45 protein-coding genes and 2 pseudogenes are annotated in these 47,691 nt (G+C 37.3%); 41 read left to right on the plus strand and 6 right to left on the minus strand.

Annotated features, from left to right (window positions below):
- The first annotated feature begins 54 nt into the window (after positions 1 to 54).
- On the plus strand, positions 55 to 1,080 hold the full coding sequence (locus MKL51_RS06855; RefSeq protein WP_004994718.1) for an IS30-like element ISAba125 family transposase: 1,026 nt from the start codon (positions 55 to 57) through the stop codon (positions 1,078 to 1,080).
- A 162-nt stretch (positions 1,081 to 1,242) separates the two neighbouring features.
- Here the strand turns inward: MKL51_RS06855 and MKL51_RS06860 are convergent, their stop codons facing one another.
- The 3 genes from MKL51_RS06860 to MKL51_RS06870 form a co-directional block, all read right to left on the minus strand.
- Positions 1,243 to 2,964, minus strand: coding sequence for a hypothetical protein (locus tag MKL51_RS06860; protein WP_057073758.1), 1,722 nt, complete (start codon positions 2,962 to 2,964; stop codon positions 1,243 to 1,245).
- A 141-nt stretch (positions 2,965 to 3,105) separates the two neighbouring features.
- On the minus strand, positions 3,106 to 3,540 hold the full coding sequence (locus MKL51_RS06865; RefSeq protein ID WP_057073757.1) for a hypothetical protein: 435 nt from the start codon (positions 3,538 to 3,540) through the stop codon (positions 3,106 to 3,108).
- A gap of 225 nt (positions 3,541 to 3,765) precedes the next feature.
- Entirely contained in the window at positions 3,766 to 4,182 is a 417-nt protein-coding gene (locus tag MKL51_RS06870) for a hypothetical protein (protein WP_057073756.1), read from the minus strand.
- A 197-nt stretch (positions 4,183 to 4,379) separates the two neighbouring features.
- Here MKL51_RS06870 and MKL51_RS20965 point away from each other — a divergent pair.
- From MKL51_RS20965 to MKL51_RS06960, 19 genes and pseudogenes are all read left to right on the plus strand, one after another.
- A pseudogene (locus MKL51_RS20965) lies at positions 4,380 to 4,931 on the plus strand (hypothetical protein); the annotation flags it as partial.
- Positions 4,932 to 5,057: 126 nt separating this feature from the next.
- Entirely contained in the window at positions 5,058 to 5,771 is a 714-nt protein-coding gene (locus tag MKL51_RS20970; protein ID WP_057073785.1) for a phosphoribosyltransferase, read from the plus strand.
- Between the two features lie 146 nt (positions 5,772 to 5,917).
- Entirely contained in the window at positions 5,918 to 6,274 is a 357-nt protein-coding gene (locus tag MKL51_RS06880) for a hypothetical protein (protein ID WP_087400889.1), read from the plus strand.
- On the plus strand, positions 6,274 to 6,612 hold the full coding sequence (locus MKL51_RS06885) for a hypothetical protein (protein WP_087400761.1): 339 nt from the start codon (positions 6,274 to 6,276) through the stop codon (positions 6,610 to 6,612). The genes MKL51_RS06880 and MKL51_RS06885 overlap by 1 nt, the downstream gene beginning before the upstream one ends.
- A complete protein-coding gene (locus MKL51_RS06890; protein WP_087400760.1) occupies positions 6,593 to 8,038 on the plus strand; it encodes a hypothetical protein in 1,446 nt (481 codons plus the stop codon). The genes MKL51_RS06885 and MKL51_RS06890 overlap by 20 nt, the downstream gene beginning before the upstream one ends.
- Positions 8,026 to 8,649: a hypothetical protein gene (locus tag MKL51_RS06895; RefSeq protein WP_087400759.1), complete on the plus strand. Its 624-nt coding sequence runs from the start codon at positions 8,026 to 8,028 to the stop codon at positions 8,647 to 8,649. Before MKL51_RS06890 ends, MKL51_RS06895 begins: the two co-directional genes overlap by 13 nt.
- 37 nt (positions 8,650 to 8,686) lie before the next feature.
- Positions 8,687 to 9,010: a hypothetical protein gene (locus tag MKL51_RS06900; RefSeq protein ID WP_087400758.1), complete on the plus strand. Its 324-nt coding sequence runs from the start codon at positions 8,687 to 8,689 to the stop codon at positions 9,008 to 9,010.
- An 83-nt stretch (positions 9,011 to 9,093) separates the two neighbouring features.
- Entirely contained in the window at positions 9,094 to 9,552 is a 459-nt protein-coding gene (locus MKL51_RS06905) for a hypothetical protein (protein WP_087400757.1), read from the plus strand.
- An 11-nt stretch (positions 9,553 to 9,563) separates the two neighbouring features.
- Complete coding sequence (locus tag MKL51_RS06910; RefSeq protein WP_032036444.1) at positions 9,564 to 9,791, plus strand: hypothetical protein; 228 nt, start codon at positions 9,564 to 9,566, stop codon at positions 9,789 to 9,791.
- Positions 9,792 to 9,863: 72 nt separating this feature from the next.
- Positions 9,864 to 10,769 carry a hypothetical protein gene (locus tag MKL51_RS06915; RefSeq protein ID WP_087400756.1) on the plus strand — a complete coding sequence of 302 codons (906 nt, stop codon included), beginning with the start codon at positions 9,864 to 9,866 and terminating at the stop codon, positions 10,767 to 10,769.
- A 2-nt stretch (positions 10,770 to 10,771) separates the two neighbouring features.
- Positions 10,772 to 11,575, plus strand: a complete 804-nt coding sequence (locus MKL51_RS06920; RefSeq protein ID WP_087400755.1) for a hypothetical protein — start codon at positions 10,772 to 10,774, stop codon at positions 11,573 to 11,575.
- Positions 11,568 to 11,768 (plus strand): TraR/DksA C4-type zinc finger protein, encoded by a 201-nt coding sequence (locus MKL51_RS06925; protein WP_071209934.1) that lies wholly within the window; start codon positions 11,568 to 11,570, stop codon positions 11,766 to 11,768. The genes MKL51_RS06920 and MKL51_RS06925 overlap by 8 nt, the downstream gene beginning before the upstream one ends.
- An 11-nt stretch (positions 11,769 to 11,779) precedes the next feature.
- Positions 11,780 to 12,292, plus strand: coding sequence for a hypothetical protein (locus MKL51_RS06930; RefSeq protein ID WP_087400754.1), 513 nt, complete (start codon positions 11,780 to 11,782; stop codon positions 12,290 to 12,292).
- 19 nt (positions 12,293 to 12,311) lie between these two features.
- Positions 12,312 to 14,324 (plus strand): terminase, encoded by a 2,013-nt coding sequence (locus tag MKL51_RS06935; RefSeq protein ID WP_270904256.1) that lies wholly within the window; start codon positions 12,312 to 12,314, stop codon positions 14,322 to 14,324.
- Between the two features lie 51 nt (positions 14,325 to 14,375).
- Positions 14,376 to 15,914: a phage tail-collar fiber domain-containing protein gene (locus MKL51_RS06940; protein ID WP_087400752.1), complete on the plus strand. Its 1,539-nt coding sequence runs from the start codon at positions 14,376 to 14,378 to the stop codon at positions 15,912 to 15,914.
- Positions 15,915 to 15,928: 14 nt separating this feature from the next.
- On the plus strand, positions 15,929 to 16,207 hold the full coding sequence (locus MKL51_RS06945) for a hypothetical protein (RefSeq protein WP_057073755.1): 279 nt from the start codon (positions 15,929 to 15,931) through the stop codon (positions 16,205 to 16,207).
- 1 nt (position 16,208) lies between these two features.
- On the plus strand, positions 16,209 to 17,339 hold the full coding sequence (locus MKL51_RS06950; protein WP_086223011.1) for a hypothetical protein: 1,131 nt from the start codon (positions 16,209 to 16,211) through the stop codon (positions 17,337 to 17,339).
- Positions 17,329 to 17,874 carry a hypothetical protein gene (locus MKL51_RS06955; RefSeq protein WP_086223010.1) on the plus strand — a complete coding sequence of 182 codons (546 nt, stop codon included), beginning with the start codon at positions 17,329 to 17,331 and terminating at the stop codon, positions 17,872 to 17,874. Before MKL51_RS06950 ends, MKL51_RS06955 begins: the two co-directional genes overlap by 11 nt.
- A complete protein-coding gene (locus MKL51_RS06960) occupies positions 17,874 to 18,176 on the plus strand; it encodes a hypothetical protein (RefSeq protein ID WP_086223009.1) in 303 nt (100 codons plus the stop codon). The genes MKL51_RS06955 and MKL51_RS06960 overlap by 1 nt, the downstream gene beginning before the upstream one ends.
- A gap of 34 nt (positions 18,177 to 18,210) precedes the next feature.
- Here MKL51_RS06960 and MKL51_RS06965 read toward each other — a convergent pair whose 3' ends face one another.
- Positions 18,211 to 18,465, minus strand: coding sequence for a hypothetical protein (locus MKL51_RS06965; protein WP_086223008.1), 255 nt, complete (start codon positions 18,463 to 18,465; stop codon positions 18,211 to 18,213).
- A gap of 222 nt (positions 18,466 to 18,687) precedes the next feature.
- On the opposite strand from MKL51_RS06965, the gene MKL51_RS06970 reads away from it, so the two are divergent.
- The 14 genes from MKL51_RS06970 (at position 18,688) to MKL51_RS07035 (ending at position 38,363) form a co-directional block, all read left to right on the plus strand.
- A complete protein-coding gene (locus tag MKL51_RS06970) occupies positions 18,688 to 20,466 on the plus strand; it encodes a hypothetical protein (protein ID WP_087400751.1) in 1,779 nt (592 codons plus the stop codon).
- Positions 20,467 to 20,528: 62 nt separating this feature from the next.
- Positions 20,529 to 21,155 carry a hypothetical protein gene (locus tag MKL51_RS06975; RefSeq protein ID WP_086223006.1) on the plus strand — a complete coding sequence of 209 codons (627 nt, stop codon included), beginning with the start codon at positions 20,529 to 20,531 and terminating at the stop codon, positions 21,153 to 21,155.
- 4 nt (positions 21,156 to 21,159) lie between these two features.
- Positions 21,160 to 21,447, plus strand: a complete 288-nt coding sequence (locus tag MKL51_RS06980; RefSeq protein WP_086223005.1) for a hypothetical protein — start codon at positions 21,160 to 21,162, stop codon at positions 21,445 to 21,447.
- Positions 21,448 to 21,566: 119 nt separating this feature from the next.
- Positions 21,567 to 22,862 carry a hypothetical protein gene (locus MKL51_RS06985; protein WP_086223004.1) on the plus strand — a complete coding sequence of 432 codons (1,296 nt, stop codon included), beginning with the start codon at positions 21,567 to 21,569 and terminating at the stop codon, positions 22,860 to 22,862.
- Between the two features lie 18 nt (positions 22,863 to 22,880).
- Positions 22,881 to 23,648: a hypothetical protein gene (locus tag MKL51_RS06990; RefSeq protein WP_086223003.1), complete on the plus strand. Its 768-nt coding sequence runs from the start codon at positions 22,881 to 22,883 to the stop codon at positions 23,646 to 23,648.
- Positions 23,649 to 23,710: 62 nt separating this feature from the next.
- A complete protein-coding gene (locus MKL51_RS06995) occupies positions 23,711 to 23,989 on the plus strand; it encodes a hypothetical protein (RefSeq protein ID WP_057073754.1) in 279 nt (92 codons plus the stop codon).
- Between the two features lie 191 nt (positions 23,990 to 24,180).
- A complete protein-coding gene (locus MKL51_RS07000) occupies positions 24,181 to 24,456 on the plus strand; it encodes a type II toxin-antitoxin system Phd/YefM family antitoxin (protein WP_001015563.1) in 276 nt (91 codons plus the stop codon).
- A complete protein-coding gene (locus MKL51_RS07005; protein WP_057073753.1) occupies positions 24,419 to 24,685 on the plus strand; it encodes a type II toxin-antitoxin system RelE family toxin in 267 nt (88 codons plus the stop codon). The genes MKL51_RS07000 and MKL51_RS07005 overlap by 38 nt, the downstream gene beginning before the upstream one ends.
- A gap of 126 nt (positions 24,686 to 24,811) precedes the next feature.
- Positions 24,812 to 25,459, plus strand: coding sequence for a hypothetical protein (locus tag MKL51_RS07010; protein WP_057073752.1), 648 nt, complete (start codon positions 24,812 to 24,814; stop codon positions 25,457 to 25,459).
- Positions 25,459 to 25,902 carry a hypothetical protein gene (locus MKL51_RS07015; protein ID WP_057073751.1) on the plus strand — a complete coding sequence of 148 codons (444 nt, stop codon included), beginning with the start codon at positions 25,459 to 25,461 and terminating at the stop codon, positions 25,900 to 25,902. The genes MKL51_RS07010 and MKL51_RS07015 overlap by 1 nt, the downstream gene beginning before the upstream one ends.
- Entirely contained in the window at positions 25,902 to 26,795 is an 894-nt protein-coding gene (locus MKL51_RS07020) for a hypothetical protein (protein ID WP_057073750.1), read from the plus strand. The genes MKL51_RS07015 and MKL51_RS07020 overlap by 1 nt, the downstream gene beginning before the upstream one ends.
- A 9-nt stretch (positions 26,796 to 26,804) precedes the next feature.
- A complete protein-coding gene (locus MKL51_RS07025) occupies positions 26,805 to 37,283 on the plus strand; it encodes an interleukin-like EMT inducer domain-containing protein (RefSeq protein WP_270904257.1) in 10,479 nt (3,492 codons plus the stop codon).
- The gene (locus tag MKL51_RS07030) at positions 37,283 to 37,633 is read left to right on the plus strand and encodes a hypothetical protein (protein ID WP_057090726.1); all 351 of its coding nucleotides are present in this window, start codon (positions 37,283 to 37,285) and stop codon (positions 37,631 to 37,633) included. Before MKL51_RS07025 ends, MKL51_RS07030 begins: the two co-directional genes overlap by 1 nt.
- Positions 37,634 to 37,637: 4 nt before the next feature.
- On the plus strand, positions 37,638 to 38,363 hold the full coding sequence (locus MKL51_RS07035; RefSeq protein WP_057090727.1) for a hypothetical protein: 726 nt from the start codon (positions 37,638 to 37,640) through the stop codon (positions 38,361 to 38,363).
- 360 nt (positions 38,364 to 38,723) lie between these two features.
- Here the strand turns inward: MKL51_RS07035 and MKL51_RS07040 are convergent, their stop codons facing one another.
- Positions 38,724 to 38,918: a hypothetical protein gene (locus MKL51_RS07040; RefSeq protein ID WP_057090729.1), complete on the minus strand. Its 195-nt coding sequence runs from the start codon at positions 38,916 to 38,918 to the stop codon at positions 38,724 to 38,726.
- A 159-nt stretch (positions 38,919 to 39,077) separates the two neighbouring features.
- Here MKL51_RS07040 and MKL51_RS07045 point away from each other — a divergent pair, with 159 nt between their 5' ends.
- The 7 genes and pseudogenes from MKL51_RS07045 to MKL51_RS07075 all read left to right on the plus strand — a co-directional run.
- Positions 39,078 to 40,613, plus strand: a complete 1,536-nt coding sequence (locus tag MKL51_RS07045) for a hypothetical protein (RefSeq protein ID WP_057090730.1) — start codon at positions 39,078 to 39,080, stop codon at positions 40,611 to 40,613.
- Entirely contained in the window at positions 40,613 to 41,263 is a 651-nt protein-coding gene (locus MKL51_RS07050; RefSeq protein ID WP_057090731.1) for a hypothetical protein, read from the plus strand. The genes MKL51_RS07045 and MKL51_RS07050 overlap by 1 nt, the downstream gene beginning before the upstream one ends.
- Before the next feature lie 277 nt (positions 41,264 to 41,540).
- Positions 41,541 to 42,266 carry a DUF3865 domain-containing protein gene (locus tag MKL51_RS07055; RefSeq protein WP_057090875.1) on the plus strand — a complete coding sequence of 242 codons (726 nt, stop codon included), beginning with the start codon at positions 41,541 to 41,543 and terminating at the stop codon, positions 42,264 to 42,266.
- Positions 42,259 to 42,726: a DMT family transporter gene (locus tag MKL51_RS07060; RefSeq protein WP_057090876.1), complete on the plus strand. Its 468-nt coding sequence runs from the start codon at positions 42,259 to 42,261 to the stop codon at positions 42,724 to 42,726. Before MKL51_RS07055 ends, MKL51_RS07060 begins: the two co-directional genes overlap by 8 nt.
- A gap of 138 nt (positions 42,727 to 42,864) precedes the next feature.
- Complete coding sequence (locus tag MKL51_RS07065) at positions 42,865 to 44,511, plus strand: hypothetical protein (RefSeq protein ID WP_171265775.1); 1,647 nt, start codon at positions 42,865 to 42,867, stop codon at positions 44,509 to 44,511.
- Positions 44,511 to 46,019 (plus strand): hypothetical protein, encoded by a 1,509-nt coding sequence (locus MKL51_RS07070; protein WP_057090789.1) that lies wholly within the window; start codon positions 44,511 to 44,513, stop codon positions 46,017 to 46,019. The genes MKL51_RS07065 and MKL51_RS07070 overlap by 1 nt, the downstream gene beginning before the upstream one ends.
- 75 nt (positions 46,020 to 46,094) lie before the next feature.
- Positions 46,095 to 46,382 (plus strand): annotated as a pseudogene (locus MKL51_RS07075) (hypothetical protein); the annotation flags it as partial.
- Positions 46,383 to 46,407: 25 nt separating this feature from the next.
- Here the strand turns inward: MKL51_RS07075 and MKL51_RS07080 are convergent.
- Positions 46,408 to 47,616, minus strand: coding sequence for an IS256-like element ISAba26 family transposase (locus tag MKL51_RS07080; RefSeq protein WP_000343018.1), 1,209 nt, complete (start codon positions 47,614 to 47,616; stop codon positions 46,408 to 46,410).
- Positions 47,617 to 47,691 lie beyond the last annotated feature (75 nt).

The following is a 47,691-nucleotide window of genomic DNA, read 5'->3' on the forward strand; positions in this document are numbered from 1 at the left end:
GGCAGAGTAAAACTTGAAGTGCGACATAAACCACCTAATTAATTTAAAGGGTTTATGGAGTATATAAAATTGTCATACCATCATCTTAACTTTGAAGATCGTACTGCATTAATGCTTGAGTCAAGAAAAGAAGGCTTTTCAGCCAGAAAATTTGCTGAACTCATTAAAAGACATCCTAGTACGATCTATCGTGAGCTTAAAAGAAATAGCATCAATGACGTTTATCAAGCTCGATATGCTTCTGATAACACCTTCGCTAGACGTAGACGTGGTCACAGAAAACTCAAAATCGATTCAATCCTCTGGAAATTTATTGTTGAAGCGATCCGTTGTTTATGGTCTCCTCAGCAAATAGCAAAGCGTTTAAAGACATTTCCTGATTTGGATCAAACAATGAATGTAAGCCATACAACGATTTATTCAACGATACGAGCATTACCCAAGGGTGAGTTGAAAAAAGACTTATTATCCTGTCTGCGTCATGAAAATAAAAAGCGAAAAGCTAACGGTGAACCTAAAAAAGATTCTATATTACAGGATATTAAAACTATTCATGAGCGCCCAGCCGAAGTTCAAGAAAGAAAAATACCGGGTCATTGGGAAGCTGATTTAATTAAAGGTAAAGACAATAAAAGTTCGATAGCAACACTTATTGAACGAAATACACGGCTCTGTATCTTGGCAACATTACCTGATGCAAAGGCAGAATCAGTGCGCAAGGCTTTAACTGAAGCTCTGAAATATTTACCTGCAGAACTGCGTAAAACGTTGACCTATGACCGTGGACGCGAGATGTCAGAACATAAAATACTCGAAGAAGATTTAGGCATAGATGTATATTTCTGTGACCCACATTCACCTTGGCAAAAAGGCACATGCGAAAATATGAATGGTTTAATTAGGCAATATTTACCTAAAGGGATTGATTTAAATCAGGCAGATCAGCATTATTTAAATCAAGTTGCCATGTCACTGAATACTCGTCCTAGAAAGGCGTTAGATTGGCTTACACCATTAGAGAAATTTGCTCAGCTTGTTGATTATCATATGGCTTTTGAAACTGTCGCACCTCATGTTTGAATTCGCCATATTTTGTTAAAGAAAATTAAAGGGATTGAACCATTCAATCCCTTTTTTTGTGTGATTGGATAAGGCCATATATGATTGTAAATGACCTAAATAATACACCTCGTACTTGATTTAGTTTTCTCAAAAAATAGATAACTTAAATATTATCAAAAACTAAGCGGTTATTTCTTCAATTTCTGGAAATAGAATTTCTTTACTGTCAATTGCTCTTGGCATTTCTTTATATTCTTTTTCAAAGTTGCGTAATCCCTTATGTGATGGAAGGTTTTCAACTGCCATTTCAATTAATTCAAGTGCTTTTATTTCATTCCCGTTTTCTCTATAACGTTCAGCTAATTGAAGAATCATGCCTGATTCAAAAATATCTGGACATCTTATTTTTGATTTTTTATCCCTATCTCTAAAATATTGTTTGAAATATTTATCGTGGGCTTCAATATCCCATTTAATAGGATGTGTTAGCAAAGTATTAACAATAAGACCCTCTACACAAGGATTAGATATTTTCACTTCATGTTTCTTAATAAATCTCCTAACTTTTTTTATGCGGTCAACACTATTTTCATATGTTTTATTTAAATATGCGTAATAAATAATGTAGAGGGTAAGAAAAGCATTTTTATCTGCTTGTTTTAATGTATCAATTTTTAATTCGAACTCATCTAAAACGCTCGTTAAGTCAGTTACACTTGCATTAGGAACATTTGTTAAGCATTCTTTTAGTTGAGAAAAAAAGCCTTCTAACTTTTGAACTCCCGCACCTTCACTAAAGTCAGGTACAGCAATCCAATATTGAGGTGCTAAATGCACTTGAAAAATATTAGTTCGTTCTAATGAATAATTATATGGTTCTTTTTCAATGATTTTTTGCTTCATTACGAATTCAATAATTACATGTCTAGCAAGTCTTGATAAACCTTGAAGAGTTAACCATTTTTTATCTTCAATTACACAAAATTCAGAATATTCAGCTAGAGTTAACATTTTGGGTAATTTTTTTAAATTGTGAACGTATTTTGATCTAGCTTGATATGCATTTGAAAGAGCTGTTGGCAAATCCAATTTAGCAATTGGATTAAGTGCAGAATCAGCTTCATCTCGGAAATAAGATTGCGAAATATGTTCAAGAGCAAATGCTTGGAACCTTTTTCGTAAGGAAGTATGTTCTATACTTAAAATTGCCTCTCTAACTTTTAAAGCAATATCTGTTTCACATCCATTTAATGCTTCGTCTATTATCTTCTTTTTATTCTGATCGTAATCTTCCCAAGTTGATTGATGACCATCGAAATTTTGTGCAAGAGATTCAATTGAAGCAACCAGAAGAGTGTAGGCTAGTTCAAAATCATCAGCAATTCGATGGATACCTGTTACATATGTTCGAATTGAGCTCATTACACCTAAATATGTTTTTCGTTCTAGGCCAATTAAGTGATTTGTAAAATTGATAAAAAATTTTTTATTTTCTTCGTGGCATAAAATATTTTTGTCAAAAACAGTTTTAATCATTTTATTTGGTGATCTATGTGTAGATACACCTTGTTGATCGCTTAATAATCTTTCTGTTAGTGAATGGCTAGGTGAAGCAGTACAATTTAAAGCAAAAGAAAGAATGGCTGCAAAGTCTAAAATTAAAGAACTGATCCCATTAGAAATTACACTTCCGGCTCCAATTTCACTTCCTTCCATCAGCTCTTCTATTTCATAGATAACAGTATTTGGACCACTTGCATTTTCAACGAAAAATATTGAGCCTGCTTTTGTTTGGATTTTATCATCTCGAAATAATCTTAAATTCGTATAAATAATTCCTTTTAAATTATTTCTATACCCAATATCTCTAGAAAATAATTTACCTGTAGAAATTTGTAGCATGCATAATTTCCAAAACTTCAATTTACTGAAGATATTGTTAGAAGTTTAATATATTTTCAAGAAATAAAAACTTTAAACATGAATTGAATAGGCTGCCTTCTATAAAGGATAGATATAACTGAAAAGGAAAAAGAAAGCCAACTAAATAGCTGGCCTGTTTAATTCTATAAATGGTCGTATTGCGTTAGATAGCTTCTCTACTATTTGATCCCTCGGATAAGAAATTTTTACATTTTTAGGATCTTTAAAACCCAAAACTAATTGCTCATTTGCCTCTAAAGTAACAATATTTCTTGAGGTACTTGATAATTTTGAATCAACTCTATTTAAAAAACCTATAACAGCAGCTTGTTTTGAGGTAATCAACTGAGGTCTCACTCTGTGATCAGGATAGTTAGTATTTTGAAATTCATGAAACTGTTTAGTAGTAATCACAATTACTGAGTCTTGATAGTCAAATTCCATAATATTGTTATCATCACAAAGTAATACATCTTCATATATGTAACTTGGACCATTTTGCTTAACTTTATTTGGATCAAGTGTATATTCTTGCCCTTGATATTCAAATGTCATTTTGAAATCCTAAATAATATTGTGATGGAATTCTTGCTTTCTATGAAGCTTGATAATTACTTGTATCACCATATAAAAGGAAAAAGAAGATTTCATCATAAACTTTTTATTAACCTGTTCTTTTAATGGACAGTTTCTAATCATTTAACTTTTCTGATAAATCTATTCATATCAATAAAAATTGGAAAGGATAAAAAAACCAGCTATTTTGCTGGCTTTCTTAACTTATCTAACAAAATTTCGTACAGCATTAGACAGATTTTTAATAATCACATCCCTTTCATAGCGAAAATCAAAAGTTTTAGGATTCTTTACATTAAGAACTTTCTGTTGAGCAAGCGTCAATGGAATCTTATCGTTCTTATTACTAACAAGAGAATTATCGATATCAATTAACGTGTTTAATTCAGCAGTCCTTTGAATATTTAGCCATTGAATTTGAACATTCATTTGAGGAAAAGTTGCATTGAAAAAGGGAGTAAATTTTTTAGTAGAAATTGATAAATCTTGACCTTTGTGTTTCCGAACAATTAAATCATTTGTATTACAGAGCAGGGTATCTGCATAAACCAAGTCATTGCCAAATTGTTGAATCTTATTTGGGTCAAGGTGAACCTCTTGACCTTCATAAACAAAATACATTTAAAACTTCCATATAAATAAATTAGTGATGTTTCAGCCATTCTTTGTGGCCTATTATTCAGTTGTATCATTTAATTAGATGATATGTGTAGTTTATTTTTTAATAAGTGCAACGCTTTGAAACTTGGATGGAACCTTTCTCATTTTGTTAGGTTAGGGAATATCAAAATAGCCTCATTTATATGAGGTTATTTTTCATGGGTACTCTTAATCTTGCAGCTGTAACAGCTACGACTCCATATATTAAAAAGATCCAATCAGCTTTAGAAAAAGCAACAGGCCAAACTATTGTTACACCAGAGTTTCTTAAAATTAAACGAGTAGCTGGGGTCAGTGTTTTACCAGTAACTTTTTTCTTTTCAGGTGGCGCAACTCTTACGCTTTATGTACGTGCTTTAGCGGATGTAACAAAGGCAGAAATTAACGATAAAGTTGTCGTCTTGTCTGGTGATTTCAGTGATGACTATAAGCCTACTTTTGATAATGCCGTAAAAGGTGTGGCAAAGCTTATTCGTGAAGCACAATCAAAAATTCAAGCCCAAAACAAGCGCGAAAAAGTGCGTTTACCTCCACGCCGTACTTCAGTAGATCAAAAGGCTAAAGAAGTTGAAGAACAAGAGCAAAAGCTTGATGAAGATTTAGCAAAACAAACGGCGCAACGGGACCAACTTTTGGAAAAAATTGAACTAGCCAAACAGCAACTTGGTATCAGTTCTATTACGGAGGCTGGTCAATCCGAATTGGGAAAGTTCAGTAGTGTCATTGATGAAGCTTTTGATAGTGTTAACTGGGACGAAAATGAACATCCAAGAGATGCTAACGGTAAATTTAGTGTAAAATCTCCTACTAATCACACTTCAAACTTATTTAAAAATATGAAGTTATATCGCACTGATTGGGGGAAATTTCCTAAAACGGTTATTGACCGTGGATTAGGGGATGCTACTTCTCACCCTAAGTATGAAGCAGCTAAGGCTGGGGATGTTGAAAGTGCTTATGAATTAGCTAAAGATTTAGTTTCTGATGAAGCAATTGATGCACTAAAAAAAATAATTGATGATCGGGATACAATTATTGTGCCGGTTCATGCTGAAGAGGCTGTAGGGCGTAATATGATCCCTTTAGCTACTTCGGCTGTTATTGCAAAGAAACTAGGGCTTGAAGTAGATACAAATATAGTTCAAGCTATTAAAGTATCAAGAACTGGTGGTGATGGGTGGCATAGACTAGCTAATCCCCCAGCATTTGACGGCGGAATCGACAATGATAAATGTGTTATTATTGTTGATGATACCCAGACACAAGGTGGTACTTTTGCGGCATTGAAAGGCCATATTGAAGCCACTGGGTCGAATAAAGTAATTGGAGCATATGCACTGACGGGTAAACAATACTCATCACAATTAGCTCTAAGTAAAGAAACTCTTCAGCAATTGAGGGATGTATATGGCAATCTCGAAGCATGGTGGAAATCGATTTACGGGTACGATTTCGAAAAGCTCACAGAGTGGGAAGCAAAGTATGTCCTCAACTCTCGTAAAACAGCTGACGAAGTCCGAGATAGAATCATTGCGTCAAAACAAACGTGATGCTTATGCCCAAATGATGAAAATGAATTAATTGTTTTATTTTTTAAAAGACTGCTAAATAGCGGTCTTTTTTGTTTTGGAACCTTATAAATATTGAGGAGGTTCAAACAACTACTCTTATAAAAATCCAAATTAAGGGTAGTACCATGCAAATTCAAATCGGTATAGATATTGTCTTAATTCTTGCATTTTCTGCGTATCTTTATTTCATAACGGGGTGGAATGGCAAAAATAAAGCGGCATCAATAAAACAATTTCGCCAAATTCCAATTAACCTTTTATTTAAAGAAATAAGATGGATGTACTTCGCTTGCATGGCATGCGTACTGATCACAATTATTTTAGTTGATTGGCGAATCTATTACGTTGCTTGCTACTTTGATGCATTAAGCGTTTCGCTTTGGATCTTTCTTATCTATTTTTCTATTTTTTCTACTTATCAAATTGGCACTGCAATTTTACTAAAGCTTTTGACTATTTTTAGCAATAGAGCAACTACCTAATGATCACAGCTAAGTCAATTTTAGACATGGTTGATTATTGGCTTAATCATCCTGTCAATGGAAAGTATGGGTCTGATTTTGGTGCACCTCTTTACGATTTGCTTATGGCTCCACTCGATGCAAGGGTTGCAGATAGCTTTCTAATTAAGATGAAGAAGGATCTGCCTTTATTATCTGAGCTTAATTCTGATCAATTAGCGCTTTACTCAAAAACAGAAGGCTTTGAGACTGTCCATATTTATCTAAACATCATGAATGTGCCTATTGATCTAAACCAAGTAGCAGAACGACTAAGTAAACCAGTAACAGGTGAGACATATGACATTAACGCAAGCTAATTTTGAAGCTCAGCTACAAGCAGCGATAGATGATTATGAGATTCAGGAACGTTACAAAGCTCAAGATCCACTAGTCGTTCACCAGCTGCGTTCTATGGCTAGTTTTTTAACTGCATTTGGTCCAGAAATCGATATTGCTTCAATTGAACCATTCACAAAAACACGTGACCGCTCAATTATTGCGGATGCTACTAATAAAGGCATCTTGCCAATCGGAACGCCGTGCCAACACTTAGTAGAAATCATAAATCGGTCAACAAATGCTGTTAGCTTAAGCCAAGGGCGAATGATTGAAGACCATAGCGGCGGTAGAGTATGGCGGTTACTTCAATCAATTACAGTTAAAGCTGGTGAAACGGCGGAAGTAATTGCAGAACAAAGTGAATATCGTGAAATAAAGTATGTGGTACCAGTAACTGAAGGGTTTCATAAATATCGAATAGATCTTTTAGAGGATCTTTCACTTGCAAATATTTCCATTAAGCAGGGCAATAATAACTATGTAATTAAGCCACGCTGGATGAATGTTGAGCCTGGTGAATTTGCTGTTACGGTCACTACAGATAATCTTAGAAGATTATTTATTGAATTCGGTGATTCTGAGAGAGCAGGTCGAACCCTACAAGCCAATGAAACGGTCACAATTGGTGTCCTTGAGACTTACGGTGAGGTTGATGCAAATCGTTTAAAGGATGCTGCTTTACTTGATGTACTTACTAATGATGAACAGCGGGTATCAGTGCGTTTTAAAGCTGGTGGATTGATTAGAGAGGGGGTAGATCCGTTAGCTGTATCGGAATTGCGTTTATTATCAAGCTATCCATCACTTTACGATGAAGATGCGGTATTTCTCGGTAACTTTGACTATGTGGTTCGTAAAAAATTCATGAAGCGGGCTCATTTTATTTCTGTTTGGAATGAAACGCTTCAAGAGCAACACTTTGCAATCACATACCGTGACATTAATCATTTAAATCTTGTGGTGGTTGCGAAGAATCCAGCAGAACAAGCTGTCTTAGAACAAGATATCTGTCGATATATAGGTTTTTGCGATAACTTGTATGAAGGTAAGGTTAATGTACATGAAGTAGTAGAAAAGCCATTACCAATAGTAATCACTGGCACATTAGCCTCAGTACATAATACCGATATGGTCAAAACCCAGATTATTGAATTACTAGTTGAGCGCTATGGCCGTGAAGCACTTAGCTCAAGCCGTTGGTTAGTGAATGGTTTTAATAGTCAAGAAATGTCAAAGCTCATAAATGACAATATCGTCGCTTTCCAAGACCGGATGAGCGATTTCTCCATTAAACTTTCAAATGAGATTAATAAGCCTAATGAATGGGTTTACATCACAAAGGACAGTATTGTAGTAAATATGGAGCGTACAGCTGATATTTCGGGGGCAACATGGACCCTATAAACTTTACACGTCCTATTGATGAACACTATGTTAATGCTGGCTTAGAAACGGTGCTTTCCAAGGCTTTTAAGCAAGTATTTGCCCAGAACTTTGAGCAGTCTATACAAGACTTACTAGATTACGGATGCCCGCATATCGGCAGTAAAACAGTTATAGAACGGTTCTCTAAACAAAATGGGCTCGTTGTTTTAAGGCGTAATAACACCTCTGATACGTTAATGCGAATTATCTATGCCAATTGGAGTAGTATGGGTAATAAAAGAGGATTGGCTTTTTTAGAGTTTGTTTTGCGTATGCTTTGGGGGAAAGATCATTATCAGATTATTCGACTATGGCATAGCTTGGAAAAGCTAAAAGAATATCCTACCTATTTGTCTGATATTGAGAAGCCAAATTACTTCTTAACTAGTCGGATTAGAATTGTTTTAGATAAAACAGTTGATGCAAATGAAGTGGTAGAGCTGTCACCTATATTACGGCGTTTGGTACCAGCTAATATTGTTGTTAAAGTTTACTCAATGGCATTTGATAGAGATTTAGGTTCCACAAGCTTTGCAGCGGCAATAGCAGCTAAGCCTTATGAGGTTTATAATTTCATTAAATTACAATGAAATTGTTGAGTAAGCACGAGTCTAGTTGGTAGTTAACATGAAAAAATTTATAATTTTTGCTGTAATAGGTTTATTAATTGCCCTTTTAGTTGAGCCAGTACTAGATAAAGCAATGAAGAGTGATGAAGACACTAAATACATTGAAAAAATACTTTCTGATGACTCTAAATTAAAGAAGGATTACGGAGAGGTTGAAAGCTATAGTATTGTTTCTAAAGGTAGGTTTTCTGGTTCGCCTAGTTTACCTGCGCATAACCATTATAAAATCCGTATTCAGACAAAAAATAATAGCCAAGTTATATTTCTTAATATATTTAAGGATGAATCAGGGAAATTATTAAAGTATGAATACTCTGATTAACAATTATATTTTGGAACTGTTGAGTTAGCGCTCAAATACAAAATGATTTCATAGTCCTGTTCATTAGTTCAGGACTTTTTTATATGCAACAAGCTCAAGAAAATGTTTTAGTAGGAATCGCAGAACCTATCAATGGTCAAGGAGATAACTTATTAATTGATCATTTCTTAGGATATGCAAACCAAGAATTAGAACCACAAGAAATTGATAAAGTTGTAAATGGGGAAGTGGTTAAGGGCATTACAGCTTATGCTCAAGGCCATTACTATAAGATTTCAGCAAAACCTGAAACTCCAAATGCAAAAGATTTTGAAATCAGCCTTCATTTTCAAGATGGCCCAATTCACTCACACGGTGTGAATGGGGTGACCAGTGAAGCATTGCTAAAAGTGCTTATTCATCGTACTAAAACCTTGGATGAAAAGTTCCCAAGTGAGTTCAACAAACAAGCCATTATTTACATGGAAAGTGCGCTAGAAGAATTTAATAAGCGTACAGCTGAGCGCCGTGCTCGTGGTGTTGAAGACACTCTTGCTAAGTAAATGGATGAAGTATGCGATTAAATATCTTTTGTCGAAAGCGTGGTTGTTCTCAATTAATTGATTTATCTGAAATGGATTGTATGCAAGTCTCCAAAAGTGATCATAGAGGCAGCATGGTTTATGAGAGCTTTTATGATGTTTTTATCTCACTTAAAAGTGGATACATCTTTGATGCAACTATTGAAGATAAACAACATGACAAACTATTGGAATTGATTGAGTTTGATAAAAAGATTTGATCTGGAACTGATTAAATTTCAACTATAGAACAACTGAAACAATAGCCTCAATCACAGCATTGGGGCTTTTTTATGGCTAGCAAAAATAGAAAGACAAAAGTTCTCTCTTACAACTTACATGATCGGTGCCGTAAATATACTGGTGTTGATCGAAGTAATGTCGATGTTGATGCAATGATCAACCTGATTAATAGTGACTATGTTCAAGAAATGGTTGCTACTAACTCATTGCAAGGTTATTACGGTCATCAAATCCGGCAGCGTTTCGGGATGGTACCGCCAGAAACCGTCATTATTAAGGGGAAATTGGTATATCTTGCTAGTGCATTTAAAACGATTGAATTACGTGCATTCAAAGATGGTACAGTTGAACACCGTGAAGAATTCTATGAAAACGAACCAGGTGAGGTTGCCTTACAGCAGTATAAAGCCCAAGCGGGTGGCTTTAGTACAGCTGTAAATTATAAAAATGTTGGTGGCCGCTTAATTCCAACTGGATTTTTTGGATTCGATTTTGCCCTATTGCCTAACTTTGCAAGTAATGTTGGGGATGGTCAGTTATTTGACGATTTATTCATACCTGAAGAGCCTGAAAGTGTTGTTTCTTGTTTTGATAGTGCAACTGATATTTCACAGTTAACACCATCTGAAATTGTTATTGCTCAATTGCTTGAAGATCAAATCTTGCAGACCTACGACAATATCAATAGTCAGATTCACCTTTTAAATGAATTGGGTAATGCTCAGGGCTTAGTCGGTGAATTATCAGAAGTAGTTGATAAGCAAAAACGCGTACAACAACTTAGAGAAGAACGAAAAAAAGAACTCTATACGGGTATGGTCAATCCTGTGAAGAGTTTTGATTCAGTACAACAACAAGCTGAACAAATCATTCAAAGTTTGGACAATCCAAACGTAAAAGAGAAAGTTAAAAAGCCGAAAAAGTCTTTTGGCAATATCTTTAGTGTATGGGGGTAATAATGAATTATCCCAACGATTCGCTTAAATGCATCCAAAACGCTTGGTATAAGCAGCTTGTCAATTTTCGTGCTTCGTATATGCCAGAGACACAATTAACGGCTGACTGGAAATTGAGATCTATTGGCAATGCTATAAAAGCATGTCCCTCACGGATGATGGACGATTCAGAAGCAATGCTATCTGAATACAGAAAAAGCCAAAAGCATGATGAAGTGTCGAAAGTACTTTTACCCGTAATGCTCACTGCAACAGCGTTAACAGATCAACCTCCTGATGTTAATCAATTACTGCCAGTACCAGATTTTGTTGAAACGGTCATTGATGAGAAGCGGGTAAAAGTACGTCTTGTACCCACAACTGTAAGAGCTCAAATCGCTTTCTTTGCCACCAATCCCAACGATCTACGTTCAGTCATTGGGCAATTTTGCGCGTACATGTCTAGCAATGATAACCGTCGTTTTAATGTGCCATTTCAGCAATGGAATGATCATGTAGTTAATTCAACATTCACTGTTTTTGAAAATGAACTTTTTCCATCACCAGTCCCAAGCGAAGCAATCAATCTTTCTATCTCAACTGTAGATATTCAGCTCGTGGGTTATACACCTAACGTCATTGGTTTCGGTGGTCCATTCGACCAAAACACAGGTAATGGCTATGAACCTGATGGCTCAGCAACGGAACAGCCCGCAATCAACGACAAAGTTGTAGTGCAAGCTGATCAGTACACATCACTCGAGCACCAGCGTGTGAAGGGTGATAGAGAAACAGGTGAAATTACAGTTGAGCGTATAGATGACTGACTTAATCGATAAGGCACAAGAAAGTGCTGATTATTTATTGCAGCAAGAAATCGCAAATCGATGCCGTTTTGACGGCGAATCTGAAAAAGAATGTGTTGAATGTGGTGAAGAAATACCAGAGCGCCGCCGTGCTTTAGGTGGCGTGAAATTCTGCATTGAATGCCAAACCAAGATAGAACGCAAACGGCGCTAAGGATACATGTAATGTCTGGAATTATTCGTATAGACAGCCGTGTTGCTGGGTTTTCTGATCAACCATTTCGTCTCATTGGAGCCGCATTTGCAGATACTGGTGAGCTTGTTATTCAAAAAACAGCCGTTTATTCAAATTTACCTGTACCAAGTGATTTAAGAGATCAAACGGTTGTTGTTACTGACTCACCTGACCAAGTACAGAACTGGCAATTAAGTTTCAATGCTAAAGAGCATTTAGAAGAAGTGATTTCAATTTACCAAGCTCGTTACAGAGCAAAGTTAATTGAAATTGAGCCGAAGTTAAACCAGTACAATCCTAAGAACGTACTTGAAATCCGTAAGGTCGATAAAAACGGCCTTCAGCAGGAATTTGATAGCAGCAGCTTAAACAACGGCCACATTGCAATCCTGTTAGCAGTTTGGGCTAGTACAAAAATTGCTAAAGGCTTTTCAATTACTGAAGGGAATCAGTTTGAAGAAGATGCTGTAGATCCAACAATGCTTCCTTTTTCAATCTTTTAATTAATGGTGTTTTTACGGTATGGCTTTGGCACCATTAAAAGAAATTCCCGAATGGTGGGAACTTTGTGAACGTTATCGATACGACATCTATGCTTTCGCCGTAGAAGCATTAGGTGTCGAACCTACATGGCAACAAGAATTACTTTTTGAATCTATTGCATTTGATGGTAGTCGTACATCCGTAGCTTCAGGTCACGGTTGTTTTGGTAAAGGGACATTAATCAAATTAGCCAATGGGGACTTTATCCCAGTTGAGCGGATTAATCTAAATCACAAGATCCTAGCTGCAGATGGTAAAACAGAACTAGAGGTAATTAAAACAGTAACCGGCTATCAGGAAATGTACAGGTTTGAATATGAGAGTGGTAAAGCTCATACCTTCAATAAATCCCACATCCTTTGCTTAATAGCCTTATACGATGGTAACGGCTGGTCCAAGGGAGACAAGATTGAATTACTTGTTTCTCAATACCTGAACTTAAAGCCAGAAAATAGAGAACAATTTGCATCTTATAGGCTTATAGATGGTGAACATAAGCCTTTAAAAATCACATCGGTTGTCGAGCTTGGTGAAGGCAAATATTACGGTTTTGTACTCGATCCAGATCCATTTTTCTTAGGTGAAGATGACTTAGTACTACATAACACTGGTAAAACAGCCAGTGCCGGTATTGTTGCCTTATGGCATCTCTTGTTTTTTGATGAATCAATCATGATGTTTACTGCTCCGCAGATTGGGCAGTTAAAGAAACAAGTCTGGAAAGAAATCAGTATCAATCTAGCACGATTGAAGCAAGGCCCTTTGGCTTGGCTTGCTGATTATGTTGGGTACCAGTCTGAACTCGTTTACATCAAAGGCTACAAAGAAAAATGGTATGTCTTTGCTAAGACAGCACCAAAACATCAACCCACGAACTTAGCTGGTAACCACGGCGACAACTATATGGTCTGGGTCGATGAGGCCAGCGGTGTAGATGATGCTGTACTTGATGTAGCGTTTGGTGCATTAACTCACGAAGACAACCGTGCTGTAATGACGTCGCAACCTACCCGTAATGCGGGTATGTTCTATGAGACTCATCACAAGTTAAGTCATCGAGCTGGGGGTGTTTGGATTGCACTCACATTTAACGGGGAAGAGTCACCACTTGTTAGTAAGCAATCTTTAGAAGAACAACGGCAAAAGTATGGAAGCCGAGAAGATGCTCAGTATAAGATCCGTGTTCTAGGTGAATTCCCAGACTTATCTGATGAGTTCTTAATTACTAAACGTCAAACAGAAGAAATGTATGTTGGCGCGAGTATTTTTGAGGATCATCAATTTGGTTATGTCATTACGGTAGACGTTGGTGGTGGTGTTGGCCGAGACGATTCTGTAATTGTTGTTTCTAAAGTTTGGGGTGAATCCCAATGGGGAGAACGTGCACGCCGTGTAGAGGTTGTAGATATACCTTTGTGCAAAAACAGAGATGATATCTTAGAACTATTCGCAAAGATTAATGAGCTACTTTTACAGTATCCAAATGCTAACTTGGTAGTAGATGACAACGGGGCAGGTAAAGGTTTAGGCCAGTATCTTAAAAAGCAAGGTATTTTCTACGTTCCTGTTTATTGGGGCTCACAATGTTTTAGTAATGACAATAGAAAAGAGTTTACGAATAAAAGGTCGTTAGCTTATGTGGGCTTAGCTCGAGCAATCGCTAGTGGTCGTTTTAAAATGAAAACGAAGAAACACAACGTGAAAATTAAAGACCAATTAATTCACGTTCCATACCGTTTTGATGACTTTGCACGTTACAAAATCTTGAGTAAAGATGAAATGAAACGAATGGGAATTAAGTCGCCAGATTTGGGTGATGCTTTTGCCTTCTTATTCCTTGAGAACGTTCATTACACAGAAGCTTATGAAACAGTCAATGTTACAGATGATACCCCGGAAGGCCGAGAACAGGCAGAACGTAAGTCAAGATTCAATGCTTTAAGAGATGCAGCTGAAAAAGATAATGATCAATCTAGTGGAACTGACCAGTAATACTGCATGAAGCCATAACTACCATAGATCAATAAATCTTATGGGTGGGTTATGGCTATTAACTTCTTTTTAACTGACGCAGGTCGGAATGCATTAAATAAAGTGGGTGATGTCGCTAGTTTTGGTGGGGAGCTGACACATCTTGCTGTAGGTACTAGTAAATTTGATGCATCAGTTGAAGCAAAGAACTTAACTTCACTTAAAAATGAATTAGCCAGATTTTCTCTTAACGGTGGTGGTGTAGATACTGAAACAGGCACTTTGCGTTTTGTGATGAGTATTGAGCCAACTTTAACAATGGAAGTGTTTGAGATGGGTATATACCTATCAGATGGCACTTTGCTTGCTGTAGCTTCAACTACAGAAGCTCAATCAATCATGTCTTTACATGCAAACGTAGTAGCCATTGTTACATTCGGATTTGTTTTAACTGACGTTAATTTAAAAAACGTAACTATCAAGATTGATCCAAACACACCAATTGCTGTGATGTTGATGAATCAGCATAGTGCAGATGAAGACCCACACCCACAATACGCTGCATTAATCCGTAAACTTATGACTGAACACAATCAGCATGAGGATCCTCACCCCCAATATGCATTTGAGAAGGACGTAAAAGCCAAAGACGATGATTTACAACATCAGATTGATGATCTAGATCTTGGTTCCAAAAACTTATTACAGCAGCTAATCGATTTTAAGAAAAACTTAGATGCTCAATATCCAAAATTGATTGGAGCAGGTGTAAATATTGGTAGCACTGCAACAATTGAATTAGGTGGCAAAGTTACAGATTTACGTGATTCAAAGTATGCAATCCTTCTAACGCCCGAAAGCTCACATGAAGCATGGAAGCTTACACGTGCGGAAAAAGGGTTCTCATATGAAGTTTGGGAGCGCTCAGGTCAAAACCGTATTGGATATGCTGGTGCAGTGAATTGGTCCGTTGTTCAGGTAGCTGCAGAAACACTAAACGATGGAAACGGCGATTACACAGTACCAGGTGTTTATATCATTCCAATTCAACCAAAAGAACAAAAAGAATTCATTTTAGTGGGTGCTGGCGGTGCTGGTGGTGGCAGTGTATGGGAGTTAGGAGCATTGGCACATGGGACCAATGGTACAGATACACGCCTACGTTTAAATGAGCTCGATTTGGCGGTTGTTGGTGGGGGTAAAGGCGGTACAAGTGGTCAGTGGTCGAATGGTAGTGCTTTCTCAAATGGTGCTGGCGGTTTAGCTGGAACAATTACTATCACATCTAGTATTACAGAGCTTTCAAGAAAATTAGGTATTGCTGGTACAGCTGCAAACCAATTGAATCACATGGGCGGTGCATCTGTAAGTCCAATATCAAACTGGGGTGCAGGTGGGGATGGTGCTAATGGTGTAGGAGATGACGGCTGGGCACTTGGTGGTGGTGGTGCAAGTGGTGGTTTACTCATTTGCCGATATTCTAATTCAACCGAAAAAACTCAATACATGACTTTAGTTGTCGGCGAAGCTGGTCACACTACTGAAAGTAACGGCAACAGCGGTAAAGCGGGTATTGGTGGCTTTGCGCGTGTAAGTACTGTTAAAGCTTAAATAGGTGAAACAGTATGAGAAATGATTATCGAAATGCTATTAGAGACTTAATTCACCGAAATCTTCAACAGAATAATATTCAGAATCTAATCGTTTGGGAGATTAAGGAGGATGAATCGCAAGATCCATCACTCTTAAGCTACAAGCTTTATGGTTCAAGTAATCATATTGATGCGGTTTTAGTGGCCTGTGGTGCCAACGGCATTTGGGAAAAGCTACCACTACAAAAGGTAGCATTTCCAAGACTCGTTGATATTTTAAGACTTCAAAAAGAATACTTGCAGGATAATTAATATGTCAGCATTCAAGCCAGATGATTTACGCCGTGCCCAGCTGCAATTAAACCAATCTTTGCAAAATGGTGGAGTTCGTAGAGATCAACAGAGTCGCCAGCGTGCAGATAGAGAACAGCGGGCATTTGCCGAAAAGGAAATTGAATATGATGATTGGGGACGAAAGATCCCTAAGCCTATGTTCTTGCGGCCACATGATATTGCAAAAGGCGAAAAGTATGATGTAGAGAGAGTTCTATTTACTACGTTAGGTCAGCAAAACGGAGAGGTGCCACGGCGTATTACCCGTGATGATATATTGGCTTTTCAAGAAAACATTCAGCTTTTAAAAGATCAGTATAGTAAAGGCATTACCCCTCAAAACATTATTAATTTAAGCCGACAAGATGATATTGATCGAGCAAATGAGCAAATCTATTTGGCGGTACCAGTTAGTAGAAAAGCTGGCTTAGTGCACTTACTCACTAATGCTGGTCCTAAAAGTAAAGTTTTAAATCATCACGTAGAAATTGAGTTCTCAAACTTTAAATCAGTCGTTTTTGATATCGATAAACAAGCATTAACTACTGTTAAAAACCGCTTAGCTAAAGGCAAAATCAAATTTCAGTGTGATTGCGAGCGACATACGTTCTGGTACCGCTATATGGCAACTATAGGGGGCTACAACTTAGGACGTGATGAGGGCGGTTTCCCGAAAATACGTAATCCTCATTTATCTGGTGTAGCTTGTAAGCATGTTTTGCGTGTTGTTAAGTGGATTAATTCCCCCTCAGGCATTGCATATCTTAAAAAGGAAGTAGAGAAAGACCGTCAGAAACAAGTTGGTGCTCGATATAAGCAAACTGATAAGCAGATACAGAATTCGATTAACGAACAAGTAAAAGATGTGATGAGTGGTTCAGTAAAACCAATCAAAGCAAATATTCAAAAAGCTGAAAAGGAAATGATGCGTAGAGCAAATAAAGTTGCGAAAAAGCTCTTAGAACGCGAATTGAAAACCCTCAAACGTTTTGAATCAGAAACTGTTAGAGCCAGTCAAATTGAAAGAATTCAAGCATTGCATAAGTCAGGTGCTATTGATCAGAGCATGTTAAATGTCTTCATGAAAGGTTTAGGTAAAAATGCTAAATAGATCAGTAAATCAAGTTGCCAATGGACGCCGTTTAGCAGCGAGACGTGTTGTTATGAATGCATTAGCAAGTATTCCAGCACAAGTTTGGCGTAAAGAAGTGATTTTCAATAATCCAGCTGAAGATTCAAAACCATTAGATCCACTTTCTTTTGAAGCAAACACTTTATCGATTCAAGACGAACCTAACTACAAGTATGAATATAAGGGCGCTGCTTATGTTCATTTCGATAAATTTAATGGTGGTCATATTCAAAAGAATTTCTCAATGAATAACCCCTCAGATTTGGTGCTAACTGCACAAGTAGAGCCATTTAATGATGAGTTGGAAGATGTATTGGAAAGAATAATCAACATTCCCGACATGATTCTTAAAGAAGGGGATCTTTTAGGTTTAATGATTTATGAAAATCTTATGTTGTGGTTTGAGATTGTGAATATTACTGGTTTTAGCCTCATGGCAGATTTTGGCAGTAAGTATGTTTTAAACCGTAGAGATGATTTGTTTATTTCACCTAATGGTGATGGAGAGAGTTAATGAGTTATTTAGTTTTTAATGAAAAAGGGAAGAAGACAGGGGATATTGAAATAGCTGAGCAATGTACTTCTGCAATTTTCAATTACCAGGTGATCGGGAACGGGGCAGAAGTGGATTTTTTCGGAAGTAATGTTCCAAATGCAGATCCGCAAAATGATTCACACTGGGTACCTATTCTTTCTTTAACAGCTGCTGCACCAGATACTGAACCATTTAGACAACATTGCTGGGATAAGCTCCGTTATAAAGTGAAAGCAGGTGATAGTGTGGAAATATATGTTTCTAGTGGTGTAAGCGGCTAAAGAAAAGCCCTATTTTTAATAGGGCTCTCTCGAATTATTTAACTAGCCCAGTTTCCATCTTCACAGCAGCGCCATGTAATGCATAACCTTTGGAATTGATTTGATCAATAATATTTGAAGGATCCATCGCAATTAAAGGCATGTCGGCCTCAATAGTTTTATTCGATTTAAATAAAGTCAGTTCAATATAATCATTATCAGGAATTGATAATGTTGTAATGTCTGTATCTTTAAGAACAGAAAGAAACTTTTCAGAATTACTCTTAGAACGATAAATATCTATTATCATTTTATCTACCTTTAAATTTAAAAATTTTTAATGTAATGAAATGAGTTGAAATTAAAAACAAAGTTTAATTTTTATATTTAACTTAACTCTAGTTCTTTATTGAGATTCAATAAAATTTTTCAAGATTTATTTTATTAAAAAATTGGAACTAACCTCCTTTGTATAAAATTAGACATGCCATCCTTTCTTCATCTTACATAGAAAGCCAAAGGCTGGTTTAAAATGACTGTGTTATCAGACGAAATTCGTAAAAAGTATGAGGCTCAACAAATTGCTACGACTCAGTGCCAAAACTACTATTTTAAAAGTACTGATGAGTTTGAAAATGGTTTTGACAGTGCGCAAACAGCGGTAGAAGAATACCCTGAAGTATTAAAAGCTATTTTTGATTCTATTGGCATTGAACATGCTGCTGATGTTGATAAAGGTGTGATGTTCGGTGTTTCACAATATCAAGCACGTCACGGTGGTGATTTACCACACCCTTCAATCATTGCAGCTGCCTTAACAGCTGGTTTAAATGGTGCAAAACAAGCAGCAGCTTTGCCTGCTGAGACCATTAGCTATTACGATAGTATTAATGAATCTGGTTTTGATGATGTAAATCACCAGCATCATGAATCTGTAAGTATCGTACCAGCGATTACAGTTGCTACTATCGCCAACGTTATCGCTTATGCAACACCTATCGTTGCTATGATTCCCAACTCGAATGGTTCAAATGAAGTTCCGCTAGTATCTATTCGTTTTGTCACCAATCGTGATTTTGGTGCAATGAAAAAATCAGAGTACCTAGATGGTGCAAATGCCTCTAAGCCTTATGTAGAGGGCCGTTTCCGTTTTGCCTTGTCAAATGGGGGTGGGGGTGCGACATATTCTGTAACAGCCCGAACTGGTTATGATGATTTCAAAGCTAAAACGCCAGATGTAAATGCGAAATTACTGCCGTTTATTGCTGGTAATGTATCAATCAAAATCAACGGTAAAGAAGTTGCGCATACTCGAAACCGCAGTAAATCAAAATTTTCAGGCAAGATATCTGCTATTGCTGAAAAAAACGTATTTGTAAACGGCCTAGAGTATCGTGTTGTTGGTAGTGAAATTGACCTTTCTGCTAGCAAAATTAGCGTGACCTTAAATGAAGCTTTACCAGCTGGTGCTAAAGTTGAAGTTCATCTCGTAGCTGATTTTGATGCGCGTGATGGTAACGGTAACTTCTTAATGACGCCTGTAGGTGTTGATTTTGAACCTGAATATGAAAATTTGGTGGCTTCACCAATTATGGCACAAGTTACCGCAGCAACTTTATTGCAGACTCAGTTGAATAATGAACTCAAACTTGGCTTCTTAGGTCAAGCTTTGGCAATTATTCAGGGTAAAGTTTTCTTGGAACAAACGGTCCGTCTTTTAGGTGAAGCAAAAGATTTGGCTGAATACTCAGGCCATGAAATTACTTTTGATGCTTCTCGTGGTGTGACTGGTAAATTGGCAGCTGCCTTTAATACGACTGGCGATCTGTTTGGCGAAGTAATGAAGTTTATTTCTGCTGCAAAAATGGATATTAATCAGCGTACTGGTGGCTCTACTGTAGCTTACGATTTGTATGTTGGGGATAGTGGTGCAGTATTCTTTAACCAATTATCTAGCGATAAGATGCCAACAAAAACTGGGTACTCTGCTGGATATGGTCAAATTGTTCGTATTGGTACACTTGCAGATGGTACCAACGTTTATCATGCGCCATCAGCTCAAGAGCTTGTAGCTGAAGCTGATACAGCATTTGATATGCTTTTAGTAGGCCGTGGTAATGAGCCAATTCGAGCGCCGTTTGTTGGGTTTATTCAAACGCCACTCTCAGTTATTGAAACACGCCCAGATGCACGTGAATCAGTACTTACTTTAATTGGCTCTCAAGCTGCAGAAATGAACCCATTGGATCGATACGCTGACCAAAGCTATGTCATTCACTGTATCAATATGCCATCTCTTAAAAAATCGTAAGTAATACAGAGTAAGGCGCATTTCGATGCGCCTTTTCCCTTATTTATTGAAAGGATAATCTCATGGCTGCAGCAACTCAAAACACTGATGAAAAAATAGTTTCAACTGACGAACAAGCGACTACTAAACCAAAAAACACACGTAATAAAACCAATAAAACTACAGAAATACAGAATACCCAATCTGATGAGAACAATACTTCAGATCAAGGTGACTTGTTAAGTGGTCAAAGCCCTGATAAAGGCAATCCCGATGATGAAACTGCTAAAACTTCTGAAATGAATAATAGTGATCCAGATAATGAAGAGTCCAATACTCAAGAAAATGGAAATGCAACTGTAACATCGAATGATTCTGTCAAACCTTCAAACGATCTAGATTCAAAGGGTGGTAACCCTGGTGATGTTGTGGGGAAGGAAACGAATCATGCCCTTAAAGAAACTGATACTTCTAAAGTTAATACTCCCATTACGGATTTGTTAACAGTGTCAGGTGGGAGTAGCGTGGATCCGCTAGTTATCAAAGTAACTAATAACGGATTTTCAACAGTTTTAGAACCGTTATCACGTGTTGCTATTGAGGCAGGTAAAACAGCAAGTATTACGTGTCATAACCAAACATTTAAACATCAAGTACTGGAAAACTTACGTCAGTTGAAGGGGCTTGGTAAGAATCTAACTGTTGAGTAACAAGATGACTATCTTCATTATTGATGGCACGAATCCAATTATGGATGCAGTAGGTGATCAACCAACTGAACGAAGTATTACACTTCAAAATAACGGTTTAAGTGACATTACCGAACCATTTACACAAGTTTTGGTACAGGCTGGTCAAAAGGTCACATTCACTTTGATCGGTGACGAAGCTCATAAACAATTGCTAGATAACCTAGATCAAATTAATAGCTTGAAAGGTAATGTACTTCAAGTTGTACCTTCTGAGCCGCAAGAACCCTCTGAACCAGATGGAACGGTATAAGAATTTGATTATTTTAAAAACCACTTCCGAGTGGTTTTTTTACATTGGAACTAGCCAGAAAATTAAATAAGCCCACAGCTCAAAATACTTAAAACAAATAGCCTTGGGCGTGTAATGTAATGAATATACTTGCTCTATCAAGTACAGGTGAGCTATCCCTTGTAGCAGGGGCCAGCCCATCACTCAAATTGGAATTTGATACTCACAGTTATCTTGCAAATGCAGAAATCAATGTGGCCTTTTTTGCGAAAGTAACTAGCCCACGTGGACCTGCAGATATTTCTATGCGCTTGGAAATACGTGATGCGGTAACTGGTGATCAAATTGTTACTGTACAAGGATTAGTAGATGGTGACATTGAAAATTCTGCTTCAATTGTTGCAGTAGCTGATGCTAAAGAATACTTCGAGAAATTTGATTTATCACTGGGCATTGATGCGCTACAAGCAATTCTCAAATCAACTGCATATAACGAATCTAATAGTTTAGGTCGAGCTTCAAAAACATTGGCCTTAGAAGATGAAGCATTACCTTCATTTAATCCAGATGAACTATATAAAATCCTGACAAGTCAGTTAACTACACCAGCATATCTGACTTTGCCTAATCCACATGATTTACCAATTTATGTTGCGGCACAACGTGCAGCTACAAAATTACGTATTCCTTTAGATGCTGAAATCAACCCAACCTTTACTGCTGAACAGGCAGCCCAATTTGCTACAAGCGTAGATGCTCAATCACAGTTTGTTCAATTCATTTGGAGTCCGAACCTTTGCCGCCCTTCAGATGCTGTCACCCTTAGAGGGCGTAAGGTACCAGCTTACTATTTGGGCCATTACATCGGCGATAAATTATTACGCAATGCGAAATTGAATAAACAAGGTTTTGCGCCGTTAAAAAATGCTGTGGCGTGGAAAGATTATCCATTTACAGCAAAAAACTTAAGCCAGATGCCAGGTAATGATCTTGAAGATGAGCAAATTCAGGAAATGTTGGCTAAGGCTAAAGTAAATGTGGTTCGCCCAGTTAAGTTCGAAACTACATTATTTGTATTAAGTGATGTGTTAACCCAATACCAAAGTAAAAATAGTGCTTTGCGCTTAGTTCCTGCAGCCGAAATATCGGCACGGGTTACAAATAAATGTATCGAAATTCTTAGAACTTATATGTTCCAAGCAACACCTGACTACATCAAAAAAGCTGGTGACGATATCAAAGAATTTTTAGAAGGAGCATCTAGCGAAACAACTGGTTGGTTACAACCTGCTGAAGAGCTGGGGGGGAAACCTTTTGAGTTCAGTTTAGTACCTGATAATGACTTTCCTTATGAGCGGGTACGCCTCTATTTAGCCCATGGTGTTGTTGGTACAACGCGTGCCGCAATTTTTGATGAAGACGTTTTAGTTAAATAATTTTAAGGATCTTTCAAGATGAATCCATTTGGCCCAACCACAAATAAACCTTTAGCTTTACGTGCATTCGATTCAGCAGCTGAGAATATTTCAGTAGTCGTAAGTAAAGTATCAAGTACTGACCGTGAACAACAGTCAGTGATTGAGCAAATTCGACAGATTGCTTTAGATATCCTTGCAGATACTGTAGATACAATCAGCGAAGGCAATCTAGAAGAAGGTGAGCTCGCCGTTGATTATTTGGATGCGTTAATTGTTGATGCGTTAGATAGTGCAGATGATGATGAAGGCACCTATGAAAATGCTCTCATGGCCTCACTTTCAGATGCTTTCTTAACATTTGGTGTTGATGCTACAGATATTGAAGAAATCTTTAGCGAAGATACAGAAGTTGCTGACGCTGCATTAGAAGCAGCAGCAAATATTGTTCTCGCTAATACGCCTGATGAAGGTCCAGAACTCGAAGAACTGGTACGAGAATTTCTTTTCGGTGAGGCAGATGAAACTGAAGAAGGTTTCGACTCAATGGCTAAAAAAATTAAAGCTCGAAATGGAGCGTTTAGCCAACGTAAAGTGAATGGTCGAAAAGTTCATTACCGTGGAGTTCTTGCGATTCGACAAGGGGTTAAAACAGTTGTGAATAAACGATTACCAGGTCAAAAGGTGCGTTTAACATCAGCTCAAAAAGCTGGTATGAAAAAAGCTCGTCTTCATGCTTTCACGGCGAATGCAATTCGCAAGCGTTTGCGTTCATTCAATAAAGGTAAACGTTTAGGTATTTACTAATTGCTATTAGTTAAAGTCATTTTATGGCTTTACCTACCATCCATTCAATTCAGGAAATAAGCATGAATACAACTCAAATCTTAGGTGAAGCGCCAGGTATTCAATATCAGAAAAAAACTGATAAAACTGAAACAAAAACAAATCAATCATTAACCGACACGATTATCATTGGCCGTTTTATGCGTGGGCGTTTTGATGCACCTATGACGATCCATAAAGGAAATATTCGTGGTGAACTCGGTTATGAACCAAATAACCCTGATTATCGTTGTGTCCAAGATGCGCTAGATCGGGGGGTGCCTTCGGTACAGATTCTGAGAGTACCACCAAATATTGGATAAAAGCAGATTTAAAAAGCTACCTTTTAGGGTGGCTTTTTTATTAAGACCTATTAAGTGGTTGTTAAACAGGTCTTGAAACAGGTCTTCAAATTGTTTATATTGAGTTAACCCTGTAGCAAACTTAACTTCTTGAGGACGGTTCTAATCAATTGGCTACAAATTGATGTAGGACACATCAAATGGGAAACGTCATGAACCACATAATCCATAGTCGATTTGTGGCTAGTGTTTCTGAATTAAAAAAGAATCCTACAGCAGTTGTACAAAATGCTTTTGGCGAAGCAGTAGCTATTCTGAATAGAAATAATCCAGAATTCTACTGTGTTCCGGCAGCAATGTATGAACGCATGATGGATCTAATTGAAGATCAGGAACTAATTAAACTAGCCGAGCAAGTTGATACTGACGAAACTGTGAAGGTATCTATTAATGAGTTACGAGCTAGAGTTCTCAAAAACAGCTCTTAAAAAGTTTGACAAACTTAACCCACAAATCGCTGAGCAGTTTATCCGTAAGCTGGAAGCAATCCTAGATAACCCTAAGATACCGAAGAATAAGCTGAGAGGATCAGTTGATCTATATAAGATTAAACTGAAAACAGCAGGATACCGCCTTTTATATCAAGTCAAGGATGATGTAGTCGTAGTTCTTGTTCTTGATGTAGATAGGCGAGATGTTATCTATAAACAGATGTGATATAGCCCGCTTTTGCGGGTTTTTTATTATTATAAAGTCAGTTTTCTAAAATGGAACTGATTAAAAACCAATAGCAAAAACATCATTAATCTTGTTGCATAAATCTGCCTTTTGAGCATCAAAATTATGCAACAATCTAATCCGATTTTACTAAATCAGCTTAAACAAGATTACATTGCTCTACAGCAACTTGGTTCACCCTTATTAGCGTGTCAGGGGATGTTTGTTCCTCGTGGCATGGAAGACCTTCGCTTTTTATTTAAAAGTTGCCCACGGCCGATTGTGAGTAATGAAGATCCAGCAGAAGTTCAATATGCGGGTGGCTTTACTGGAATTGTTGCTGGTCCGCCGAAAACCCATTACACAGGCAACCTTCAAATCCTAGTAACTGAAGCTGGGCATGATCAACTATTAGCTGAATATGTCGTAGCTAGTGGTGGAATCATCCATGGTGATTACTACGATGGCCGATTAGGAAGTTTTACCCGCTCATATGCACTTGAAAACTGTGCTATTCGTTTTGAATCAGCTGAATACGATTCTGATAGCAGATCACAAGTAATGACAGTTTCTTGCCCAATTGATTACAACTACTTTGGTAGTTTCGCAAACATTGGTACCAACGGTAGTATTCAGCCAGGTAAAAAAGAAATTGATGGTACAGCTGAGCTTGTTAATCGAGTTCAGCAAGTGATCAATACTGCTCAACAAGCAACTAATCTTACAAATGCTGTGCAAGGCGTTGGTCGTCAACTGGGCAATCTATTTGGGTAATGGCTATGAAGTTATTACCTGAATCAGAAGGGTATGCTGTAGTTGCTGGTTCTATCCAGCAACTTTCAGAAGAACTCTATAAAGAATATCAATTAACTGGTTACTCAATTTTGCTTGAGGATATCGTTAAGGCATTTATTGAAGAGACAAAATCTTATGCGGGTTGGGCGACATTAGATTGTCAAACAAAGGCAATTACCAGTATTGAACTGAATGAATCCATTGAACTTAATGGCGATGAGTACGTAATCATATTGCCTTTAGTAAAAGCTCATTGTGATCTTTTGCAAGCTCGATTAGTTGAAGCTACCCGTGGACTTGGAGTAGAAAGTTACGGGCTTTCAGTCTCAGAAGCTCAGCAAAACTATAATGAGAAGAAAGAAGCTTTGCCAAAACTTGCATTTTTAATGGTCCCGATGAGTTTTAACATGGGGAACCGTTAATGCAAATCACCATAGTATCTGCTGGAAAAATTATTCCAGCTTCTGAGCTTATTAGTGCAACTTTAAGAACTGATCTCATACCTATTCCAGCCTCTATTGAGTTTACAGTTCAATCAACCACTGAATTAGATTCCCTTTTAAAAGAAGAGGAGCAACTTACTGTAAATGACATATCTCATCCTTTTGAACTTATTAAAGTCACCCCTCTAAAAACTCAGACTATTAAACAAGATCGACGTGTAGGTGGTATCTCTTGTATTGGCATTTTGGCTGGCTGTAAAAGACTTATCGAAAATTCAAAGCAAGCTGTTATTAGTAATGAAACCTCCTTTAATTCAGTAATAAGAGCTTGTGGAGCAACTATCAGTCTAGGTGGTGATTTACCTTTGCCAAAATTCGTTTGCCTAAAGGGAAGCTTGCCTACACAACGTTTGGCTCATTATCTGCAGCAAGAAGCGGCAGTCATTTGTTTTCAAAACAATAAGGTGTCAGCTCAAAAAATTGATTCTTTCTTCAAAAAGGAACCAGTCACAAAACTAGATCCTAGCAGTGTCGTTTGGATATCCAGTAAACCTTTGGAACTGATGCAAAAATCATCTTTCGTGACCGTGGAGAATAACGGTTCAACGGTTGTTGGTGATGACTCAATAACCCCAGGCCACACTGTTACGCAAAGAGCTGGTTTAGATGCCCGACAAGTTAAAAACTTGGAAAAAGTTTTGATCTTGCGGGGAACCATAATCAGGCCGCTAAATTTGAATTGGAATGCGGGCGATATATTCGAAATTGATAGTAAGAAGTATGTCGTTTTAACAGCTGCACATCATATAGATACAGGCGCAATCGGGGGATCAATGGGGACTTCATCAAAGTTCTGGATTGCTAATTTGTAGGTCAAATATATGAATGGTTATAAACGTGCAAAGATTTTAAGTTACAACGCAAAAGGTCGTACTGCACAAGTACACATTCATGGTTTAACTGATGGCGCTAGTGAAGGCATTACGGCAACTTTTGCCTATCCAGTCGGTGATAGTGATTTAGATACAGAAATACAAATTGTGGATGGGGAAGACGTCTATGTCTTCTTTGAAAACGGCAATGAAGAACGTCCAGTAATCCATAGTTATGTCAGTCACGGAGACGGCGCAATTGTAGGTGTGCGCCGTATTCGACAAGACAATATTGAATTTATTTCTAAAGAAAATTTAAAAGTAGATTCTGGCACAACTGTATCTATTAAAACGCCGTTGATGAATGTGCAAGCTAATACACAACAAACTGGTAATAGTACATTAACGGGAAATAGCACTGTAGTAGGTAATACTTCAGTTGCAGGTAATAGTTCTGTTGCAGGCAGTATGGCCGTTGGTACAACGCTTACTGTAGCAGGTGTGCCTATTGATCCTAAAGCTATTGAGGGTGCATTTAAAGACGCTCTTGATAAGTTAGAGAGTTTAAAAGAAGACTTAAAAGAACAAGGCGAAAAAATTGATGAAAACAAAGATCAGATAAGCCAAGAAATTGATGAAAAAATAAAAGAAGTAGAAGAGTTAATTGATAATATTAAAGATTCTGATGCCTATAAATTGCTTGAAGAAGGTATTAATCACATTGATGAAGAGGTGCAAAAAATACATGACCAAGTAAAAGAAGTAGGTCAGATTGCACAAAATAAAGTTGATGAAATTCGGGCTTATATTGATCAAGAAATTGTCGATACCAAACTGATTGTTGAACAGCATGCAAATGATGCAAATATTCGTTTGGATGAAGCCAATCAACGTATTGATCAATCAATTCAGGCAAACGAAGCGTTGGTAGCTGATGCTCAACAGCGGGCTATCCGCGCTGAGAAAGAACTCGATGACAAAATTGGTTTCATCAAGAGAGAAACGGATTCTATTATTGCTGATGTTAGAAGTGATTCTGATGAAATTCGCTTGGTCGCAGAAAACGCGAAAAAAGTTGCTGATCAAGAAGTTCTAGACCGTCAAAAGCAAGCAGCTGACACTCTAATTGTTATTGATCAAACTAAGGCCGCTTTAAAACAAGATATTGATCAAAACTTAGTTAAAGCTGGTCAAATGATTGATGATGCTAAATTAGCATTAGGTGAAGAAACTAATACCCTCATTAATCAAAAAATTGAACCAATAGTTAGCAAAACTGAAGCTGCAGTTAAAAAAGTAGATGAATTTGCAGCCCAGTATGTTGAGCTTGATAAGAAAGTCGATTCTGGTTTTCTAGCTGAAGCTGAAGCACGTGCAAATGATAAAGAGGCTTTAACTCAAAGTTTTGAGCTTAAGTTTGCTGAAATGCAAAACGAATTGGGTAAATCAAACGCCTTAATTTCAGAAGAATCTAAAACTCGTGCAGCTCAAGACAAAGCAATTACTGAACAAATTAGTATTGCGCAATCTCAAATTGGTGATAACAAAGCTGCCATTAATAGTGTTGAACGAACTGTAGTTGACCTTACCAAATCTGTGGCTGAAAAAACTGACCAAATACAGGCCAGTTTAGACACAACAAATGCAAGTTTATTAAGTGCTAATGAGTTAGCGCGGATGCAATCACTTGGTAAACCTTTACGTGATGATCCGACGTTTCTTTCTGGTAATGGGGGATTAAGTGCCTATGTGGTACCAGCAGGCTCAACACTAACTCGACAAGCCAAATCTACGGATAACCCCGTAAATAGTACCCATGAGATGCTTTTAAGATCTACAGCATCTTTAGGTGGTGGTTGGTATCCAACTGTTCCTACACTTGTAGCTGCGCCTAATAAAACCTTTTTAATAAAACAAATTATTAAAATGCCAAAAGGAACTTATTTATTACCAGTTGGCAATGCTACAGGTACGGGGGGTTATTTACGAGTACTTGGAAATAAGGAAGGTACAGGCAAGTTTGAGGTTTATTACTCTGTTGTTCAGTGTGGCTATGATGCACCAGCAGCTATCCATGGGCATTTCCGTGTTATTGCTGGCACTAATCCACCTTTGCCAAGCGCTACAAGCCCAGTTGATGTAATCCTTGCTGATTATGAGGTCTGGGACATTACAGCACTAAATGACACCATTCCTAAAGCATGGCGTGATCAAATTACTGGTAATGCCTCATATATCGAAAAGGTTGAATCATCTGTAAAACTTGTTGATGAGAAACTTGTTTCAGAAGCAAAAAAACTTGAAGAACTAAAGACTGACTATAATTCAAATAAGACTAAAACAACGTCAGATTTAGCGACAATTACTCAGTCAGTTTCTGATGGAGATAAAGCCTTATCATTACGTATCGACCAAACAAAAGCAGCTCTCGAAGAAGCAGATCGTCAGTCTAATTCAAATATTCTAGAAGTTACTGAGTCACTAGCTGAATTTGAACAGTCTACCACGACGAAATTTACAGAACTTGATACAAGTATCTCGAAAGAAAATTTGAAGGTACAAGGTCAGATTATAGATGTCCAAAAAAGTGTATCTACCTTAGAAAGTAATACAAACACTAAAATATCTGGCCTTTCTTCTTCACTTAAAACTACTGATGATATTGCTAAACTGGCTTTCGATAATGCAGCCGAAGCGCAGCAAACTGGTACAACAGCGGTAAAAGCAACTGAAGCACTTTCTCAAAATTTATTAAGTCTCAAGTCTCAAACTCAAGTAACTACTGGTGTGAGGGCAGTAGTAACAGCAAAAGGAATTGATGACTGGTCAACTTGGCGAGCTACAGGTGAAGCTAAAGTACTTCAAGATTCTGATGCATTTGGCGGTTATATTCTTGAGCTTGGTAATAATGCTGGCAATGATGAAGCTTGGGTTCATTGGAAAGAATTAGTAAAAATTAATCCAGATACGCTTTATCGGGTGCGTGCACGTTTCCGTCGTGTTGCTGGTGAAAATGGAAGTATTTATTTAGGTGTTGCATGTAAAACAGCAGATCAAACTAAGTATGTAACAACTACAAATAATCTTGCTGCAGACATGGGCTCATCAAATTACTTGTTGTCTGCAATTAAACCAAATTTAGGTGAATGGCAAGAAGTTGTACTTTATCTGAAAGGAAAATCTACAGGTGCAGCTACGGGACTTGGAACAATTGATAATCCGCGTACTTTCCCAGCACAAGCTGAATTTTATGCCCCAATGTTTATTGGTAACTATGCAGCTCAACCAGGTATAAGTCAGCTTAACTACATTATCGTTGAAGATAACAACTCTTTAGCTTCAGCAAATGATGCAACAGCAACCGCAAATGATTTATTCAAAACTGCTACTAATAGAACTGAGGCTGAAGCAGAACGGACCAGTAAGCTTGAATCAAGAATGCAGAATGCTGAAACAGGTATTCAGAGCAACGCTCAAGCATTATTGAAAACAGCTACAAAGAGTGATCTTGATAGCGCCATGGGACGTGTGGCTACTGATATCACAGCTGCAGTAGATAATATTAAAATTGGTGGGGTTAATGCGGTAGCTAATTCAGAAGCGCCAAGAAGCTCAACAGCATCAACTAGTCGTGAATACTTAATGTATGAACGAAGTAAAGAGCTCAAAACTTTTTATGACGAAAATTTAGATAAGCCGGTTACTATTTCTTTTGACGTGAGTGTGCCCGTTGCTGGAACAGTACAAGTTTACTCTTCAAATGGATCTGCTCATTACTTTACAACATCAGTTACTGTAACAAAAGCAAATGAGTTTCAAAGATTTGCTGTTACAGTATCCCCTAAAGTACACACTGGAAGTACTACCGAATCAACAATTGAATTTTATGGAACATATGGTTCTGGTCGAATTCCAACGATTCAAAAATTACAGATCGAAGCAGGCAATAAGGCTACTGCTTGGAGCCCAAGCCCACGTGATACTCAAAGCTCTTTAAATGCCAATGCGGAAGCAATTAAAGTTACTCAAGCTGAAGTGAAGAAGAATGGCGATACTTTATCGTCTCAAAGTATAGATATTTCAAAACTTAGAAATGATCTAACATTAACCAATACCGAAGTAAGTAAAAAAGCTTCAACTGAAGCATTACAAACTACAAATTCTCGAGTAACTGAACAAGCTGGACAGATTAAGGCTGTTACTGAACAGGCGAATACCTTGTCTGCGAACTTAAGTAAATCAGCACCAGCGGGTACAAACCTTTTAATTAATTCGAATGTAATTGGTACCTATGATGGAGTTTCGTATCCTCATGTACTTTATAAAATGGGGGAAGATTGGGAGGTAGGTGCAAAATATACATTGTTATGGTGTGCAGAACATAAGCGTAATAATGCTGATACAAACTCTACATTAGGTGCATATGTAGGTGGTGGACAGCAGGTTGTTCAATCACTTACAAATAGTAATGGGAAAGTAGTAAGTAAAACTACTTTTACTAAAAACAGTAGTGGTTTAGGTAAGTACGTCAATTTCTACATGCTCAATAGGCCAAATGCAGCACAAGGTTCAATTGGTACAGTTTACTGGGCTGTATTAGTTAAAGGGGAGTTAATAACTACTGAGAGTTGGATTGCTAGTCCTTATGACTTCAATGCGGCATTTGACCAAGTTTCTGCGAATCTAAATGAGTTTAAACAAACCTATGTAACTGAGAGTGGTGCCCTTGCTCAAAGAACATCAAAACTTGAAGCAGGGATGAGTGATGTTGAGAAAAACATTTATAACACTACTCAGGCCCTAAATAACTACGCTACAAATGCAAAATTAGATGAAGTTACAGCCTCTCAAAATAAGGCATTTAATACTTCACTCACTAAATTGGATGAAGCACTGAAATCGGCAAATGACAGTGATTCTTTGGCAGGCGATTATAATTGTAAGAATCCTGACATGTGGTATAGCCATTACGGTTACGACATGCCTCAGTATTTTAAGACAACAACAACTGGGAAAAGTGGTAATACAGTTTTCAGAAAGGATACTTCAAATCCAGTCAACTGTTTTAATTACAATAAACAATCACTACCAAATACACGAACATATATTGTGAGTTTCTTTGTTCGTCGTAGCTCCGATTCAAACGGTCTTTGTTACATTCCAATTGGTCGTGCAAAAAATGATGGGGTATTTTCAACAGCAAATTATACTAGTGTAAGTGTTCCAATTGCTGAAATCCCAGCAAATGAAACTTGGACTCTTATTTCAAAAGTCATCAACATGACTTCAGTTGCTGATACATATCCCCAAATTCAGTTAGGTATTGCTTTAGGTCATACTGGAAATGCGGGTTGGTGGGAAGCACAAGCATATAAAATTACACCAGTTCTAAATGAGTCAGATGTAGACAGCACAATTGTTAAGTCTTCTATTCTTGTTGATTACTCAAGTAAGTCTGATACGACTAAAGCAATTTCCGCTGCTACTGAGTCTCTTGAAGCTAAATTCCGTCAGAAATTTGGTGATTTATGGACCAATAGTTCAGCAACTCTTGATAGTACTCGTTATACAAAAACAGAGACTAATCAAGCGATTGCAGAGGAAAGTAAAATCATAAAAGCCGCAATTTCAACTAGTGGCGGCGATAATATTATTAAAAATGGTGATTTTTCTAAGCCTCTTGAAACTTCAAATTGGCGTCAAAATTCAGCAGTAGCAGGTAGCTTATTAGAAGTTTATAAGGACTCAAATGGGATTACTTGGGGGCATTTTAAATCAACCAATACAGCAACATATTTTAAAGGCTTTATTGAGACGATTACTTTAGCTGAAGGCTTAGAAGGAAACCAGAAATACACGTTGTCTTTCAAAGCAAAATCATTGACGGCTGCTCAAACACAAATACTCCTAATCATTCACCGTCGTGATGCTGCAGGTAGTAACAATCAAATTGGAACTACTTGGAATAATATTTCTACAGATAAAGAAGTTTTATGTACTTACACATTTGACACTAATCTTTTTGATTTACAATATATTAATGTAATTCTGTATGCTCAAATTGGATTTGCACCTGATTTTTTAATTCGTGAAGTACAAATTGAAAAAGGTGAATTAGCAACTGGTTTTAGAAAAAATCCTCGTGAACTTGAAAAAGGGTTAGAGGCTAATGCAACCGCAATTGAAGGGACTAAGGCAGATGTTAAAAAGAATGGTGAACAAATTGCATCCATTTCTGAAAATTATGTAACTTTAAAATCTGCGGTCGATAGTAATAAATTATCTGCTGACGGTAAGTTTCAAGAAATTAACTCAACAATTAGCGACAACCAGCAAAATACAACACAGTCAATTTCGAACTTAGAGTCAAGTTATAAACAACTTAATCAAGATCTTGGTCAAGTTTTCAATTATCGTGTCTACTCATGTGGTTGGAATGGCTTTTTCACAGGGATAAAAAACCTTAAAGGTGAAATCAAATCCGTAGCTTCAGCTCGCGGATTCTCAGTTCATGTTTTAGCTGCTGATGGGTCAATTGCTTCTTCAACTCGATACGATACATATGCTGCTATCGCTAATGCAACGGCGATGAGTAATGCTATCGCCGCGATTCCGAATGACACATTTGTTATTGTGACCAATTACGACAGTATCGGAGTAAATATTGCTACTGTTAAAAATGCCTTAATCTCTCTTGGGGCAAATCCATTTACAATTGATCAAATTACTGGCCGTGATGCATACATATTAGTAGGTCAAAAAGGAATTGGTTCGGGGAGAGGTATCGAATTACATTCAACACCAGATACGGGCCCAAATGGAGCCAAACAAATCATGCTTGCCGTTCAGGTCGTAAGTGGTATTCCGATTGGTTTGGCAAATAACAGTGGTAACTTACAAAAGGTGTTAGAAAACCACGCTCAAATACTTCAAGAAAAAATTACTCGATCTGATGCAAAAGAAGTCTTTGCTGAGGAAATTAAAGTCTTCAAAGCACAACTAGATACCTTACGTTATTCCGAAGAAAACTGGATTTTACTAGGTGATGATACTAAAAATTTAAGTATCACCACTGGTACCAATAGAACAGTTGCTGTTTGGGAACTTCAATACAAACATAAAGAAATTCCTATCGATAAAGGTGATCCGGTTGTAGCCCGTATCAAATATACAGCTGCAGCTGGATTAGTTGGCGCTACCTGTAGCATTCAATTTCATGGAGCAACTTATAGCATTGGATTACCTTCATTTATTGTTGCTGCAAGTGGTGAAATTGAATTGAATGGTATTTTCCCTTCTGATTTAAAAGCCTCTGCTTATGAAGGTATTCCATTGGGTTTACGATTTGATAATGCTCCTTCTGGCGGAACATTTACTGTGACCAATATGTTTATTAGCCGTGGTAATTCAGCACCGAACTTTAAAGGAGGTTTTAGATCCTCTCTTAAGCAAAATGCACAGTTTGTAGAAGATACTTTTATCAAAGCAGAAGCAAACAAAGGTGTTATTGCCCAGCAAATTCAACAATATGATGCTGGTGTACCTAGTGGATTATCTACAGTTGTGAAAACAACAAAAGCTACAGCTGACCAAACTTCACAAGATCTTGCAACTCTTAAAAATACTGAAATTTCACAGTTACAAACAAGTACTAACAATCTTGGCTCTGCATTAGAAAACACAACAATGCTGGCGATGATGATTACTAACGGCAAGTTGGTGCAAGGAGACGTGAACTTTAAAAAGGGTAATAATGCAGTAGGTGTATATAACAATGCTGGCAATGGGAACGTTACTGTTACTCGTGTTGCAAAAAGTGCGGATAACCCGACTACATCAACACATGAGCTGGAAATCAAAACCATTGGTGCAGCGAATCCAGTCTGGGGTGGAATTTTCCAACTTGTTTATGGCCGTGCAAATGCTGTTTTTGTCATCAAATATTTAATCAAGCTACCAGTTGGATATAAGTTAGTGAATGCTGGCAACTCGATGGGGACTGGCGCAATTGATCGATTCATTGGCAGTACAGAGGGTACAGGTAAATTCGAAACTTATATTCGAATGATTAAATGTGGTGCGGTAGGTACTTTTTCAAACTCAGGACATGTTTATGTGGCTGGCGGCTCTACACCAACTGCAACTGTACCTTTAGTTTGGACCTTAGCTCAAATTGAGCAATATGACGTTACTGATTACGCTTCAGCTGACCCGACATTACAAGATTTTGTTTCTACAGCTACAGACTCTATTTCAACATTAACCAATTTCAAAGAAACGTGGGCGGCCAAACTTTCTGAGATGTCTTCAAAGTTAGACAGTAAAAACGGCGCTTATATTCTAAATGCGGATATGACAAATACTAATGTTGAGCGAGCTATTGCTGCATCCTCGCAGAAAATTACATCAGAATATACCAATGCTATGAGCGTTCAGCCATTGGGTTCAGGTGGGGGCAAAATTTTCGTGAAGCCTTTGACTTGGCGTCAACCAATTACTACTACTGGTACCCTTGTAATTAAGACGCCAATTACAATTAGTGCCTTCATGACTAAGGTTAAAATCTCTGGTTATAACTACAACAACAAAGAAGACAATATTTTTGATTTGGACTTGGCGTTCTATGCATATACGTCAACAGTACCATTTTATCCAAATATGACTTCGCGTTCTTTTGGTATCACCTTAGATGAAAGTAATACTACGACTAAAGGTTTGGCTTTAGCTTTAGATAGCAATAATAAAGTGTGCATCTTAATTACCAAAAAAGATGCTTGGTCTTACCCAGCTATTACGGTTGAGTCAGCAACAATTACTCATACAAACCCGCCAGATAACTTTAAAGAAGGATGGTCAGCGGCTATTGAAACGGATTTATCGGTTTATAAGTCAGTAACGCCGTTTACTGTCACTTCAATGATGGAAACGACTGCAGGTTCTCAAGCCAAAGTTGATATTCCAATGGCTCAGTTAAGTGATATTGCAGCTGATAATAAACTTACACCCGTTGAGAAAAAACAGGCGAAGTTGGTGTGGGATACTCTTTATCAAACTGATACAAGCTTACGAGCTGAGGCTGTCACTTATGGTATATCTTCAGCTGCTTATGCAACAGCTTTTAGTACTTTAAATACATATTTGGCTTCTTTGTTTGCCAATATGAATACAACCAGTACGATTGATCGAAATCAGTTTATTACCAACTTTGCTAATGTTCACAATGCACGTCAAGCACTGGTAAGAGCAATATCTGAAAAGGCAAAAGAGATAGCCGATTCTGCAAAAGACTTAGCATCAACTACAAAAGCGACATTAGAGCGTGATTACATGACGTTTACCAAGACGAATGAAGCAATCGCATCTTCAACTGAAAGGATGTCTGCTCTGTATTCTGCAAATGGTCAAAAGATCATGGCTTCAGTATTAGATACATGGCAAAAAGATTGGTTAGTAAAAACTCCAAGTGGAAATAAACCTGAGCTTAATTTAGTGGCCGATGCAACTTGCCGTGGGGGATATGCACTAAGAATAGGGAATAACGTTGGAAATGATGAAGCTTGGTTAAATTGGTTTGCTTCTTTGCCAATCGATGACAACAAATACTACCGAGTGAAGTATAGATTCCGCCGTGTTAGTGGTACGGGTGTTGTATACCTAGGTGCAACTTGTCAGAACGCCACTAAAACTAAGTATGTGGCCCAAGACAACACCGAAATTAATGATATTGGAGCTAGTCATTATCTTGTTGCTGGTACCGCACCAGCGCTGGGAACTTGGATAACTGGAACTGCATATTTCAAAGGTAGATCTGCTGGTGCAAGTGCAGGTGCCGGCACTCTACTAAGTCCAAAAACATTTGCAAATAAAGCTGCTTTCTTTACTCCAATGATCATCGGTAACTATTCAGGAAAAGCTGGTGAGGTGGATCTAGACTTTATTGATATTGAAGATGCAGACAATATCGCAGATTTTGAAAACTTTAAAACCACCTATACAACTGATGTGGGCGCATATGCTGGCGCATTACAAACATTAGTATCTGTTTACGGCCAAAATGCTATCAAGCTTAAATCACAAGCTGACTTGATTGATGGTGTGAAAGGTAAATACGTAATGGGCATGGATAATAACGGTGTGTTTTCTGGCATGTCTATGGTCAGTGAGCAAACGAATGGAACCGTTATCAGTTCAATAGGTTTTCAAGCGGATAAAATTTTCTTCACAACTGGTACATCTTCTACTAAGTACATGCCGTTCATAATCCAAGACAATCAAGTCATTATGAATAGTGATGTATTTATTAAGAATTTGACCGCAGCAAACTTTAAAGCTAAGTCTCTTACTGCTGAATTATTTAATGCTGAAAGCCTTAATGCTATTACATTTACAACGGTTGCAGCTGATGGGTCGAAAACAGTGGTTTCTGGGGGGATAAGTCGAGTGTATTACCCTAATGGACAGCTAGCAGTTTTTATTGGTGTGGAATAATGGCATTAGCAAAGCTTAAACTTTTTGAACAAAATGGAAAACTATACTTTGACAGTTCCCGAGATAGGGTGCTGTCATTTATAAAAACAATTAAGTGGTCTCAATATTACCCAGCTAATCATACTAATAACAGTCAGTATAAAATTTATACTTATAATATCTATGATGCTGAAATATCTCCAAATGGAACATATGCAAGATTTACTAATATAAATCCAGAAAATTCATTGCAAGAAGTTGTTTCTACTTTCAAATATTTTTCTGGTTATTTAGAGATGACATTAGTAGTCAATAATAACTATTTGAATGCCTTCACTTTGAATTTTGATGTAAAGATTTATCGGAGATAATTAAGTGCCTGCTGTAGCAAAATTTTTTTTAGAAAACGGACAAGTCAACCTTGATCTTACTTCTAGAATTTTAAAAAGTGTAGCTAGTCAAACTCTTAGGTGGGATAAAACTAATGCTTGGAATACTTATTGTCCGATAACTGCACGTAATGAGAATTTCAATGTTCATGATGCATATGATGTTGGAAGACCAACAATAATTTCTTCAACTGGTTCTAGGCCACCATCAAGTGAAATGTTTGAATTATCAACATGTTTGAAAGATGACAGTATTTATTATATTGGAGGTGGATGGACATCTGGAGGAACTACCGATTTAACAGCAGATGTATATTTTAACTATGTATCTGATAATTGGTCAGGTGGGGTTTCTACAGATAAAATTAGGATTTATTCCCCAGATGGCAAATTGATGTGGTCTGATAGTACTTTAAAAAGTTGCCCAGTTTATATTAGTACTTTGGATTTCACATCCCTTAACCAAGTTAAAACAATTTCAAGTCCAAATGACCGCAGATTATATATCAATGAAGCATCAGTATTTGTATCAGGAACAATTGTAATAGATGAAGGAGGTAGCTTTTTTTCTACCTCTGGGTTACAAGTTAGATGGTCAAATCAAGGAAAGACTTTAGAATGTTGTTATATTTCTTCAGGGGATGGCGATATAACAGAAGTATTGAGACGGGTCGGTAAAGTAACTGTCGAGATATTTGAGTTTCCCACCTAACACCATTCTTGACTTTCACGCCCTTCATGCCAATTACCTTCATAGCAATGTCTTATTTCATGTGCTAAACATTGAGGATATTTTCGTAAGTAGATGACACAGGTATTACCAGTAATATCGGCATAAGCTAGTGTTTTGGGGTTGCCTCCATTTAACTTCCTTATCTCAATATGTGAAATTGTACGTTCTGGAAATGGAATAACTTTATTGTGCTCAAAAAATGTAGAGCAGCCACTTAAAAAAACAAATAATATTATCAAGTATTTCATGGAAATAATTTTACCAAATGTATGAAGATTAAGGCAAGATTGAATTTTGAGATTTAAAAAAAGCGCTCTTTTTAGAGCGCTTTTTAGTTTTTTAAGCTGGTTGATCTGGAGCCGTTGCTTCTTCTACAAAACTGTAATTAACAGCAAAGGAATTAGTCTCAAGATCCCACCCTAGGTTTAATGTTTTGAAAGCAGGGCGGCTGTTAAATCGCTGTGCATTGACGATGTCTTGAGTCTTTTGTGCTAATTCGATATCCAAAGCGTTAAGTACTTTAACTTCAGCCATGAGCTTTTCCTCTAAAACAGATTGAAAATAGGTTCAGATAGAATTGCATGCTGTGGATTTATTAAATCTGTATGGTTCCAATTAGCTTTGGAACCAATCTAATAGTTAAAAAATGGTAGCCATCAAAATACTTAATTATTTAGGTATTTTGGCTTAGTTATGTCTTCTCGGTTCTTATCGTTGTTACTCGGTGAAAATGTTAATTCATATGAACAGCAATTTGATACCTCTAATCAGGATGCTACGGCGCAGCTTTATGAATCCATGGCACCGTTTTCACTTGGGACCAATCAAACTAAAGCCAATAAGAAGCGTACTCGAAAAGAAATTTTCACCAAATGGGAGAGAATGTTACGCTTTGCCCCTATCGCAGAGGGGATGGGGATTCATGTTTCTGCCGCTTTAGGCGGAGATTCTTATAGCGGCCAACAAGTGTTTATTACACCAGCACAACGTTTGAAAAAGGCAAATGGCCCAGCAGCTGAAAAAATAAAAAAACAGCTAGATGAACGCCGTGATGTCATGGAAAAGCTGATCAATAAGTATTTAAGTAAACTTGCCCGAGATGCGATTTCATTTGGCGATTCTTATGCCCGAATTTATGGGAAAAAAGAGAATGGAGTAATTGATCTCCTTTGTAATGAGTATACTTATCCGCCATTAATACAGCCATTCGAACAGGGCAGTAAAACTGTCGCATTTTTTTGCTTAGATCCTCGAAATTGGCAGAAAACTATTACAAAATTAAATACTATTCAAATGGTACGTTTCAAAATGCCCCGTATGAGCAATATTGCTCAATATGAACTTGTTGAAACTGGCCTTGTAACTAAAATGTTAGAAGGAGATGACCCAGATGAATTACCGATTTTACCAGCGCATTTAGGTGGTTCATTTCTATACGAAATTGAAGAAGTTTATGATGATGTGATTCTTGCATTGGCATCTATGAACAGCCAGCAGATTGCAGATACAGTAAATCAGATGTTCTTGACGGTAAATATGTCTGGAATGCCGCCAGCACAACGCCAAGCCTATGTTAGGGGTTTGGAAGGTTTACTTAAAAATCATGAGACATATGTTCGTGATGCTTTATCAGGTGGCGAAGCGGTTTGGAATACTGCTTTTCACATGCTGCCAGTATTTGATGAGAAGCAAGTTCTAAATCCTGTTGGTGATATTAAACTTCAAAGAAGCTCACCTATTAATATTGAACAATTCATGATTAATGTCCGTTTGTTAATGGGCGGGATAGGTCTAGACCCAAGTATGGTAGGGTGGGCTGACATGTTAACTGGTGGTATTGGTGAAGGCGGAGCATTCCATACCTCAGCGCAAATAATGCGTAGGTCACAAGACATTCGTACAGCAGTAACTGAAGGGATTAATCAGATTCTTCATTTGGATTGGGGATTTGCGTTTAATGAACAATTTGAGCCTAAAGATTATCCTTGGCAAGTTGAATATTATACAAACCAAACTGCAGCAGCTACTGAAGAAATCAGTAATGCACAATCTAGAATGAATACAACACTACTTAAAACCCAAGTGATTACCGCTTTAAAGGAGACAAACTTAGATGTAGAAACTATGGCCTATATTCTAGAGCGCGATGCAGGTATGAAATATGATGAAGCTCAATTATTAGCTGAAAGTATTTTTAAGAGCCGTAAATTTTCTGAGGATGAAGAATAATGGCTTTTTTTGAATATGAAACACAGAATAAAACGTCTAATAACAGTTTTGATAATGTTATAAGTCCATTCAAGGAACGTTTTACAAGAAATCCTGTCTTATGGTCTGGATTGACAGTTGATAAAGCTGTTTCTCATTATCAAGAGCTCTATGCATTAGGAACTCTCTCAGCCGCCCATTTTGGAATAGAAATTAGACCTTATCGGGCAAATAGTAAGATTGCCCAAGCGAATATTCCAATTTTTGATCCTTCCAATAAAATCGCTTGGTTAGCCAATAATGTTGATGTATCACTTCTGGATGCACAAACAGATTCAGTACATGTTGGACACTATCAACTCAACTATATAACCGGTAATGCCTCAAATGAATTAAGTATCTCATTTATTGAGACTAAAGCTGCAGCTATTGCAAATAGTGCATTGGCCATAAAGCAAATAATGTTTAATAAAGATGGTACACAACCGCCACCTATAGAATATTTAATGCGTTTGAAAATATATGCTTTTGATAAAGCAGTAAGAACTCAACATCATTTTGAAATTGAACATTTAGTATCACTACAAGCTGGTAATTTACCTTTAGATGCTTCAAATAAGGGGCATACTATCGTTACATTAAATTTCACTAAAATGTTTCCAAATTTATAATTGCTTCAAATAAAAATAATTATTATTTACTAATAATAATTTATTTATTTTAGTAACTTACTTTAATTAATAAAATTGTCATATTTTAAATTGCACTAAAAGAGAGCTGTAAATGGTTTATTGTAGTGCATTTATTATTTTTAATTATTATATATTTATTTAAAATAATGGGTTGACATAATAATGAAATGTTTATAAAAAATAATAACTCTGGATAATTTATTATCTAGATTATTTTTTAAATAAAATTTTATATAAATATTAAAGGTGGAAAACAATGAATTATAGTGAATTACAATTAGCAGCAAAAAAAGTTGCTGAAAATGAGTGTCTTATTAATTGGTCTAATCATAGTAATGATTATACTTATTCTCAGTATACTATACTTGTTAATAATCTTAGACATTGGTTGGGTCCAACTGCTGCACGTCTTGATTTAGGTTGTGAAATTTTAAAAAAAACTCAGACTAATGAAAATGTATTAAATGAGAACATTCCAAAGATTATTGAAGCTTTTGAAATGAATATTGCTGAGGAAAAAGGGTTAGATGACGGACAACCTCATGCTTATCTATTTATAAAATCTGTAAATTCTTATAGTCAGGTTTTATATGACAAAACTCCTGTTTATGGAAAAGGCATAGACTCTACGATGAAATTAAAAGAAGAGTCTGAAAAACTTTTCAATAGTGACCTTTATATAATGTTAGGTGCTGCTTTAGCACAAGAAATCCACGCATTACCTCAATTAGAATTATTAGTAAAAGGAGCTGAGAAAAATAAAGAACTTTTTTCAGACGAAAAATGGTTAGATGTTTCCAATTTTTATGATATTCATTTAGATGGAACTGAAGCTCGTCATGCTGAAGATTTAAATAGAACAATTTGGTCCATAATCGATACTGATGCCAAAAAAGAAAAATTCATGATTGGTTTTAATAAATTTCTTGAACTTCTCGATAATTTTTGGAGCAGTTTATACTTAGAGGTTAAGAATGCATAATATTAACTATGTATTCATTAGTGTTTTGGGGGGACTTATAGTCCCTCTACAGTTAGCGATGGTTAATGCTTTCAGAAACACTAGTGGTGCAACACAAATACAATCTACTTTTTACCTTTATGTTGGAGGTGCAATAGCTTCACTTATAATTGCATTAATTATGGATGGAGGGATTAAACCTCCACAGTATGAACAAACTTCTTGGTGGATGTGGATGCCTGGATTTTTAGGATCTCTTTACATTCTATGTATGTTTGTTGCAGCTCCAAAAATTGGAGCTACTACCACTCTTCTATGGGTCTTTTTAGGACAAATGCTATTTGCAACTATCATTGATAGTACGGGATTACTTGGTGTACAGGTAAGAAAGATTGATGGTTTGAAACTACTTGGTTTAGGATTTATTTTAATTGGAGGTCTAATTATGATTTATAACGAATATCGTAAAATTTCTAATTAAAAGACGATAAAGTGGCTTTTAATTTTTATTTATGACTAAAGGTTATAAAATTTTTTATATTTTCAAATTTGGAACTTATCGAATTTAATAATAAATTCGGCTGAGAAAATATCCTCATATTAAAATGAGGATAACTCCGTGAGTGTTAAATCAATTTTTACTCAAACACATGCACCACATCAAAGCCGATTAGTACCTGGTTTTGATTCAATGGTGAATAGTGGCGCTTGTTCAATTGGATTTATTAAAGGTGATTACCGTCAAATTAATGCCTTAGTCACTGAAGACTACACGGAAAATGACCTCTGGCGAGTGATTAACTTAAAAGGGCAGAAGAGCGGAATCGAAGCTTATGATTCAGTTGCCATACTTGGTGCAATTGATGATCAGCATGCTGGTGAACTAGCAATCTTACAGTTTGGACGCATGTTTGACGCTTGTGTTACAGATGTAATTGAAACAAATCAATTTGGTCTTAAACGCCACCTATCTTCCAAACAATTTAATTTGTCTGGGTCTAAACCAATTCAAAGATGGCAATTAGAGAAATTACAGAACGTGATTGCTGCAGAAACACCTCAATGGGATGGTATCAGTTTAGTTTCTCATGATGGTGATACAGCAAAACTTCTTCTAGATATGCAGCGAAATGATGACCATAGTCAGCTGCTAAGTAAATTTGATGGGTTGCCTACGCTATTATCTAGTCTGGAAGTAGAAGAAGCTCATTATGATTCTATTATTGTCGATTACCAGCATTTAGAGCAGCTGTCTGCTATTTTGCATCACGCTATGGATCAGTTTTCTAAAACTGGTGTTAAAGTCATTAACGTTACTGAAAGTAAGCCCTTCAAGCATAAAAAAGTACTTCAAATTGCGCTTACTTATGATTTTGATGACGGTCAAAACTTCACAATCCTTTTTCATAAGCCAGATCGATTTTCAAAGAAAATTAGTTCTGCAGATTCATTAATTTCATGGAAGATCTTAATGAACAATCGCGATATTACAGCTGCAATTCAGCCTAATCAGGGAGAAGGAATTTCAATTCCTGTTCTCGCTGGTCGAATCATGAAGTTAATTAACCAAAATAGTAATCGTTTTAAACGCTTACAAGCTAAAAAAGCCGAAAAAGCTAAAGCTTTGGCTGAAGCGGAAAATCGGGTTTTGGAAAAGCAGAGTTTATTGGCATCTTTAAAGCAAGAAATAGAAAGTTTGCAATCTGAATTAGATAATTTAGCTATTTCCAAAAGTAAACCGACACCAGAAGTGACACCTGAACCGGCACCGGAGGTGACACCAGAGCCGACACCAGTAGTGACACCAGAACCGGCACCAGAGGTGACACCTGAACCAGCACCAGAGGTGACGCCTGAACCGGCACCAGAGCCGACACCAGAAGTGACACCTGAACCAGCACCAGAGGTGACACCTGAACCAGCACCAGAGGTGACGCCTGAACCGGCACCAGAGCCGACACCAGAAGTGACACCTGAGCCAACACCAGAAGTGACACCTGAACTGGCACCAGAGGTGACACCTGAACCAGCACCAGAGGTGACGCCTGAACCAGCACCAGAGGTGACACCTGAAGAACTACAAAATCTATCAGCTTCGGATACTTCAAATCCTTTGTATAAGTCAATCATTGAAGGACAAGTAGGCGTAAGTTTGGAAATACTAGAACAAGTTCGAGATGAGGCTGAGAAGAATTTAGAAGACCCTTTATTAATTCCAGCTGTAACTGAGTTGCTTAACCAAATTAAAGTTAAGGAGAGCGTTTAATGTTACTTAAATTTATTACGCCTTCTGTAATAGCTACGGACCCTTTAATTGTAATTGATCAAATGATTAGTTTCTTTAAACCAACGAAGTCCTTAACAGGGCTTTTACGGGGCAGAACTAATAATGTTAAGACAGCCAAAGGGGAAAAGATTTCTACTGTCTTCGCCTTAGTCGATATTGATCAAGTCATTGCGTCTCATACGGCGACAGGTGCAGAAAACCCAAACTATCCTCAAGAATTACAACCGCGAGATCGTAGCCGTGAATCATCACAAGCATGGGTACATAAAACCGCTAATGATTTAGATCCCGAAAGCCTTGGCCGCTCAGGGCGGGCAGATACAGGAGCACCGATAACTGGAGACGATTTAGTTGTGGAGTCAGGAAACGGTCGAACCATGGCAATCAAGCTTGCATATGAGCAGGGCACCGCAGATGAGTATAAACAATGGTTAATTGATGAAGCCGATTACTTTGGTTTTAGTTCTGAGCAAGTACAGGCCATTTCTAAACCAATATTGATACGTATTCGTACCACTGAGATTGATAGAGCACAATTTGCTATTGATGCAAACCAAGATGATAAGTTGTCATTTACAGCTACAGAACGAGCTAAAGCTGATGCTAAACGATTAGATGATAATTTACTGGCTCTTTTTAACCCGAGTGAAGACGGTGATTTATTAGCAGTAAGTAATCAAAAGTTTATTCAAGGTTTTTTGACTAAATTAGGTGATACGGAAGCAGCCCAGTACACCACGAAAGATAAAAAACCAACACAAGCACTGATAAACAGAATCAAGGCCGCAATTTTTAGTAAAGCGTACAATGATGATCGTTTGCTAGAAATGATGGCTGATCATACAAAACCAGATCTTCAAAACATGCTTAATGCGTTGGGTGTTGCTGCGCCTAAATTTATTGAAGCACAAGCTATAAGTCGTGGAAATGTTCAAGATATATCGGATCAAATCGTTGAAGGTATGGAGCAAGCCATTGATCAACGTGTTGCTAATGCAATTATTGATGCAGCAAATACCATTTTATCTGCAAAGCAAAATGATCAAGATATTGTTGAGTTTGTAAAGCAGCAAGGGCTTTTTGAGGATCTAGGGGAAGGTGTTGCTGAGCTCGCCGTGTTTCTCGCCAAGAATAGCCGCAGTTCAAAAAAAATGAGTATGTTATTTAAAGCTTTAGCTGAATTTGCAGAGAAACAGGCTATAGATAGCAGTAATGTAGGTTTGTTTGGTGAGCCTGAACCAGTAAGTGTCAAAGATGCTATCCAATATGCACAACAAGTGCTTGGTGATGATTTCATTAGTGTGCAAATGTACGATTCTTTGATTGAGTCTAGTAGCTCATGTAGATCTAAAATAATTCGATTAACCAGAGAAGGGGCCCAACGTTTCCACAATGCTTTGAAAATTAAAATTACTCAAGTTGATGACATTGAAAAAACAGAAGTGAACAAAATTAATGACATTCTTTTCGAAGGGTTAGATATTTAGTTCTGGAACCTACTCAAAATTAAGTACTTACGATCATTCAACATAGGAATATAAAGTTCCTATGTTGAGGGATATATGTCCATCTTAAAGCTCAAACCAATCACTAAAGACACTGTATTGGTTGCGATTTATTACATGATTGATTTCATGCATTTTCAGAGCAATATTGCTCGGTTTTTCCTTCTTATCATCCATAAGCAAATAGAACTTAACTTGTCTGTAGCGAAGCAAGCATTATCCTTTGCACGTCAAGAAAGTGACTTTCCAAAATTGGATGAAGTAGTTGAAGTCTTATATGCGGAAGCTATCAAAAACATTGATGAATCAGTTATTGAACACCTAAATAACGGTTCGGAGCCTGTAAATTATTTTGTGTAAGTTCCATTTTTTATAAATGATCTTTTAATCGATCATCGAACTGAATCGTAAACCAATTCATTGCTAAACGCCAATTTTGAATTGGCATCGTCCATTTCTTCGCAGCATTTGATGTTGCTAAGTAAATGACCTTCTTTACTGAGTCATCAGATGAAAAGATTTTCCTTTTCTTCGTTGAATGGCGTATTACGCTATTCAACGACTCAATCGCATTTGTTGTATAAATTGCATGACGTATTTCGGCTGGATAGCTAAAGATCGTTCGGATATTTTCCCAATTGGCCCGCCAGGATTCTCCAATTTTGGGATACTGGTGATTCCATTGATCACAGAAGATGTCTAGGGATTTTAAAGCATTTTCCTCTGTACTTGCCTGATAAATCGCTTTCAGACCCGACGTAACAGCTTTGTAGTCTTTCCAGCTTACAAATCTCAGGCTATTGCGTACAACATGCACGATACACAGTTGAATATCAGTATGAGGGTAAACAGAGGCTATCGCGTCAGGGAAGCCTTTTAATCCATCTACACAGGCAACAAGAATGTCCTGTACTCCTCGATTTTTTAGCTCTGTCATGACTGACAGCCAGAATTTGGCACCTTCTGTCTGAGCAATCCACATACCCAGTAATTCTTTTTGCCCATCCATATTGATGCCTAAAGCAAGGTATACGGACTTGTTAATCACATTGGAGTGCTGACGGACTTTGACAACAATACAGTCAAGATAGACAACAGGATAAAGGCTATCTAAGGCTCTATTTTGCCACTCAGTCACTTGCTCAATCACAGCATCGGTAACTTTGCTGATGAGAGATGCTGACACATCGGCATCGTACATTTCTTTGAAGAAGGCTACAATTTCCCTATTAGTCATTCCTTTTGCATACAGTGAGAGGATTTGGTCATCCATACTGGTGATGCGTGTTTGGTGCTTTTTGATAATTTGTGGCTCAAATGAACCTTCTCGATCACGGGGAATATCTAAAGCCAGTTGTCCATCTTGAGTTGTAATGGTTTTAGAACTAAACCCATTACGGCTATTTGAGCCTTTCTTGGGCTGATGCTTTTCATAACCGAGATGGTCTGAAAGTTCAGTATTGAGTGCAGTTTCAATCATGAATTTTTTAAAGACTGCTGTCATTTGGTTTAAGTCTTCTGGTGTTTTTAGACCTTTAGCCAATTCGGCAGCCATACTTTTGATTGTTGCTTCATCCATGTGAAGTACCTTTTGTAATTATCCTCTGAAGGATAAATGAAAATTAAGTACTTACACAAAATTTAGAACAGTCCC

It is taken from the genome of Acinetobacter sp. AOR18_HL, assembly GCF_027855145.1.
Lineage (GTDB): Bacteria > Pseudomonadota > Gammaproteobacteria > Pseudomonadales > Moraxellaceae > Acinetobacter > Acinetobacter pittii.

Excerpts from the sequence above, each read along its gene's own strand:
- MKL51_RS06855 (WP_004994718.1), top strand. The coding sequence starts at position 55 with ATGGAGTATATAAAATTGTCATACCATCATCTTAACTTTGAAGATCGT.
- MKL51_RS06860 (WP_057073758.1), bottom strand. The coding sequence starts at position 2,964 with ATGCTACAAATTTCTACAGGTAAATTATTTTCTAGAGATATTGGGTAT.
- MKL51_RS06865 (WP_057073757.1), bottom strand. The coding sequence starts at position 3,540 with ATGACATTTGAATATCAAGGGCAAGAATATACACTTGATCCAAATAAA.
- MKL51_RS06870 (WP_057073756.1), bottom strand. The coding sequence starts at position 4,182 with ATGTATTTTGTTTATGAAGGTCAAGAGGTTCACCTTGACCCAAATAAG.
- MKL51_RS20970 (WP_057073785.1), top strand. The coding sequence starts at position 5,058 with ATGAAGTTATATCGCACTGATTGGGGGAAATTTCCTAAAACGGTTATT.
- MKL51_RS06880 (WP_087400889.1), top strand. The coding sequence starts at position 5,918 with ATGCAAATTCAAATCGGTATAGATATTGTCTTAATTCTTGCATTTTCT.
- MKL51_RS06885 (WP_087400761.1), top strand. The coding sequence starts at position 6,274 with ATGATCACAGCTAAGTCAATTTTAGACATGGTTGATTATTGGCTTAAT.
- MKL51_RS06890 (WP_087400760.1), top strand. The coding sequence starts at position 6,593 with ATGACATTAACGCAAGCTAATTTTGAAGCTCAGCTACAAGCAGCGATA.
- MKL51_RS06895 (WP_087400759.1), top strand. The coding sequence starts at position 8,026 with ATGGACCCTATAAACTTTACACGTCCTATTGATGAACACTATGTTAAT.
- MKL51_RS06900 (WP_087400758.1), top strand. The coding sequence starts at position 8,687 with ATGAAAAAATTTATAATTTTTGCTGTAATAGGTTTATTAATTGCCCTT.
- MKL51_RS06905 (WP_087400757.1), top strand. The coding sequence starts at position 9,094 with ATGCAACAAGCTCAAGAAAATGTTTTAGTAGGAATCGCAGAACCTATC.
- MKL51_RS06910 (WP_032036444.1), top strand. The coding sequence starts at position 9,564 with ATGCGATTAAATATCTTTTGTCGAAAGCGTGGTTGTTCTCAATTAATT.
- MKL51_RS06915 (WP_087400756.1), top strand. The coding sequence starts at position 9,864 with ATGGCTAGCAAAAATAGAAAGACAAAAGTTCTCTCTTACAACTTACAT.
- MKL51_RS06920 (WP_087400755.1), top strand. The coding sequence starts at position 10,772 with ATGAATTATCCCAACGATTCGCTTAAATGCATCCAAAACGCTTGGTAT.
- MKL51_RS06925 (WP_071209934.1), top strand. The coding sequence starts at position 11,568 with ATGACTGACTTAATCGATAAGGCACAAGAAAGTGCTGATTATTTATTG.
- MKL51_RS06930 (WP_087400754.1), top strand. The coding sequence starts at position 11,780 with ATGTCTGGAATTATTCGTATAGACAGCCGTGTTGCTGGGTTTTCTGAT.
- MKL51_RS06935 (WP_270904256.1), top strand. The coding sequence starts at position 12,312 with ATGGCTTTGGCACCATTAAAAGAAATTCCCGAATGGTGGGAACTTTGT.
- MKL51_RS06940 (WP_087400752.1), top strand. The coding sequence starts at position 14,376 with ATGGCTATTAACTTCTTTTTAACTGACGCAGGTCGGAATGCATTAAAT.
- MKL51_RS06945 (WP_057073755.1), top strand. The coding sequence starts at position 15,929 with ATGAGAAATGATTATCGAAATGCTATTAGAGACTTAATTCACCGAAAT.
- MKL51_RS06950 (WP_086223011.1), top strand. The coding sequence starts at position 16,209 with ATGTCAGCATTCAAGCCAGATGATTTACGCCGTGCCCAGCTGCAATTA.
- MKL51_RS06955 (WP_086223010.1), top strand. The coding sequence starts at position 17,329 with ATGCTAAATAGATCAGTAAATCAAGTTGCCAATGGACGCCGTTTAGCA.
- MKL51_RS06960 (WP_086223009.1), top strand. The coding sequence starts at position 17,874 with ATGAGTTATTTAGTTTTTAATGAAAAAGGGAAGAAGACAGGGGATATT.
- MKL51_RS06965 (WP_086223008.1), bottom strand. The coding sequence starts at position 18,465 with ATGATAATAGATATTTATCGTTCTAAGAGTAATTCTGAAAAGTTTCTT.
- MKL51_RS06970 (WP_087400751.1), top strand. The coding sequence starts at position 18,688 with ATGACTGTGTTATCAGACGAAATTCGTAAAAAGTATGAGGCTCAACAA.
- MKL51_RS06975 (WP_086223006.1), top strand. The coding sequence starts at position 20,529 with ATGGCTGCAGCAACTCAAAACACTGATGAAAAAATAGTTTCAACTGAC.
- MKL51_RS06980 (WP_086223005.1), top strand. The coding sequence starts at position 21,160 with ATGACTATCTTCATTATTGATGGCACGAATCCAATTATGGATGCAGTA.
- MKL51_RS06985 (WP_086223004.1), top strand. The coding sequence starts at position 21,567 with ATGAATATACTTGCTCTATCAAGTACAGGTGAGCTATCCCTTGTAGCA.
- MKL51_RS06990 (WP_086223003.1), top strand. The coding sequence starts at position 22,881 with ATGAATCCATTTGGCCCAACCACAAATAAACCTTTAGCTTTACGTGCA.
- MKL51_RS06995 (WP_057073754.1), top strand. The coding sequence starts at position 23,711 with ATGAATACAACTCAAATCTTAGGTGAAGCGCCAGGTATTCAATATCAG.
- MKL51_RS07000 (WP_001015563.1), top strand. The coding sequence starts at position 24,181 with ATGAACCACATAATCCATAGTCGATTTGTGGCTAGTGTTTCTGAATTA.
- MKL51_RS07005 (WP_057073753.1), top strand. The coding sequence starts at position 24,419 with ATGAGTTACGAGCTAGAGTTCTCAAAAACAGCTCTTAAAAAGTTTGAC.
- MKL51_RS07010 (WP_057073752.1), top strand. The coding sequence starts at position 24,812 with ATGCAACAATCTAATCCGATTTTACTAAATCAGCTTAAACAAGATTAC.
- MKL51_RS07015 (WP_057073751.1), top strand. The coding sequence starts at position 25,459 with ATGGCTATGAAGTTATTACCTGAATCAGAAGGGTATGCTGTAGTTGCT.
- MKL51_RS07020 (WP_057073750.1), top strand. The coding sequence starts at position 25,902 with ATGCAAATCACCATAGTATCTGCTGGAAAAATTATTCCAGCTTCTGAG.
- MKL51_RS07025 (WP_270904257.1), top strand. The coding sequence starts at position 26,805 with ATGAATGGTTATAAACGTGCAAAGATTTTAAGTTACAACGCAAAAGGT.
- MKL51_RS07030 (WP_057090726.1), top strand. The coding sequence starts at position 37,283 with ATGGCATTAGCAAAGCTTAAACTTTTTGAACAAAATGGAAAACTATAC.
- MKL51_RS07040 (WP_057090729.1), bottom strand. The coding sequence starts at position 38,918 with ATGGCTGAAGTTAAAGTACTTAACGCTTTGGATATCGAATTAGCACAA.
- MKL51_RS07045 (WP_057090730.1), top strand. The coding sequence starts at position 39,078 with ATGTCTTCTCGGTTCTTATCGTTGTTACTCGGTGAAAATGTTAATTCA.
- MKL51_RS07050 (WP_057090731.1), top strand. The coding sequence starts at position 40,613 with ATGGCTTTTTTTGAATATGAAACACAGAATAAAACGTCTAATAACAGT.
- MKL51_RS07055 (WP_057090875.1), top strand. The coding sequence starts at position 41,541 with ATGAATTATAGTGAATTACAATTAGCAGCAAAAAAAGTTGCTGAAAAT.
- MKL51_RS07060 (WP_057090876.1), top strand. The coding sequence starts at position 42,259 with ATGCATAATATTAACTATGTATTCATTAGTGTTTTGGGGGGACTTATA.
- MKL51_RS07070 (WP_057090789.1), top strand. The coding sequence starts at position 44,511 with ATGTTACTTAAATTTATTACGCCTTCTGTAATAGCTACGGACCCTTTA.
- MKL51_RS07080 (WP_000343018.1), bottom strand. The coding sequence starts at position 47,616 with ATGGATGAAGCAACAATCAAAAGTATGGCTGCCGAATTGGCTAAAGGT.